Here is a 57,671-nt window from a genome sequence, read left to right as displayed (position 1 = left end):
AGGCCCTGACCTGGATCACTCCGGGTCAGGGCCTGCTACTACTTCTCAACCACAAGAAGCCTTGTCGGATCCGGTTCAACCAGATCCGTTGTCGGGGTGGCGGGATTCGAACCCACGACCTCTTCGTCCCGAACGAAGCGCGCTACCAAGCTGCGCCACACCCCGTGTGCAACCTGCGATAGCTTACCCCCGCGACCGCCCAGCCACTAAATCGCCTGGTCAGAGTGTCGATTGCAGCCAACGCAAACAGGCGGCCGCAGCGCGCGAATCCAGACGCGGGCAACGGGAATCACCGGAACACAATCCGACCACCGTGATCGCCCAAGGACTCAGAACAACGCATTCTGAGACAAGGTTTGGCATCACTACCACACAAAAAGGACACATCTGCCCCTGTGGTCACTAGTGTCCGAACCAGAACAATCACCTCTCGACCAGCGCGACCAATTCATCAGAATCGACAATGCGAAAGGTACGGGCACATGAGTAGTGAGTTCGAGAAGTACGAGGCGAAACAAGGCACCGCATTCGGAATCACCGTCGTGGCCGCTGCACTTCTGTTCGTGGCGGGCATCGTCGGCGTCTTCGCCGGAATCTCCGCGATCGCGGGCGACAACCTCTATGTCGCCACTCCCGATTACATCTACAAGTTCAACCTCACCACGTGGGGCTGGATTCATCTGATCATCGGCATCATCGCGATCATCGTCGCGGGCGGCCTGGCGGTCGGCTCCGGATGGGCGCGAGTCTCGGCGATCATCATCGCGTCCCTCTCGATCATCGCGCAGTTCCTCTGGCTGCCCTACAACCCGTGGTGGGCGATCCTGATCATCGTCCTCGACATCGTGGTCATCTGGGCCGTGTCCACCTGGGAACCCGACGTCGTCTGACACGCTGACTCCCTGACCTGCCAACTCACAGCAAAGCGGGCGAGCCCTGGACAAGGGCTCGCCCGTTTTCAGTCATTCCCGTTTTCAGTCATTTGGGGCGGTGTCGATCGGCAAAAGCCCAGGTCGTCGTCGACGGTCGGCGAGAAAATGACTGAAAACGGGCAAGCCGCTGATCGGGACCGCACTCTTCGCGCGACAGACGTGGCCCGCGAACCAATCCGCCGTGTCATCGGCGTCGAATCCTGCAACGTTCCATGACCCCACCCGACCCCAGGAGTCGTCCGATGCACACGCAGCGTCCCGTCCGGATTCTCGTCGTACTCGCCACAGCACTGCTCGCCGCCATGACAGCGCTGCTGTCGATACCCGCGCCCGCACGCGCCGACACCACGCTCCACCGGTGAAGAACCTCGACGTCGAGCGCTACCTCGGAACCTGGTGGCAGCAGGCCACCATTCCGGCGTTCTACGGAATCCGCTGCGCCAAGGACACCAACGCCACCTACACGCTGATCAACTCGACGACGGTCGGCGTCGACAACAAATGCACCAGCTTCACCGGACAACCCGACGGGATCAAGGGAAAAGCGACCGTCGTCGATCCCAAGAAGAGCAATGCCGCGCTGGCAGTCTCTTTTCCGGGAATCCCGAACACGATCAACACCGGTTCGTTCCCCAATTACGTGATCGCGTGGGTCGCGGATGGCAAGGATCCGAAGGGCCCCTATGAGTACGCGATCGTCGGTGACCCGTACCGGCTGTCGGGTTTCGTGCTGAGCCGAGAGAAGGTCGTGAGCAACGAGCAGCTGCACATGCTGCGGCTCAAGACGGAGTCGTTGGGCTTCAACTCGTGCACCTTCCTGATCTCCCCCATCACGGGTGGCCGCTCGGACTACTCGCCACTCTGCACCGTCTGATCAATCCGGGCGGCGAGCTCGGCTCGAGTTCGCCGCCCGGCCGATTACCCTGAACGCGTGGACACCGCGCCAAGCCCCACCGCGCTCATCGACGCCGCTTACCGCATCGCCGACGACCTCCTCTTTCCCGACGCAGCAGAGGTCGACCGCACGGGAGAGGTGCCTGCCTCCCACTGGAAGGCACTCGCCGACGCCGGGCTGTACGGCGTCGCGGCACCGCAAGCGGTTGGCGGCCCCGGACTCGAACTCACTCAGGTCATCGAGATCATCGAAGTCCTCACCAGCGGCTGCCTCTCCACGGCGTTCACCTGGCTGCAGCACCACGGTGTCGTCATCTCGCTGGCAAGCACCACCAACGACGCCCTACGCACCGAACTCCTCGCCGACGCCGTGACCGGCCGCACTCGCGCGGGCGTCGCCTACGCGGGTGCCGTACCGACACCGCCACGGATGAGTGCGTCGCGTACCGACGGCGGCTGGGTCTTCTCGGGATACGCGCCGTTCGTCAGCGGGTGGGGCCACATCGACCTGCTGCAGATCTCGGCGCGAGACGTCGACACCGACGACGTCATCGCCGCGATCGTTCCCACCCACCCGATGTCGGCAGCCATCACGGTCTCGCCGATGCGACTCACCGCGGCCAACGCGTCGCACACCGTCAGCCTGCGTGTCGATTCGCTGCCGGTTCCCGACGCACTCGTGGTCAGCAGAGTCGCGCTCGACGCCTTCTTCGCCAACCAGAACATCGGCATCCGACTCAACGGCGCACTGCCGTTCGGAATTCTCCGCCGATGCACAGCGCTGCTCGACCGCGGTGGCGCAACCGCGCAGGCACGACGACTCCGCGAGCGCGGCAGCGAGATCCGCACCCGCCTCGACACCTCACTCGCCGACGCCGACGCGTTGCTCGCCGCACGCGCCGACGGAGCGCAACTGGCTGTCGACGCCGCCGCCGCGCTCGTGGCAGCAGACGGCGGCCGCGCACTGATTGTCGGAAGCGACGCCGACCGACTCTCCCGCGAAGCGACGTTCACCCTTGTCGCCGCAAGTCGCCCCGAACTGAAAGGCCTACTCCTGCAACGCTTCAGCGGGGAGGAGGACTAGTCGTCGACTACTCCGGCCGCACGTAGTCGCGCAGGAACAAGGCCTCCGCGATGGCCAGGTTCTCGATCTCCGACGGGTCGACACTCTCGTTGGGCGCGTGGATCAGACACGACGGCTCTTCGACACCGAGCAGCATGATCTCGGCGTCGGGGAAGGTCTGCTGCAGCACGGTACACAGTGGAATCGATCCGCCCTGCCCCTGCATGACCACGTCGCGCCCGTATGCGGAACTCATCGCGTCGACCAACGCGTCGAAGGCCGGCCCCTCGGTCGATCCGGAGAATGGCGCCCCGATGGCCTCGCGCTCGACCGAGATCTTGACGTGCCAGGGCGCGACCTCTTCGAGGTGCGCGATCAGCGCGTCTTGTGCGACCTTCGCGTCCATGCCGGGCGGCACCCGCAGGTTGATCCGTGCACGTGCTCGTGGAGTCACCGCGGCCGACGACCCGACGACCGGCGAACAGTCGATGCCGAGCACCGTGGCGGCGGGGCGCGCCCACACCATGTCCGAAATACGGCCGGACCCAACGACATCGACGCCGTCGAGGACGGTGGCGTCGCGTCGGAAATCCTCTGCGGGATAGTCGATGCCGTCGAATTCCTGTGTGGCGTCCAGCCCGCGGACCGTGGTGTTCCCGTGCTCGTCGCGCAAGCTCGCGAGCATAGAGATCAATGCCGCCAAGGCGTCGGGAGCCGCACCACCGAACATGCCCGAATGCATTGCCGATTCCAGTGTTTCGACACTCACGACCACGTTGGCGACACCACGCAGGCTCGTCGTCAAAGTCGGTTGTCCGACAGTGCAATTGCCGGAGTCGCAGATGAGAATGGCGTCGGCGTCGAGCAATTCGGGATGCTTCGGCACAAAGTCCTCGATGCCTCCCGAACCCTGCTCCTCCGAGCCCTCGCCGATGATCTTGATGTTCACTCCGGCCTCGCCCGCGAGTGCGCGCAGCGCGGTGAGGTGGACGGCGATGTTGCCCTTGCAATCTGCCGCACCCCGCCCGTACCAGCGGCCGTCACGTTCGGTGAGCTCCCATGCGGGCGACTTCCACGCGTTGAGGTCCATCGGCGGCTGCACGTCGTGGTGAAAGTAGAGCAGCACGGTCGGCGCACTGGGCGGTCCGGGGATGTGTCCGGTCACGGCCTTGCTTCCGTCGGCGGTCACATGCGCTTCGACGTCGTGCACCCCGACCTCGGTGAACGCCGCAATCAGCCACTCGACCATCTCGTCACAGTCGGGCGGGGGCTCTCCGGCGGGATCGTAGACGGATTTGAAGGCAACCATCTCGGCGAGGTCGCTGCGGGCCTGTGGCATCAGCTCGTGGACGCGGGTACGGAGGGTCTCGACATCGTTTGACTCAGTCACCCCTCAAGTATCCCGTCAGTGATGAAAGTTCGGGCCGCTTCCGTCGCGTGGCAGCGGTGCCTCAAGGGTTTCGAGGTAGCTGACCTGGCTCTTGATGTCGGCCACGAGCGCGACCGCGAGATCGTGACTCATCCCGTTCTTGACGACGACGCGCTGCAGGACCAGGTTCGACATGTCGTCGGCCATCGGATACGCGGGCACCAGCCATCCGCGAAGTCGAAGTCTGTCAGCGAGGTCGTACAGGGTCCACGTCGAGGTGTAACCCTCCTTGATGCGCCAGGCGAACACAGGGATGGTGTCGCCCTTGCTCACCAGCTCAAAGGGCTCCATCGCAGCGATCTCGCCCGAAATGTACTGGGCCACATCGAGGGATTCCTGCTGCGTGGCACGATAGCCCTCGAACCCCAGGCGCAAGAAGTTGTAATACTGCAAGAGCACCTGGGCGCCGGGTCGTGAGAACGGCAGCGCAAGGGTCGGCAGGTCACCACCGAGATAGCTGACGTGGAAGATCAGGCTCTCTGGCATAGCGGCCTTGTCCCGCCACACCGCCCAACCAATGCCTGGATATACCAAGCCGTATTTGTGACCTGACGCATTGATCGATGCGACCCTCGACACCCGAAAATCCCACTCGAGGTCTGGTTGGCAGAAGGGTGCGACGAAGCCGCCCGACGCAGCGTCGACGTGGATCTTTATATCGAGCCCGGTCTTCTGCTCGATCTCGTCGAGTTTCGCCGAGATCTGCTTCACCGGTTCGTAGAGCCCATTGAACGTGACGCCCATTATCGCGACCACGCCGATGGTGTTCTCGTCGACGTAGTTCTCGAGGTCGGTGCCGTCGAATACAAAGTGTTCGGGCGTGCAGGGCACAAATCGCGGTTCGACGTCCCAATAGTTGCAGAACTTCTCCCAGCAGACTTGCACGGCGCTCGAGAGCACGAGATTCGGCTTGTCGAATGGCTTGCCCGCGGCTTTGCGCGCATCTTGCCATCGCCGCTTGAGTGCCAAGCCGCCGAGCATCGACGCGTCGGACGAGCCGACGGTAGCTGTACCGATGGTGTGCCCGGGATCAGGCGCATGCCACAGGTCTGCGATGATGCGCCAACAGCGTTCCTCGACGGCGGCGGTCGCTGGATACTCGTCCTTGTCGATCTCGTTCTTGTCGAACGACTCCGCATACAGGCGGTTGGCGTGATCGTCCATCCAAGTGGTGACGAAGGTCGCCAGGTTGAGTCGGGCATTGCCGTCGAGCATCGCTTCGTCGTGGACGATCTGGTAGGCCGTTTCTGGCAGCATCGAATCTCTCGCCAGGGAGAACTTCGGCAATTCGGTTGCCTCGCCGCTGCGGGAGAAGACGGGGAGCGACAGGGAGTCGCTCAGATTGGTCCTGAATACACTCTTGCGGTCGTCCGAAGGCATCGGGCTACTCCTTAGTGTTCCTCCTGAAGGTTCCTCATGACCGTACCGACATCGCGGCGTGGCCGCGGCCATAGCTGCACAAAGAGAACCGAAAAGCTCAGTCGCAAAAGAGATTATTGGAACGACACAAAGTATGGTCGCGGCTCCACATTCATCGTCTGAGAAGGCGTCAACATCGGGGTGTCCTCGGTGTAGAAATTCTTCCACCCCATCACCACGTTCGGCGGTAGGTCGACCAGAATTCGACGCCAGGTGTCCATCTTGACCGAGGGAATCCCGTGTCCGTCGGCGTGGATAACGGTTTGCAGCTCCGGTCGCGTCGTCACGATCTGTTGGCGGTTCGCGAGCATGTCGGTGTCGAACTCGTGCAGCACGAACAGTTTCTGCGGCAACCGATGCTCACGTGTCAGGCCCGCGAGCCAGTCCGACGTCGCGTTCACTTCTGCGGCCCCGACCGAACCGATCTGCGTGAGGTGCACCTGGTCGGGTTTGAGCCGCCACTCGGGGTCGAGCGCGAGTCCGACATGCGGCATCGCGAGTAGGTCTGCGTAACGCTTGGCCTGCGTCAGGAAGTTCATCCGCCCGGGCTGCAGATCCAATGTGACATAGACGCCCGCCCTCCCGGCGGCCTCGACCCACGGCCGAATCTGCGCGGGATCGATCATCGAGGTGTAGGCGCCGCCGTCACCCGGCGACGCAGATGCGACGGTCACGATGATCTCGAAGGCAGGCACCACCAATTCGCGGCTCACCCGTTGGTATTGCGCCGCGATGCCCTTGACCCGTGCGATCGTCGCATCGAGGCCTTGGCGGCCGAGTGGCCCGAGCGACGGCGAGCCGGGAGATCCGTACAGCGCCACCATGCGCCTACCGGATGCCACGAGCTGCCCACCGCCCGGGATCTCCGGCAGGGTGACCGCCTGCTCGACGTTCCTGGCAAACGTCGGGGTGTCGCCGAACGCCCGTCCCACAGCGATCACGGGAACTGTGCCGCGCGCCTCGCGCAGCGCCCGCACCGATTCGCCGCTCGCGCGCGGGTCCGGTACCGCGACGTCGACGAGTCGTGTTCCGCCTGCCGCCGCGGTGGCTGCGAGGTCGGGGTCGAGCGGCCCCGCCGCGAAGACGACGGGCCTCGGACCGTCGGGGGCCGGGTTGCCACGGAGTCCGGCGAGGTCGGCCGAGGGCGTCGACACCTGCGTCGTCGAGAACTGCGACGTCGAGTGAAAGCCCGTCTCGCCTGCACCGACGACCCAGACCGACCGCGTGCCGAGGCGGTGGAGTTCTGCTTCGACGTCCGCACTGGTCGCGGGGCGTACCGCGAAGACCGGAACATGCCGGGTCGCTGCGGTCTCGGCGACAGTTTTCCAGTCGTCGCGCGTCGCGGAGTCGGTGACGACCACGGCGTCACTCGAACTGCGAAATAGCTTGCTGCTCAGAGAAACTGCGGGACTGCTCGGCGCATCGACGACCTGCGGCCCGATCGCCGGGGTCGCGAAAACCGCGACGTCGGACATACGGGGGACCGTCGACGCGGCGGTGAGGAGTGCGATCACGATGAGTGCCGCCACGAGGGCGACTGCTCGTCCGCGTGAGACCACCGACGCGTCACTCCCCTCCCGATTGCCTACGACTCGAGTGCTCTAGCGCTCCGGTGCTCTAGGACCCCGGTGCTCTAGGACCCCGATGCAGAGTACTCGCGCCGACGTGCTCAACCAACGTAACAACCAGGTTCCCGCCCGGACCGCATACGGCTCGTCACGCGCAGTCGCGGCGGTGCAGCCGCAGCACCGATAGCTCGTCGGCGATGCGTTGCGCGTCGGCGTCAGCCGACGGTGTCACCGAACCGCGCGCCCAGTCGCCGTGTCCGCCGGAGTGATCGAAGCCGAACGGTATCGCGGGCAGATCGCGGTCCCAGTGCACGCGGATGACCGCGTAGACGACCGGGACCACGAAGACCAGAACGAGAAGGACCAGGAGGAGAACGTCTGAGAATGTCATGTCAGAAATCATCCGCCCGCACAAATTCCGCCACCAGTGGCACTAAAGCCAACGTTCGACAATTTTCTGCCATACTGGTTGCGTGCTCAGCAAGGTGGCAGCGATCCTGCACGGTAACGTCGCACTCTTTGAATTCGGCGTGCTCAACGAGGTGTTCGGCCTCGATCGCACGGATCTCGGTGGCCCGCCATTCGACTTCCGCGTCTGCGCACCCGACCCTTCCGAGCCGCTCAGTATCGGCAACGGCGCGAGCATCGTCGCAACGCATGGACTCGACGCCGCGCGCGACGTCGACCTCGTCGCCATCCCAGGCGGCAGCACGAGTGGTGACTATCCCGAGGAGATCCTCGACACCTTGCGCGCGGTCGTCGACAACGGCGGACGAGTGCTGACGGTGTGCTCGGGCGCGTTCGTCGCGGGTGCCGCCGGACTACTCGACGGCCGACGCTGTACTACCCACTGGGCCTACGGCGAGAAACTCGCGCACATGTTTCCGGCGGCCCGCGTCGACACCGACGTCCTGTTCGTCGACGACGGCCCGGTCACCACAAGCGCGGGCACCGCAGCGGGCATCGACGCCGCGCTGCATCTCGTCCGCGAAGAAATCGGGCACGAGGCAGCCAATCTGATCGCGCGTCGCATGGTCGTTCCGCCGCATCGCGACGGCGGTCAGCGACAATTCGTCGACACCCCGATCCCCGAATGCGGCTCGAAGGGCTTTGCCGAGATGCTCGACTGGCTTGTCGAGAACCTCGACCGCGAGGTCCGGGTCGACGAGATGGCCGCCCGCATGCACATGTCGCCACGGACCTTCGCCAGGCGCTTCGGCGACGAAGTGGGCGTTTCCCCGCACAAATGGCTCACCGAACAGCGCGTCGCACACGCGCGTCGGCTACTCGAGACCACGTCGCTGCCGATGGAACAGATAGCCACGCAGGCCGGATTCGGATCGGCGACGCTCCTGCGCCACCACTTCGCGTCAGCGGTCGGCGTCTCGCCTGCCACCTATCGCCGACGCTTCGCCGCCCAGCAGGCAGGCTAGCCGTCGTTCTTCGACGCCTCGGGATTTTTCGACGCCGCGGTCTCCGACACTGCCTCTGGTGCGCTGACGCTCGACGCAGCCTCGGGGCCCTTGTCGTCACCGGTCGGCGCGTCGTCGTATGACTCGCTGAAGGAGACGCGCGGGGTGGTGGCGACGTGGATCAGAGCGAGTACGCCGTAGACGATCGCGGCGATTCCGAAGAGCACCGCGAGCACCACCGCGCCGATGTGTACCGCGCCGAGCACCACTCCGTCTCCGCGCGACGCGACGGCTCCGACCGCGGAGAGCACCGCCGCGAGAAGCGCCCAGGCCGCGCCGCGCAGACGCGGCGTCACGATCGACGAGTAGAACAGGCGCTGATAGAGCGTGACCTCGTACTCCTCAACGGCAGCGAGGCGGACCGGATCGCCGTCGGCGAGCTCGCGCAATTCACGCGCCAAACCCGCGGCGCGAGCCAATCGATCGGCTTCACGCTCGCGGGTTCGGACGTATGCGATGGTCGCGACCGTGGCTGCAACGAGCCCAAGGCCGACCATGACCCCCAGATCATTCACGGACTAGACGCTACAGCGCGGGCGTCTCACGCAATCTGCGCTTGCCACATCCAGTGGAGTTGCTCCAGCTTCGCGGCGAATGAGATCAGCAGATCCTGGGTGACCGGGTCGGCCTCTTCCGTCTCGTCGATCCGCGTACGCAGACCGGCGATCACGGCTTTGAGGTTCTCGACGATCGACGTGATGACCTCGGTGTCGGACGTCCAGCCGTCACCGAATCCGGTGGTGCCGGCCGTCTTGGCGACAGTCTCGGCCCGACCGTCGGGCGAGACGCCGATCGCGGTCGCGCGTTCGGCGGCCTGATCGGTGAACTCGCGGCTCACCGTGACCAGCTCGTCGAGTTCGAGGTGGACCGAACGGAAGTTCCGCCCGACGACATTCCAGTGCGCCTGCTTGGCGACCAGGGACAGATCGATCAGATCGACCAGGGTCTGCTGCAGCGCGTTGCCGGTGATGGTCTTCTGCTCATCGGTCAGGGTGCTCGTGATCGGAGTGTTCGTCATCGTGTGACTCCTTACTCTCTCGCTGCCGCCGGTAGGCGGACTTGAATGCTGCCGCCGGTAGGCGGGCTTGCGGTTGTGCCCGACGCCGGGCTGTGGCGCCGGGCTCGCAACGGGCGCGTCAGTTGCTCAGACGCGAACCGTCAGATTGTGGGCGATGTTGCCCTTGGTCGCCTTCGAGTAGGGGCAGAAGGCGTGTGCGCCCTCGGCGAGTTCCTTCGCCTTGGCCTCGTCGACGCCGGGGATGTAGGTCTCGATGTCGGCGACGAGTCCGAACCCACCGTCGGCCGGGTCCTTGCCGATGCCGATGGTGACGGTGACCGTCGACTCGTCGGGAACAGGCGATCCGGCGTTCTTGGAGGTTGCACGCAGAGCGCCGAGGAAGCAGGCCGCGTAGCCCGCCGAGAAGAGCTCCTCGGGGTTGCTGCCTTCTCCGCTGCCGCCGAGTTCCTTCGGTGGGCGCAGGTCCAGATCGATCTGTCCGCTTGCGGAAACGACCTCGCCGTCGCGGCCGCCGCCGGTCGCCGTGGACGAAATGGTGTAAGCGGGTTCGATAGCCATGTGTACTCCTCTGAGACTCAGATACTGCGTGACTGGGTACTGCTTATGATGTGCTACTTCTTTGTCTTACAACAGCTCTCGCGACCGTGGTGTTCCGAGATCGCGGATGTTCAGCAAGATTTCAGTTCTGCAGGCCTGCGCGGACGCCCGATTCGACCTTCTTGCCCAGATCCTCGTCGACGTTGCGCCAGTACTCGAAGACTCGCGAGAGCACCGGCTCACTGACACCACCGAGTACGTGTCCGACGATGTTGTCGACGAGGCGTTCGCGTGCTGCATCGTCGAGTACGTCACGCACCATCGTGCCCGCCTGTGCCCAATCGCTGTCCTCGGCGTGCTCGATGTAGCCTGCACGCACCGCGGCGCCGTCGAACGACCAGAGTCCTTCGTCGCCCGCAGCACTCGGATCGGCGTGTGGTCCGCCAAATGAGTTGGGCGCGTATACCGGAACGTCGGGAGCGGAGAAGTTGTATGCCATCGCACCCTCCTTGGAGTAGGTGTTGACCTCTGCGCGTTTCGCCGAATTGACCGGCAACTGAGCGTAATTCGTCCCGATGCGGTAGCGATGCGCGTCCGCATAGGCAAAGACTCTGCCCAGCAACATCTTGTCGGGTGAGAAGCCCACTCCGGGAACCACATTCGACGGCTCGAACGATGCCAGTTCGATCTCGGAGAAGAAGTTCTGCGGGTTGCGGTTCAGCGTCCAGGTGCCCACCTCGATGAGCGGGTAGTCCTGCTGCGACCAGACCTTGGTGAGGTCAAACGGATTGAAGCGATACCCCTCCGCCTCGTCGACCGGCATGATCTGGACCTTGAGTGTCCAGCTCGGGAACTCGCCGTTCTCGATCGCCTCGTACAGATCCTGGCGGTGATAGTCGGGATCACTGCCTGCCAGCGTGTCGGCCTCCGCTTGCGTGAGGAACTCGATGCCCTGATCGGTCTTGAAGTGGTACTTCACCCAGAAGCGCTCGCCGTCGGCATTGACCCACTGATACGTGTGCGAGCCGAATCCGTCCATATGCCGCCACGACTTCGGGATGCCCCGATCGCCCATCAACCAGGTGACCTGATGCGCGGTTTCGGGCCGCAACGTCCAGAAGTCCCACTGCATGTTGTGATCGCGAAGCCCCGAACCGGGAAGTCGCTTCTGCGAACGGATGAAGTCGGGGAACTTGATCGGATCCTTGATGAAGAAGATCGGCGTGTTGTTGCCAACCAGATCGTAGTTGCCGTCCTCGGTGTAGAACTTGATCGCGAATCCGCGGGGATCGCGCCAGGTATCGGGACTGCCCTGCTCGCCCGCGACCGTCGAAAAGCGTACGAGCGATTCGGTTTTCGCGCCCGGCTGGAATAGCTTGGCCTTGGTGTAGCGCGACACGTCACCCGTGATCACGAGTTCGCCGAACGCCCCGCCGCCCTTGGCGTGCACGATCCGCTCGGGTACGCGCTCACGGTTGAACTGCGCAAGCTTTTCAATGAGGTAGTGGTCGTGGAGCAGGATCGGACCCTGCGTTCCGGCCGTCAACGACTCGTCGTCGCTGGCGACCGGAATCCCGGTGTTCGTGGTGGTACGTGGTGTCATCTGCGAATCTCCTTCGTTGTCGGGGCTGTTCGCTTCTGAGGTCGGTTGACGAGCGATGGCGGCGTCGCCTCGCTAGCTCCTTCCGCTGCGGCGGGCCGGCCGCAGCGGTCGAGAACACGCTGGTGTGAAAAATGTTGGCATTACGCGGGTTTCACGTTCGACGCCGCCGCTCGACAACTCGGGCACTGACCCCAGAACGTCACCTCGGCTTCGTCGATCGTGTAGCCGTGGTCATCGTCGGGAATCAGACAGGGGGCCTGCCCGACGACGCAGTCGATGTCGACGATCTCGCCACACGTGCGGCAGACGAGATGGTGGTGATTGTCTGCTGTGCGCGTCTCGTAGCGCACGGCAGATCCTGCAGGTTCGATGCTTCGAAGCAGTCCGTTATCGGTGCACGAGCGCAAGACGTCGTAGATGGTCTGCGTCGACACCGCGCCGAGTTGCTCGCGCACACCACGCGCGACGACGTCCGCCGTCGAATGTGGGTGCTCCGCCAGGACCTCGAGCACCGCGAGGCGCGGAGCGGTGACCCGCATGCCTGCCTCACGGAGTTGCTGCACGAGCGCCTGTCGATCCTGCATGACTCCACCATAGCCACGTTTCTGGAATTAGTCCATTGTTTGGAGAAGTTCCAGAATCAGATCGGATGCCGGAGCACCCGTGGCCCCGCACATGGATTCGGGATCGGCCAAACCGGTCCGCGCCCGGGCTCCCGACTGTCATGCTCGCAGGGTTGTCCGAAGCATCGGGGGATTCATGCGCACGCTCGTCGTCAGCACACTCGCACTGCTGCTTGCGGCGGTCGGGATCGCCGTGGCGCCGCAGGCGCATGCGTCCGACGCCTTCACGGTCACCACTCTGCACTTCGACGCCGCTCACGACTCGGGCCCGCGCTGCGACGTCGTCGGCGATCTCTATGTTCCGCAGGGTGTTTCGCCAAGTAACCGCGCACCGGCTGTGCTGACGACCAACGGCTTCGGTGGCAGCAAAGACAGTCAGGCACCGCTGGCACGGATGTACGCCTCGCGCGGTTACGTCGTGCTCGCCTATTCCGGCCTGGGCTTCGGTGGATCGAGTTGTCGCATCACTTTCGACAGTCCGATTCCCGACGGCGCAGCGGCGTCGCGCCTCGTGAGCTACCTGGGTGGCGCGACCGGCATCGCCTTCCGCGACGCCGCACACACGAAGCCGGCACCTCGGCTCGACGTCGTCGTGCATGACGGCGTCGACCATAGGGGCACCCGGAGATCCGACGATCCGCGGGTCGGCATGATCGGCGGCTCCTACGGCGGCCACATCCAGTTCGCGGCAGCATCGGTCGATCCCCGAATCGACGCGATTGTCCCGATGGTGACCTGGAATGATCTCTCATACTCGTTGTCCCCCAACAACACCGGACAGTCCGTCGGTGTCAGCACCCCGACGCAGGGTGCGGTCAAGATCAACTGGAGCGCGTCTCTGGCTGCTGCGGGACTGATATCCGGTGTGCAGCACGCATCGGTTGAACCGCAGCGCCTGACGGGCTGCCCCGATTTCCCTGCCGCGGTGTGCTCCGCACTCGTCGGGTCGGCGACGAGCGGAACAGTCGACCGGTCGATCCTCGACGGGTTTCGGCGTGGGTCGGTCGCGTCGTTCCTCGACCGCGTCACCGTTCCGACTCTGCTGGTGCAGGGCCAGAAGGACACCCTGTTCAACATCCAGGAGGCGTTGGCAACCTACCGCGGCCTTTCCGCCAAAGGTGTTCCGACGGCGATGATCTGGTTCTCCGGCGGACACTCGGGCACGCCCGCCGCCGGCGACTACTCCTCCACGACACCGAACCCCGACACCCAATACGTCACCCAGCGCGCGGTGGGATGGCTCGACCACTAAATGAAGGGCAGCGGCCCGGGAACCGGCCCGAGGTTCGCCTACTACCGCGACTGGATCGACTACCGCGGCATCGCGACACCCGCCTATGCGACGGCAGGCAGCGTCGACGTCGGCAGCCGGGCGCAGTATGCCCTCTCCGGCGCCACCGGATTGGCGCCGTCGGCCACGCCACCCCGACCGGGCACCGCGCGCTTGACCACACCGCCGGCAGGGTTGCCCACAACGCACGACGCGCCCGACGCACTCGGGCTCATCAGCCTTCCCGAACGCGACGTCGCGGGCACGTACGCCCAGTGGGATACCGCGCCCCTGCGGTTGGCGCTCGACGTCGTCGGAACGCCGACGCTGCGCCTGCGTGTGTCCGCGCCCCTCGACGTCGGCGCGCCACTGGCCGACCAACTTGTCCTTTTCGCCCGAATCGTCGACGTCGGCGCCGACGGATCGTCGACGACCGTGGGTAATCTTGTTGCGCCCGTGCGGATATCGGACCCCCGCGTACCGATGACCATCACCATCCCCGCATTCGTCCACCGTTTCGATCCGGGACACCGACTACGCCTTGTCGTCTCCGGCGGATCGACCAACTACCGCGGCGGGATGCGCCCGATTCCGGTGTCGATCGACGCCGGAGCCGACCAGATCCTCCGACTACCGATCGTCTGACGCGGCACGACATCGCGAGACCCGCCTCGTTCTCGAGTGGCGCCCTCTGCGTGGCTGTCGTATCGTTGCTCCCACGAGATCACGTGTAGCAACGGGGAAGAGTCCCGATGTTCGCGTCCGTGACGGCCCTTCTCTCGGGTCCCGCGTCGAAAAGCGCACGCGATCTCATTCGTGAAGAGAGAACACACCCATGAGCAACACCACCACGCCGGCTACCGCCTCCGCCGACTCGTACGCGATGACAGAACTCAATCGCGAAGCGCAGATGGGCGGTATGGGCACCGAGACCACCGACCGTGAGGTCCGCCGCATCAGCCTTGCCGACTTCGAACAGCGTCGTGCACAGATCGCCGACGAACTCTGGTCCGCCGCAACCGATATCGGCTTCTTCCAGGTCGTCGACCACGGCATCGACATGGCCGAGGTCAACCACGCCTTCGAGATGTCGGCCAAGTTCTTCGAGCTACCCCGCGAGGTCAAGGAGCAGTTCCCCCTCAAGAAGGGCCAGAACGCCGGGTGGGAATTCTCCAGCCAGGTCCGCCCGTCTGTGGGTACGCCTGATCAGAAGGAGTCCTACCAGCTCACCCTCCCCCGCATGGAAGGACTGTGGCCGACCGAAGAGGAACTCGCCGGATTCCAGGCAACGCTGCTCGACTTCGAGCACAAGTGCTGGAAGCTCGCGATGGACATCCTCGGCTGCTTCGCGGAGAAGCTCGGATTCGACCGTGAGTTCTTCACTCGCGCACACGATCCCAGCACCGAGACCTACCAGAGCACACTTCGCCTGCTGCACTACTACGCCTTCCCCGACGCCATGCTCGACGAGCCGAACGTCTGGCGCGCAGGCGCTCACACCGACTTCGACGCCTTGACGCTGCTGTTCCAGCGCGCGGGCCAGGGCGGCCTGCAGGTGCTCCCGGGGGCCGAGGCATCCACGCAGGCGTGGACTCCTGTCGAGCCGTCCGACGAGGCGATCACCTGCAATATCGGCGACATGTTGATGCGCTGGTCCGACGACAAGCTCCCGTCGAACTTCCATCGCGTGCGCGCACCGCGTCGTGGCGAGTACACCGGCCCGCGCTACACCATCGCCTACTTCGCGCAGGCGAACACCGACGCCCTGATCGAGAGTGCCGCAGGCAAGTACCCGGCGATCACCGGCGGCGACTACATCGCACAGCGCATCGCGGCGAACTTCGCCAAATGAGCGACGACGTGACCTCGGGAGAACAGTCGAGCTCGGTGTTATCCAGCTCGGTGTTCTCCGACGTCGCCATGTACACGGGCGGCATCTGGCTCGAGCATCAGGATGTTCGCGTGGTCGGCGGGGTCGTCGAATCGATCTCGCCCCACGCGTCGTCGACAACTGCTGCCGCTGAATCGATTTCGACCGGCGGCTACCTGATTCCGGGTTTCGTCAACACGCACACCCACCTGCAGCAGTCGCTGATGCGCGGTATCGCCGAGTGCACGCCGCTACTGGAGTGGCTGCTCGCTGTCGGCGAGGAGTCGGTCGCCATCACACCCGAGCGCGCGTACACGGCGGCAGTTGCGGCAAGTCTGGAGATGCTTCGGTCGGGCACCACGACCGTCGTCGAGCACATGTGGCCCCACCCGTCCACCGAGGTCCACGGTGCGGTGATCCAGGCGTTGCGCGACACCGGGATTCGTGCGGTCCTCGGACGCGGTGTCGCCGATCGGCCAGACGCCACCCGCAAGTGGGGATTCGAGCCACGACTGATGCAGCCGCTCGACGAGGTGCTCGACCATGTCGAGCACCTGCGCGAGCAGACTGCAGAGTCGACGATCAGTGTGGCACTTGCCATTCCGAACCCGCGATCGGTCACCGAGTCGGGAATGGTCACACTGCGCGAGTTCGCTCAAGAACGTGACATGTCGGTGATGATCCACCTGCTCGAAACACCGACCGACGATGTGATGTGTCTCGAGCATGCGGGACTCGGCGCGGTCGAGTACCTCGACTCCAACGATTTCTTGTGGAACAGGCTACTCGCGGTGCACTGCGTCGAACTCGACGACGTCGGACAGTCGATCCTCGCCGAACGCGGAGTTGCGGTGTCGCACAACCCGTTGTCGAATATGCGGCTCGGTAGCGGTATCGCGCCGATCCCCGCGATGCTCGACCGCGGCGTCGGCGTCGGACTCGGTGTCGACGGCGCGGCGAGCAATGACACACAGGACATGCTCGAGACGTTCCGCATCGGAGCGTATCTACAACGCGCGGCACACAAGCGCGCCGACCTCATGGGATTCGAGACGATGCTCGACATCGCTTGTGGCGGAGCGAATGTGGCGCTCGGTCTGCCCGAGGTCATCGGCGGCGTGAGCGTCGGCGCGCCCGCCGACCTCACGCTTGTCCGGTTCGACCGCGACTACGCGACGTTGCCAGTCCGCGACCCCGGCGCATCGCTGCTGACCACCGGGTCACGCTCGATCGTCGACGTCGTGATGGTCGACGGCGACGTGGTGATCGCAGACGGTCGGAGCACTCGTATCGACGAGGCGGAGTTCACCAAAGAGGTTGCGTCCCTGTCCTAGGACATAAAGGTTCTACGTTGCGTGGGACCTGGGGGTGCAATTGTGCACCTCTGGGTCCCACACAACTCGCCGAAGGTCAGCTGAAACGGGCAAGCACGCTGTGGACCGCCTGCGTGACGGTGAGCCTGTCGAACGACTGCACGAAGTCGAAGGTGCGCTCGAGGTCGGGGCCATCGTCGTGCTGATCGCGTGCCGAGAGCAGCGCGGCGAAGTGAGGTCCGAGTATCGCGACTGTCCACTCGTTGACGAGATCGTCGGCGGCGTCGAGCGGCGCGTGTCTGACGTTGCCCTCGACCATGTGCGACAGTCCGACACCGTAGACACCGGCGAAGCCCGTGACGTCTGCGAGTTCGCGCCACCGCTGTGACGTGGTGTCCGTGAAGTGTTGCGCGTGCTGGAAGGTGCCGACGACGATCATCGCCTGGCCGGCAGATGCCGCCTGGGCTTCGAGCGCTTTGCTCATCTCGACAAGAAGTCGCTTGGTTCCGCGGCGCGGCTCCTGCATGACCGACGCGAGTGCATACGGGGTGTCGGCCGACGGCGCTGGGCTCGACCACACCGGCGCCTCCGGAAAGGGCACCACCTCGTCGGCCGGAAGCTCCGACGGGTTGGCGACGGCCGGGTAGAGCCGTCCGGTGCCGAATGTCGCTCCGATGGTCATCGCTGCCGATCGCGACTGCTCGTCGTGGACACCTTCTGCGACGACAACAGCGTTGCTGCGTTCGACGTGCGCGGCGAGCGCATGCGCGACCTCGGCCATGTCGGGTTCCGTGGCAACCGAGAGCAACTCGGGTCCGGTGATGATCACGTCGGGCTCGATGAGTGGGAGCATCGAGATCGCGTGCGGGTCGACACCTATGCCGTCGACGCAGATCACGCGGCCACGGCTACGTGCTGCCTTCACCGCGCCGAGCGCCTCGTGCGGACGGCTGAGCAACTGCGCCGGCGATACCGAGAAAACCAGACGCTGCAGGGCTGCCGGTGTCGGCAACGCATCGAGTTCGTGCTGCGGGATGGAGTCCATGTCGACTGCGACGAGCACCGGGAGGATCTCGGCGATTTCCACCGCCTGCGGCGAGTCGGCGAACACCATCTTCTGCTTATCGAGCGGCGCCTTCTGTTCCATCAGGCGTGCGGCTCGACGCAGTGCCTCTGCGGTACCCATCGCGCTTCCGGCCAGACCTCGAACCTGCAATTCGACAGCAGCGAGCGCACCGTCCGACAGACGGCGAACCGGCGCGAACTGCATGACCACCTCCATCGACAAATCGTCGGCGGCCAACACCGACGAGTGGTAGGTGGATCGTCGAGATAGGCGCGTCATCTTCTTAGCTAACCATCCATTTACGTAATATGCGAAAGTCACCGTCGCCGCCGTCCCCGACACGGCCGCCGTTACCTTCTCGTGACCATGGGTTGCCGTGCGGTGTCAGTACTGCCGCGGCCCTGGTCAACGCGTCACGGCGGTCCGTAACGTCGACGTCAGTTCATCGCGGCGCCTCGTTCGTGACGACATTCGAGTGAGGAGAGACTCATGTCGCAGATCACGACGACCGCTGATTCAGACCATGTCCCGGCCGCTGCCACAGCGACTGGAATCGACGAACCGATCCCGCTGATCGCGTCCGCCAGGTCGGGGATCGTCATACTCACGCTTCTCGCGGCGAGCACGACCATCACGTTCGGTTCGCTGTTCTTCGCGTAACCCGCCTCTTCGCACACCCGACTCCGCAAAACTTCGACTCCGCATCACTCGACTCGAGAGTGGAAGCACGTCACAGTGCTGCGCCCGTGTGCCGCCTGCGCCGACCCCCGCGTCCGCAGGCGGTGCACACCACTCGGGGTCGGCGCATGGAGCCGCGCAGTATCAGCGACCCTTCACCATCCGTGTCGGGCGCATCCGCGTCGACTGCGGGAGCCACCGGTTCACCGACTTCTGCATCGTGCACAGCGCTGAGATCACGAGAAGCGCGAACTGAATCCACCCGATGACCGGCAGAGCCGACCACACGTCCGGGTAGCGGAACAGCAGATCTATCCCGATCGGGATACAGAGCAGGTTGACGACGACCGCGGCGAGGTAGAAGTTGCGGCAGTTGCGACTGTGATGCGTGGCCGCGGCGACCAGCAGCGCGTACTCGATAGCGAGGAAGACGACGATCATGATCAGCATGAACGGCGGAAAGAAGTTCGCCATCGGGTCGATGCGGTCGGCCGGTGCCGCGTTCCGCGGATCGGTTGCGAGTCCCTCGCGCAGACGGTCCCTCAGCAGTCCTCTGATCGTCCCGACATTGACGAAGCCGTAGACGAACGCGACCAGTCCAGCGGCTGCTGCTCCCCAGAACGCGACGCGCGCGTGGACGGTCAGCGCGCGCGGCGCCGGACCCGGATCGGTCGGTCGCGACGGATAGAGCACCGCCTCGTCCTTGTCCTTCGACCGACGCTCGATCGCCGCCAGGTCCTCGGCGTCGAGTTCGGCCTGCGTCGGGATGCGATCGGACTCATCAGGGTCGGTCATGGTGACGATTGTCGCACCGTCACCGGCGCCCGATCTTGAGCATCCGGGACTCGACGACCGGCGGCCGACTTCTCGACGCCTCCCGATCTTCAGCATCCGGCTCACCGTCGCCTGCCAGAGCGAGCCGTCGGGCGCGATGGTGCCGGTCAGTTCGAGCGGCTCGTCGACCGGTCCGTCGCCGACGTGCAACGTGCGTACGCGGGCGCCCGTCGCGAAATCGGTGGCGATGTAGTCGATAGGCCCGACCTGCTGGATCGATCCTGGCCGATAGGGCCCGTACCCGAGGCCGTGGATGAGCCCGTCGGCGCGCGAGAGTCGGGGCAGCGACGCGAGGCGGTCGCCGTTCTCCCACACCCGGTGGCACTCCCCCGCGGACACGTCGATGCGTGTCGATCCGCCGACGAAGGGCGCGTTGGCAGGCACGCTCGGACCGCTGACGGCCATGGGCGGGTACTGGTAGCCGTAGGTGCTGGGGATGATGAGCGAGTTGCCCCAGGCCATCGGCGAGTTCTCGGTGCCCTGTCCTGAGCTGCCGAACGCGGGCATGCGGCACACCGTCGAGCCGGTGTTGCTGTCGTAGACGATCAACTGGGGTCGGGAGGCGTTGTCGACGATGGCAACCCATCCGTCGCCACCGGGGCCGAAGTAGGTGGGTGTTGTGCCCGATCCCCAGGTCAATTGGCCGGGGCGACGTGCGGTTCCTCGGTCATACGCGCGGCGCCACACCACCTCTGGTGTTCCGTCGACGCCCGCTCGCACCTCGTAGAGAGCGTGCGTCGAGATGACCGACACTCCCGATGCTCGCACCGAGAGCCCGTTTCCGAGGTCCTCGCCAGCAGGCAGATGCATCGACCGCACACGTTGAGCTGCGCCGACCGTGCCGACGACGCCGTGGGTGGTCACAAACCAGACGCGTCCCGCGAAGTCCGGCGCGAGCGCGGTGATGGCGTCGCCCGCGGGGATATGCGCCTTCAGGTCGACGCGATCGTCGACGTAGAGCTGCCACCCCTGCGTCGAATGCCGATGTGCCACACGCAGAATCGCGCCGGACCCGTCGGCGACGACCACGCGATCGCGATCGTCGAGATACCCGTACACACCTCCGAGCAGCCCACCCTTGGTCAACTGCTTGCGTGCGATCGGCACCGCGGTCGTCGGATCGAAGAGCGTCACCGTCGCCACCGCGACCTGCAGCGGCGCTGTGCCGACGAACTGGGTACACAGCGACACCGGCATCCCATCGCGTCCCACGAACGTCGCGGCGCAGGCACCGCCGGGAATCGACGACGCCGCGAGACGCGCGGACTTTCCCGGTCCGGCGAACGGCGTCGAGTCCGACGACCACAGGTCACCGTGCATCAGCGACGTTCCGACCGGACCGAGTCCGGTCGCCGGGCCCGGTGCGGGAGCCGTCGAACCGTGTGTCGGTGGCGCCGCGACCGCAGGTCCTCCGACGATCGCACCCACGAGTATCGCGACGACGATGGTCGACGCGGCGAGTATGCGGATGCGGATGCGGGCAGCACACATACGCGGACCTGGCGATGTCACCGCGTCACTCTGACAGATAGGCGACGATAGCGCCCGACATTCCCGCACGGGCGTCATCAAGGTTGCCGTAGGTACCCAACGTGTGCTCCGAGATGAGTCCGCGCATCGCACCCGGGATCAGCGCGGCCATCTGCCGGACCTTCCCTGGATCGAGGTCGAGGTCGGCAAATGCACGCTCGAACGCCGCGTCCCAGTTCGGCTTCCACGAAGCCAATTCGGCTGCGGTGAGGGGAAATTCGCGTTCCAATTCGACGTGTTCGCGCGGAAGCGCCGCGCGGAGCGTCTCAATGGCCCGCGCCTCCGGCGTCGTGAGTCCGTAGAACATCGCGTCGATCAGAGCGGACACCCTCTCTCGCAGCGTCCCGTCGGGTTTGACGCTGGCCGGGAGATCGCCGCGCTGGTCCGCGGTGTGACGCAGAACCGCTGCCCACAGACCGTCGATATCGCCGAACTGGTACTTGACCACACCCCACGTCGCACCGATCTCCCGCGCGATCCGATTACCCGAGACCGCCGTCGGATCACCCGTCGCCAACGCGGCGATTGCCGCACGGATCATGCTGTCCCGCGTGGCCTGACCACGCTTGTTCGCGCGCCGGGGGGTGGTCGTCGCCTCACTCATAACGATCGAGTCTAGCCACATATCGAGATTTTCACAGAACCCTCTTGCACTATTTCACAGAGGGTTCTACGGTTCTTCCTATGGCACAGACCCCGCTGTCGATGGAACCGACTGGCTGGTACCAGGTCGCCTGGTCGCACGAGATCGCCGTCGGCGACGTCCACCGCATGACCTACTTCTCCCGCGACATGGTCGCGTGGCGCTCGGCGTCGGGAAAGATCTCGGTGTTCGACGCCTATTGCGAGCACCTCGGCGCACATCTCGGGTACGGCGGTCGCGTCGAGGGCGAGAACCTCGTCTGCCCATTCCATGGGTGGCAGTGGAACGAGCAGGGTCGCAACGTCTGCATCCCGTACGAGAAGAGACCGAACAGAGGCAGGCGAATTCGCAGCTACCCTGCAGTCGAGCGCAACCATGCCGTGTGGATCTGGTTCGACACCGCCTCTCGCCCACCGTATTTCGAGGTGCCGGACGTGTTCACCGCATTCGGCGACGACGCATCGGACGCCGACAACTACTACGCACCCATCCCCGGCGGGACACTGTTCCACGAGCGGCTCGAGCTCCATCCGCAGTACATCATGGAGAACGGCGTCGACTTCGCCCATTTCAAGTTCGTCCACGAGACGCCGTTCATGCCGGAGTTCACCCGGCACGATTTCCATGGACCGGTCTCCTACGTCGATTTCACCATCGCGTTCGAACAGGGAGCCACCCTCGAATCCGCCTCCAGCGGCGTCTATTCCGTGAACGCTGGACTCGGGTGCTCCGTGACCAAGTCGTGGGGGATGGTCGAGAACCGCACGATGCCTGCGGTCACCCCGGTCGACGGATCGACGTGCGACGTACGGTTCACCGTCTGGATCGGCAAGAAGCCGGGCGAAGAAGACGCCACCGAGCTGACCAAGTACGGCAAGGTGATGAGCGACCTGGTCATCGACCAGTTCGACAGGGACGTCCAAATCTGGTCGCACCAGCGCTATTCGGATCCTCCTGCGCTCTCGCAGCGAGAGTTCAAGGGCTTCACCGCATTACGCAACTGGGCGGTGCAGTTCTATCCCGAGGGCGACTCGGCCTACGGGCGAGACCCGACACGTCCCGAAAGCGGTGCAATTGTGCCGCTGCACCCGTCGGCCGCCGCCGCAACAGCCTGAGCGCACCAGCGTCGCGAACATGTCCACACGAAAGGTCCAGCCCATGAACAGTTCCCGCACGATTCGCGTATTCCAGGTTGCCACAGGCAATCTCGGCACCGAGATGATCGGACGAATCACCTCCCACCCAGACCTCGAACTCGTCGGTCTGCACTGCTACACCGCCGACAAAATCGGACGCGACGTTGGCGAGATCGTGGGCATCGACGCGATCGGCATCGCGGCCACGGGTTCCGTCGAGGAGATCATCGCAGCACGGCCGGACGTCGTGACATTCCACGGCGTCTTCCCTGATGAGGACCTCTACGAGAAGGTGCTCGAGGCAGGCATCAACGTCGTGACCACCGCCGACTGGATCACCGGATATCACCGGGACACCAACTGGCAGCATCCTTCCGGGCGCAAGGTCAGCGAGGTCATCGAGGCTGCCTGTCAACGCGGAGGGTCGACGTTCTATGGCACGGGCATGAACCCGGGACTGTGTCAGATCCTCGGCATCGTCCACAGCGCCGACGTCGCCGCGATCGAGAACGTCACCGTCACCGAATCGGTCGACGTCTCATGCCATCACTCCGTCGACACCTGGAAGGCCGTCGGATACGGTCTGCCGGTTGATGATCCGACGATTCCGGAGTCATTGCACAAGTACACCGCAGTCTTTGCCGACTCCGTCTATCTCATGGCCGACGCATTCGGGCTCGAGCTCGACGAGGTGAAGTACTCCTACGAACTCGGCGCGTGCACCAAGGACGTCGATCTCGGCTGGTACTTCCTACCCAAGGGATCATTGGGCGCCAACTACATCAAATACCAGGGCATGGTCGACGGTGTCCCGCGGATCGAGACCCACCTCGAGTGGCAGATGACACCGCACACCGATCCCGCGTGGGATATCAAGGCCTGCTATATCACTCAGATCACTGGCGATCCGAGTATCTACAGCAAGCACATGATCTTCCCCAAGCCGGGAATGGATTTGTCGAAGCCCGAGAACTTCGCCTCCATCGGCATGACCGTGACCGGGCTGCCGGCGCTCAACTCGATCCGCTCGGTCGTCGAGGCGAGGCCCGGCATCATCACCAGTAACGACCTTCCACTGAGGGCATTCGCCGGACGATTCGCCGTGTGACATCACGTATCGGCTGTGCCCGCGATATCGAGTGCAGGCCCGAGCCAGCGTCGAAGATAGACACGCAACTGCTCCGGCGTACGCGGTGGGTCCGAGGGGTACTGCAGAAACGACATCAGCACGCGCAGCATGAACTCGGCGAGTCCCTCGAGTTTCTCGTCGTCGATTCCCACCTCGTCCCAGTCGATCGGGAATCGTCGCAACACCGACGCGCCGAACTCCATTGCGCGAGAGGATGTTGCGCCACGGCTGAAGAGTTCGTTCTCCCCCACCTGAACGAGAAGTCCGATATACGGTTCGTCGGGCAGTCGCCCCAACGTGTAGACGATGGCCTCGGCAAGGGCATCGCGCGGATCGGTGATGTCGGCGACGTGATCGGTGAGGCGGTCGAGGAACTGCGTGGCACCTGCTTCACCAACCGCGGTCAGTAGTTCGGCGGTCGTCGGGAACACGCGGTAGACCGTCTGCCTGGTGACCTGGAGTTCGGCGGCGACATCGGCGAGAGTTGCCTTGCCAGGACCCGAACGATCGATGCACCGCATCGCGGCCGCCACGATGCGTTCGCGTGCTTCGTCTTCGGTGCGCGGCAGGTCGCCGCCCCAACCTCGGGTTCTCATCGGTCAATCGTCGCACGCGGGTATTTCGAATCTGGTCATACACATAAGCATTGTTTGTATGATCGAGCATGTCGGCCACGCCCCTTCACCAGCCTGAGGTGCACCAATGCAGACCTGTACAGCCGAGTACCTCCGCCTGTCGGAGACGCTGACCGGTGTTCGATGCGACGGCAATGCGTTCGTCACGTTCACCAATCCGGCGAACCTCGCGAACTGGACCCTGCCCGTCATCGAGGCGACGCTCGTCATCGGACTCGTCGCGTGTCTGATCCACGCCATCCGGTGGTATCGCGCCACGCGCGACGCGTCGAATCTGGTGGTGTGGTGCAGCGGGATACTCGCATTGCTCCTCGTCGAACCGATCGCCTACTTTCCGCAGTGGTTCGGTATCGAGGAAGAACTCGGACTGACCTTCGCGCACAACATGTTTACGGTGCAGTTCCTCTACGACCGGTTACCGCTCTACATCATCGCGATGTACCCGGTCTACCTGTACGTGGCGTACACGCTCGTCCAGCGGACGGGAATCTTCAAGCGCTACAACATCTTCGTATCCGCAGCCTGCGTGGCTTTCGTATTCCACTGCCTGTACCAGGTTGTCGACGGCCTTGGGCCACAGATGAAGTGGTGGGTGTGGAACCCAGAAGTCTCCACGGCACACCCGTCATTCAGCGGTATCCCCCTGCTGAACATGAGCGCCTTCAGCGTCATGCTGCCGTTCGGCATCGCCCTGGTGACGCGCTGGTTGTGCACAGTCCCGCACCGCGGCGGTTGGTATCTCGTCCGCGACGTCGCGCTGACGAGTGTGCTCGTCTGGCCCGTCCTCTTCGTCGGATCAATTCCCCCCACCATCCTCGATCTGCTGGGCGGTTCGCTACTGGTCGGTCGAGCCGTCTCGGCGTGGACCTACGTGGCGATCCTGGCGGTCGTCACCGTCGCGGCATTCCGGGGCGCCTACCGAGCACGCCGCAGTGATCCGTCGTTCCTCCCCGAACCGCTTGCGCGGGAATGGTTTCCGGTGATCTGCTCCGCGGTATACCTGGTCGTCGCGGCAGTGCTGTGGATCAGTGCACTGCCCGACTACTTCGCAGCTGTCGACGGGGTGGCACCCAACGGCGGACGCATCGGGCCGCTTCCGTATGCGACCGCCGCCTACGTGGCCTCGGCGTTGCTCACGATCGGTTCGTTCGTCGGCGTCCGACGCCCTCGGGCCTCCGCCCCCACGGAACGCGTCCGAAGCGGCTCGGAGCTGCCTGCACCGTCTGCCTCGTGAATCGACCTGCCGCACAGACAACTACGGCCCCCGCGTCACTGCGGGGGCCGTAGTTCATTCCTGTGGGGGTGATTCCGTTCGATAACTCAGCCGTCGAAGTGCGACAGCAAGAAGTTGGTGGCGGGCAGCAGCGTGAACACCATCGGCAGCGCGTGGTTGACCACGAGGCCGGGGAAGATCGGCGGGATCGTGTTGGTGATCATGCGAACGTCAGCTCCCTGAGCACGCCAGTCACGGTCGAGCGTGGCCACCTGGCCGTACGGAATGACGTCGTCGCTGAGGCCACCTTCGAGCAGGACCGGCGCGTTCGGCTTGAGCCTGCCGATCCGCTGCTCGTCGACGATCTTCTTGACGTTCGGGTAGCGATTGATGACCGCAGACAACGACTTTCCGTCGCGTGTCCACGAACTCGTGCGCTGGAATCCGAAACTCAGCCCGGTATCGGCGATGCACTGCGTCGACAGTTGCTTGAGCACCTGACGTCCGCGGGGTGTCGTCTCCTTGTCGACGACGGTCTTCAGTTCGGGATAGCGGGCCTCGAGACCATTGATGGCATAACCGATTCCGCCGACGATGAACGTGCCGTCGATCTGGTCGATCACCTTCGACAGGTCCGCGGGCGGTGCACCCGCATACGATGCCTTGACGTTCAGTTCGGGAGCGTAGCTCGACGCCAGTTCGGCCGCCGATGCCGACGCACCGCCGCCCTGCGAGTAACCGGAGAAGCCGACCGGCGCGTTGGCGGGCGCCTTCTCGACCTTCAGCGCCGCACGCGCCGCGTCGAGCATCGCCTGGCCGGACTCGACCCTGTTCACGTAGGTGTGAATTCCCGGGGTGCCCATGCCGATGTAGTCGGTGATGGCCACGCGCACGCCGTTGATCAGCAAGAGATTCAGTTCGAGAGCCGTGTAGTTCAGCGCGAGGCTCGGCTTGCTCGGGTCGATCGCGACGGGCAGGCTCATCAGTTTCGAGCCAGCGCACTGATCACCCTGACCGATGGTTCCCGGGCCGAGCACGACGGTTGGTCGCGGACCCTTGCCTCGCCACGGCGCAGTGGGTTCGACGACGGTCCCGGTGACCGCCGCGGGCGTTCCATCCTGGTAGCGAGAGGTGTACATGATCCGCGTCGCCGTGCCCGGCCACTGGTTCTTGATGCCGGGAATCTGCAGCAGCAGCGGGCTGGGCTCGCTGCGGATGATCGACCCCGGAGTCGCCGAGAACTGCGACGGCGGGGTGTAGAAATCCGCCGCGTGAGCCGGTCCGACTGCCGCCGTCGCAGCACCAAGAGCCAACGCACCCGTCGTGAGCGCAACCGTGGACCGTCGTGTCACACGACCGATCCGCCTACCTGAGATGAATCCCCGAATTCGTGTCATGGACGTAACCTACCGCACAGTAAGTCACGGGTGTGATCCAGGGCGCAGGCGTGTTACGGGAAACTACGCAAAGCGCACATTCATTGTTGCTAGGCCAAAAATCTTGCGACCAGCCGACTTCGCCACGATGATGACGACGCCGCTGCGGGTCTCGGGATCGAGCGACTTGATCTTGCCGCTGAACTCGATGTCGCCGCCCTCTGCAGCAGACACGACCGCGACCTGCGACAAACGCACCGCGTACCGCGTCACGGCGCCCGGATCGCCCGACCACGCCGACACGAAGCCCGCGCCGAGCCCCATCGTCAGCATTCCGTGAGCGATCACGTCGGGAAGGCCGGCCAGCTTGGCGATCGACTCGTCCCAATGGATCGGATTACCGTCTCCGGAGACGCCCGCATAGTTGACCAGATCTCCGCGCGAGAGGCGGGCGTGCCGCACCGGCAGCGCGTCGCCGACCGTCAGCGAGTCGAAGTCGAGGCTGCCCGGAGCTCGCTGGGCGCCCGCACTCGAAATGACCTGTGCGCCTTCGGGTCGCACCGTCTTCACGTACGCGGCGTCCGAATCGTCGGACGACAGGACGTTCACGTCGTGCACCATGATGCTGCGGACCGCGTCGTTGATGCCCGGGTCGACATCGTCGGACGTCACGCCGACGACCGTGGTGTGCATGGTGTGCACGACCTCGCCCGCGGCGTCGGTGAACGTGTTGGTGACGGTGATCAGGTCGCGACCGGCGATGCGTCGAATCGACGACAGCTCGACGTCGGTCGTCAGTTCGTCACCCGCGACGATCGGTCGATGTTGCTCGAAGACCTGCTCGGTCTGCACGTAGGTCTCGTAACCGACCACGACCGACTCGAACAGAGCTCGGTTGGCGCCCATCGCCGGGATCGCCGTGAACGTCAGTGGCGCAACAAGTCCCGAGTAGCCGAGTGCGTGTGCAGCCTCTTCATCGCGGTGTGCGGCGTTGTGGTCTTGGACCGCGCGCGCGTACTCGCGCACCTTCTCACGACCGACCAGATAGGGCTCGTCGATCTTGTAGTAGTGGCCGAGTCTGTCGGCAACCGCCGGAGCGTCTGTGGGAGTTGACATCGTGATTCACCAATCGGCGGTTGTCGGATCAGGTGTGATGGTGCGGGACCTAGTTGGCCGGGCTGTTACCCGACGAGCAGCTCCGCGATCTGAATCGTGTTGAGAGCCGCACCCTTTCGCAGGTTGTCACCCGACACGAACAGCGCGAGTCCTCGACCGTCCGGCACGCCGGGATCCTGTCGAATCCGACCGACGAGCGAGTTGTCCTTGCCCGCCGCAGCGAGTGGGGTCGGAACGTCGGTCAACTCCACTCCCGCTGCACCGGAGAGGATCTCGTTGGCCTGGGCGGGAGACAGCGGCTGTGCGAACTCGGCGTTGATCGACAACGAGTGCCCGGTGAATACCGGCACCCGCACACAGGTTCCGCTGACGAGCAGCTCCGGAAGCCCGAGGATCTTGCGAGATTCGTTGCGCAGCTTCTGATCTTCGTCGGTCTCACCAGAACCGTCGTCGACCAGCGCTCCGGCAAGCGGCAACACATTGAACGCGATGGGCGCGACGTACTTGACCGGCGCGGGGAAGTCGATCGCCGAGCCGTCGTAGACAAGCTTTTCGAGGTCGTCGATCGCCGCACGCGACTCGGTGGCGAGCTCATCGACGCCTGCGAGCCCACTGCCCGACACCGCCTGATACGACGACACGATCAGTCGTTGCAGCCCTGCCGCATCGTGCAGCGGCTTGAGAACCGGCATCGCGGCCATCGTGGTGCAGTTCGGATTGGCGACGATCCCCTTGGGTGGATTCTTCGCCAGCTCGCCGTTGACCTCCGAAACCACCAGCGGCACATCGGGATCCTTGCGCCACGCCGACGAGTTGTCGATCACGGTCACGCCCGCGGCGGCAAACCGTGGCGCCTGCTCGCGCGACATGGTGGCACCTGCCGAGAACAGCGCGATGTCGAGGCCGGTCGGGTCTGCGGTCGCAGCATCCTCGACGACGATCTCGCCGTCACCCCACGGCAGCTTCTTACCCGCCGACCGAGGAGAGGCGAAGAATCGCACCTCGTCAGCGGGAAAGTTGCGCTCCGCCAACAGGGTTCGCATGACGCCGCCGACCTGACCGGTGGCTCCGACAACTCCGATACGTACGCCCATGGCTCAGCGCCCCGTTCCTGCGTAGACAACGGCTTCTTCTTCTCCGCCGAGGTCGAAGGCCTCGTGCAGTGCGCGCACGGCGTCGTCGAGTTCGGTGTCGCGGCACAGCACCGAGATTCGGATCTCCGACGTCGAGATCAACTCGATGTTGATGCCGACGTTGCTCAGCGCCTCGCAGAACGTCGCCGTGACGCCGGGATGGCTCTTCATGCCTGCGCCCACCAGCGAGACCTTGCCGATGTGGTCGTCGTAGAGGACCTCGGTGAAGCCGATCTCCTCCTGCAGCTTGGTGAGCTTCTCGACGCCGAGCGGCCCGAGTTCACGCGGGAGAGTGAAGGTGATGTCGGTCTTGCCCGTCTCGACCTTCGAGATGTTCTGCAGCACCATGTCGATGTTGATCTCGGCGTCGGCGACGGCACGGAACACCTTCGCGGCGTAACCGGGCTGATCGTCGAGGCCTACGACGGTGATCTTGGCCTCGCTGCGATCGTGTGCGACACCGGTGAGAATCGCTTCTTCCACGGGAATGTCCTCCATCGAGCCGGCAACCAGCGTGCCGGGTTTGGTCGAGTACGACGAGCGCACGTGTACGGGAACGTTGTATCGGCGGGCGTATTCCACACACCGCAGCATCAGCACCTTCGCGCCGCACGCGGCCATCTCGAGCATCTCCTCGAAGGAGACGGTCTCGAGGCGTCGGGCGTCGGGGACGATGCGCGGGTCGGCGGTGTAGACGCCGTCGACGTCGGTGTAGATCTCGCACACGTCGGCTTCGAGGGCCGCGGCCAACGCGACGGCCGTCGTATCCGATCCGCCGCGGCCGAGCGTCGTGATGTCCTTGGTGTCCTGCGAGACGCCCTGGAAACCTGCGACCAGCACGATCTTGCCCTCGTCGAGCGCACTGCGCACACGACCGGGCGTGACGTCGATGATCTTGGCCTTGCCGTGGCTGCTGGTGGTGATCACACCAGCCTGCGAGCCGGTGAACGACTGCGCCTGCGCACCGAGCGAGCTGATGGCCATCGCGACGAGAGCATTGGAGATGCGCTCGCCCGAGGTGAGCAGCATGTCCATCTCGCGAGCCGGTGGGGCCGGGTTGACCTGTTGCGCGAGGTCGAGGAGTTCGTCGGTGGTGTCGCCCATCGCGGACACGACCACGACGACGTCGTTCCCCTGCTTCTTGGTCTCCACGATGCGCTCGGCGACCCGACGGATGCGCTCAGCTGTCGCAACCGATGATCCACCGTATTTCTGCACCACGAGTGCCACGTAGATAACCTCCCGGCAGGGCTCGACGTCGGGTTTTCCGCTTGACTGCCGAGACAACCTTACCGACGATGCCCGCGGGCTCCACGTCGTGGTGGTGGCGGGACGGCTTCCACGTGCTGCAGACCACACGCGTCCCCTAACATCGCTGAGGTGACCAGCGAGACCGAGGTCGGGAAGGCGAGCCGACAACGCCGCTCCCGGAAGACCAGCGTCGCACCCGGCGCGACGTCCGCTGATCGAGCCGACGCGCCTGCCGCGGGTCGGCCCGGGGCGAATCCGCGTCGAGTCCGCCGGGTTGAGCGGCCCGCAGCCGGCGACGGGCGGGAGGAGATCGAAGCCACCTCACGTCCGGCCGTCGAAGACGACTCGCTGCCCTACTGGGTGACGGCGATCGGGGTGTTCATCGCGATCCGGATCGTCGGGTTGCTGGTGCTCGGTCGGTTCGCGCAGTTGCGCGAGACCAGCGTCGGAAACGCATTGTCGGCGTGGGATGGCAAGTGGATGCTCGCGATTGCCGAGCACGGTTACGGCGACGTGCCGTATTCCCTCACCGACGCCCGCGGTCTGCATACCGCCGACACCGCGTACGCCTTTTTTCCGGGGTATCCGTATCTGGTCGGGTGGATCGCCAAGCTTCCGTTCATCACGCCGTTCGGTGCGGCGATCTCGCTCAACGTCGTTCTCGGTTGCCTGACGGCCGTCGGAGCCGCTCGGTTGGGCGCTGACTGCGTACGTGCGATGGGTAACCGCTCGCCACTGACGCGCGGGGTGTCGGTCAATCCCGAACGTGTCGGGCTCTACCTTGTCGCGATCCTGGCCGCGACGCCGATGGCGATCGTGCTCAACATGGCTTACACCGAGGCGTTGTTCTGCGCGCTGACGGTGTGGGCGCTCGTCGGAGTGATCGAACGCAACTGGCTGCTCGCAGGCGTTGCAGCTTGCCTCGCGGGAACCGTGCGCCCGACGGCCGTCGTCATCATCGGCGTCGTGATGGTTGCCGCGGCGCTGACATTGGTGCGCGATCGGGATGCGCGCTCGTGGCGATCACGACGCGGAAGTGGCGCCTACCTGTGGCTGGCGATCGTGCTGAGTCCACTCGGATATCTCGGCTACCTCGCGGTCGTCTGGGCACACACGGGCTCGCCAACCGGCTGGTTCCGCATCCAGACCGAGGGCTGGGACACCCGGATCGACGGCGGCGTCGTCACCTTCAACTTCGTCAACGACGCGCTGGTGAACTCCGGCGAGGTCGCCTCCGTCGCCACCGCGTGGATCATCATCGCGACGTTGATCATGGTCGTCGTCGCATTCTGGGCGCGCCTGCCGTGGCCGGTGGTCGTCTACGGGACGCTCGTCGTGGCGTCGATCATGCTGTCGAGCGGACTGATGATCAGCCGTCCCCGGCTGCTGCTGCCCGCCTTTGTGCTGCTGCTTCCGCTCGCGATCGCGTTGGCCAAGCAGCGGACATCGGTCGGCGTGGCCGTCGTGGTCCCGATGGTCATCGGCAGCGCCTGGTTCGGCGCGCACATGCTGACCGTCTACCCGCACGCGATGTGAGGTCGGAGGTCGGGGTTCTTCCTCGGGTTTCGGCCGGGCCGCGCGGCTCTTCCTCGGGTTTCGGCCCGGCCGCTCGACTCTTCCTCGGGTTTTGCGCGTTCCCCGCGACACTTCTCGCCGAAAGCGAAGGAAGCCACGGAAAGAATCCTTCCCCTACTTTCTGCACCCGGTCGACGCTCAGCCGCGCGGGCGGAGGCCGTCGAGCACGAGGCCGACCATGCGTCGGCGCGTCTCGGGTGTGTCCTCGGCGACGCACGTCATCGACAGTCCGCCCACCAGGCGTGAGATGTCCGACGGCTCGATGTCTTCGCGGAACACGCCCTCGCGCTGGCCCTTCTCGAGCGTCGCGGCCATCAGTTCGCGTGACTGATCGCGGGCCTCGCTGAAGACCGGAGCCTCGTCGCCGACGGCCGCGAGGATCGCCTCCTTCATGCCGCGCTTGGTGCTCGCGGTGGACATGTACGCCTCGAAGACGCCGGCCAATGCGACGTCGGCAGGCCCTGACTCGAGCAGGCGCCAGCCGTCGGCGATGATCGAGTCCGAGTAGCTCCGAAATGTGGCTTCGATAAGCGCCGCGCGATTGGGAAAGTGCCGGTACAGCGTCCCTATGCCCACGCCGGCCTCGGCGGCGACCTTGTCGAGCGCGACGTCGACGCCCTCGGCGTGGAAGAGGTCCGCGGCCGCGGCGATCAGCTTGTCGTAGTTGCGTGCGGCATCGGCGCGGGCGGGCCGTCGGGACAGAGTTCGCCGCGAATCGTTCCCACTCGCGGCCCCGACCACTGACTCCCCAGCCACGGCGACTCCTACCTTCCGACACGAATAGCACCGACGACGCCGCGCGCACAGATCGAGCACAGCGGCGCCAGCAGACACAACAGTTGCAAAGCGGAGGACCCTCCGTATATTAATCGGAGGAAGCTTCCGTTTCTCCAGTGAGTGTACTCCACACCGGCGTGGGTGAGCCCCATCAGACTCACGCCGAATTCAGTGCACTGCTCCGCCGATCCATTCATTCGAAAAGAGCGGCCACATGTCCCTTTCCTCCATTGATCGCACGGCAGATTCGACGCCTTCGGGCTCAGGCCTACGCTCGCGCATCAACACCGATGCCCTGGTGCTGGTCGCCGTGCTCGGATGCCAGTTGATGGTGGTGGTCGACGCCACGATCGTCAACGTCGCACTGCCCGATATTCAACGCTCCCTTGGCTTTTCGACGTCAAATCTCTCCTGGGTGCTCAACGCCTACACGCTCACCTTCGGTGGGCTGCTACTACTCGGCGCCCGCCTGGGCGACATTCTCGGTCGACGCCGCACCTTCCTCGACGGTCTCGGACTGTTCGTCGCGGCGTCGGCATTCGGTGGTCTCGCAACCGATTCGACGATGCTCCTCGTTGCCCGCGCCCTGCAGGGCGTCGGCGCCGCGATCGCAGCACCCGCTGCACTGGCACTACTGATGACCCGATTCTCCGACGGCGCGCAGCGCACGCGCGCACTGGCGCTGTTCACCGCCGTCTCGATCGGTGGATTCTCGCTTGGCCTCGTCTCAGGCGGAGCGCTCGTGCAGTGGCTCGACTGGCGCTGGGTCTTCTTCGTCAACGTGCCGATCGGACTCGTGGTGATCGTCGCGGGTGCACTGTCACTACCGCGCACCACACGCGAGCGCGGCTCCTTCGATCTACCAGGCGCCGTATTGTCCACTGCCGGAATAGGTCTCATCGTGTACGGCCTCGTCAACGCGGCCGAGCACGGATGGAGCAGCACGATCACCATCATCGCCCTCGTCGCAGGCGCAGCACTTCTCGGCGCGTTCGTCTACGCCGAAGACCGCGCACACCAACCGATCACACCGCTGCGCCTCTTCGCCTCGACGCCGCGGAGCGCTGCATTCGCCGGTCGATTGGTGATGGTCGCGGGCTTCATGGGCATGATGTTCTTCCTCACGCAATACATGCAGGAGGTGCTGCACTACGGCCCACTCGAAACCGGATTGGCATACCTGCCGATGACGGCGGCGACTTTCGGCGCATCACAGTTGAGTGCGCGAGTTCTGGTGCCACGCTTGAGTACTCGCACCCTGCTACTCATAGCCTTCGGTGCAGCGGCAGCCGGCCTGTATTGGCTGAGCACTCTCGACGCTCCTACTCCGTATCTGTCACTGCTCGGGCCGTTCATCCTCGTCGGTGCGGGCGGCGGTATGGCCTTCCTGTCGCTGACCACGGCGTCGTTACGCGGCGTCGACCCTCAGGATGCCGGCGCGGCGTCGGGCTTGGTCAACACCGCGCAACAGCTCGGCGGCACAGTCGGTTTGGCGATCATGGTTGCCGTCTTCGGGGCCCCAACACGCGGAATGCCCACGTCGACAATCACATTCGCCCACGGCATGACAGTCACCGTACTGGTCGCTGCCATCCTGCTGACGGCTGGCGGCGTGCTGATGGCACTCACCCAGGGTGAGGCGCGCCCGCGACCGGTCGAGACATCACTCACGTGATCCGACGCGGCGTCGTCGACCTCACCTACGATTTCGACGACGCCGCTCTCGCCTCGAACCCCGCGCACAGATAGTCGACTCCGGCGTCGAGCAGCGCGCGCGGATCGTTCAACCGTGTGGCGTCGGCAGCGTCGGACAACGTGGACAGGTGCGGCAACCGCGAGGTGACCCGACCGGCGATGAGATCAGCGAGTCCACTCGGATGTTCACCGGGCGATGCGTCGAGCAACTCTTCACTGACCTGCGCGAGCGCGACGCCATTGACGTAGCTCCACAACGTGAGTGCCATTTCGGTGGCGGTAGTGATGTCGATGCCGAGTTCGGTGAAGCCCGCCGCGAGCCAGTCAAGGCCCTCGAGCGCGTCGACACCAAAGCTGTAGCGCGGCGCCGAGTACGCCAGCACCACCCACGGATGGCGGCGATAGAGCTGCCAATCGATGTCGACGGCGATCGCGACCCGTTCGCGCCACGACCATGGCCCCGCCTCGTCGACGGGATAGGGAAATCGACGACCGATCTCCTCGGCCATCGCCTCGAGCAGCGCGTCCTTGTCGGAGATGTGCCGGTAGAGCGACATCGCGCCGACGCCCAGTTCGTCAGCGATGCGTCGCATCGACAGCGCGGGCAGCCCGTCCCGGTCGGCGACGTTGATGGCGGTGTCGACGATCAGCTCGGTGGTGAGCTTGGGCGCACGCTCGTCGGCCACCAACTCTCCTCACGTGTCGGGAATAAATTGTTTGCGTACAGCGTACTCATCACCGTACCGTCGATGCGTACGGCGTACGCGGGTGCCCGAGAGCACAACACCGTCGACGCATTCACACTTATCGAAGGAGAGCAGTAGTCATGTCCGTCCGCATCCGTCCGTCCGAGAAGCGCACCCGCGAAAATCCGGGCGCCGATCGACGCGCGTGGTGGGGACTGGCCGTGCTGACCCTTCCGGTTCTCCTGGTCTCGATGGACTTCTCCGTCCTCTACCTCGCGATCCCGGCGATCACCGACGCCCTCGATCCCAGCGCCGCCCAGCAGTTGTGGATTCTCGACATCTACGGGTTCCTCATCGCAGGACTGCTCATCACGATGGGCAACGTCGGCGACCGCGTCGGCCGTCGACGCATCCTGCTGTTGGGTGCCGCGATGTTCGGCATCGCCTCGGTCATCGCCGCGTTCGCTCCCACCGCGGGCGTCCTGGTCGCTGCTCGCGCGCTGATGGGTATCGGTGGTGCGACGCTGATGCCGTCGAGCCTGTCGCTGATCGCCAACATGTTTCCCGACGCCAAGTCGCGCGGCCGGGCCATCGGTGTGTGGACCGCCGCCTTCGCGGGCGGTTCGGCCATCGGCCCCGTCGTCGGAGGCGTTCTGCTGCACCACTATTGGTGGGGCGTCGTCTTCCTGATCAACGTGCCGGTACTCGCCGTGCTGTTCCTCCTGGGACCCAAGCTGATCCCCGAGTACCGCGCAGGCACCGGTGAACCGTTCGACTTCATCGGCGTCGGACTCTCCCTGCTTGCGATCCTGCCGATCGTCTACTCGATCAAGACGATGGCGTCAGAAGGTGCCACCCTCCCGGTCGCAGCAGTCGGCGTGCTCGGTGTCGTGATGTTCGTGTTCTTCCTCATGCACCAGCGTCGAACCACAGCGCCACTGCTCGACCTGAAACTGTTCCGCAACGTGCAGTTCAGCGCCGCCGTGACGGTCGCGTTGTTCGGCATGATGGCGCTCGGCGGTATGTCGTATCTGACGGGCGTCTACCTGCAGTCGGTGCGCGACTTCGACGTCCTCAACGCCGCACTCGCCGGACTGCCGATGGCGATCGCCGTCGCGGTGTTCTCCATCGGTGCGACGCGCATCGCTGCGCGTGTCGGCATGCGGACGGCGTTCGTCGGGTCGGTCGCACTCGCCGCTGCGGGCAACCTGGGACTCCTGTGGCTCACGACGTCCAGCCCGCTGTGGGTCTACCTCGTGTTCACCTCGATCGCCGGTATCGGCTACGGCATCCAGTTCTCGCTGGTGTCCGACGTCGTCGTCGGCTCGGTGCCCGCGGAGAGATCCGGTGCGGCGTCGGGCATCTCGGAGACCAGCTTTGAGCTGGGAACCGCGCTCGGCCTCGCTCTGCTCGGTTCGCTCGCAACGCTGATGTTCCGCGAACACGGCGACGGCTGGGCGTTCGGCGACACCCTCGGCGAGACTCTGCACCGCTCCAACGAGATGGGTCCCGCGGGCGCCGAACTCGCCACCGCGGCCAAGCAGGCATTCGTCGACGGCATCCACGCGGCGTCACTCGCGTCGGTGATCGCGCTCGGTGTGCTCGGCGTGATTCTCGCGGTCGTGATGCGTACACCGCGCGTCGTCGAGCAGTCGGTGGATCCCGAACTGCCTGCCGCGCAGGACAGTTAGCCCTGTCGCGGGAGTCCGCTCCCACGCACGCTGCTCCTCATGCCGTTGTGCTCCAGTACCGTTGGCGCGGTGCATGAACTGATCAGTCAGCGCTGGAGCGCTCGCGGCTACGACGCCGAGGCCACCGTCTCGGTCGACGAGGTCACCGAGATCCTCGACGCCGGACGGTGGGCACCCACGTGGGGACGCATGCAGCCGGTGAGGTTTGTGGTCGGTCTGCGCGGCGATACGACGTTCGACGCGCTGACCGCCACACTCAACCGGGGCAACACGACGTGGGCGCCCGCCGCAGGTGCACTGATCCTGTTGTGCACCACCGACGATCCGTCCGACCCCAAGCCCGACCTCTACGGCGGCGTCGACCTCGGGCTCGCGTTGGCACAGATGATCCTGCAGTGTGGCGCACTCGGCCTCAACGGACATCCACTCGCCGGATTCGACAAGGACTCCGCCAGAAGGGCTTTCGGCATACCCGCCGACAAGAAGCCCCTTGCGATGCTGGCCGTCGGTCATCTCGCCGACCCCTCGACGCTGCCCGCCGAGATCCGCGAGCGCGACGCCGAGCCGCGCGAACGGCTACCCCTCGACGAGGTCGCGTTCAGCGGCCACTGGGGCGAGCCGTTCGCGGCTCGCTGAGCGCCTCTACCCGCTGCAGGTCTCGAGCGCCTTCTTGATCGCGGCCCGGTGCGCGCTGCGATCCTTCTTGGCGATGCCATGGTCGCGCAGGAAGTTCTTGATCTCGGCGCGCTCCGGGTGCTTCTTGCGCATCTCTTCACGCTGCTGCTTGCGCTGAGCAGGGGTCAGCACGATCGTGTTCTCGAAATGCTCCTTGGCGCGCGGATGAGACTGGATCTCTTTCCACAGCGCGGGGTCTTCCTTGGCCAACGCCTTCTCGACTCCGGCCAACGTGCACTTGGTGCCGGGCACCGGGGTTGTCTGCGCGGGTGCGGGTTTTGCCTCATGCGGGGCCGGAGCGGCGTTCGCCACTCCGCCCGTCGCGATCGCGCTCGCGACGCCGACACCGGCCAACGCGACAGTGATGCGACGTGCCGTCGCTCCGGTGAACAAACGTGACATGTCTCTACCTTTCTCGGCACACACTCGCGGTTGAGTGTCGCAGCCAACCTTCCGGCGGCTCCTCGAAGCAAACGCCCAAAAGCTAAGTGCCGCCTGAGAATTCACAGTGCGAACGCCCAGTAATGCTCAGGCAAAGAGACTTTCAGTCGGCGCCAAAGTATCCTTTTTCGCCACTAATCCGACAGAACACCCCAATGTGGCGGGCCGCAAACTATGGTAAGCCTAGCCTGTGAAACTCATGCGTCGTGCGATCGTGACAGCCCTGACCGTCGGCAGCATCGGTGCTGCCGTGACCACGGCCGCTCCGGCCGCCCATGCGGCAGACACGGCATTCTCGGACGAGTTCAACGGTGCGGCCGGATCGGCTCCCAACAGCGCCCTGTGGAATTACGAAACCGGAGGCGGGGGCTGGGGTAACGACGAAAAGCAGACCTACACCTCGAGCCGAGAGAACTCACGCCTCGACGGAAGCGGAAATCTTCTCATCGAGGCCAAGAACTCCGGTAGCGGGTGGACGTCGGCCCGGCTGAACACCAAGGACAAGCGCGAATTCACCTACGGCACCATCTCCGCGCGGCTCTCACTTCCCACCGGCGCCGGCCTGCACAGCGGGTTCTGGCTACTCGGAGCCGACATCTGGGAAGTCGGGTTCCCGGAGTCCGGCGAGATCGATATCGCCGAACACATCAACAGCTACAACTTCGTGCACATCGGCGTTCACGGCCCGACCGGTTCCGACGGCTTCGGTTCGGCCGACGCCGGGTCGTTGCGCGACATCCTGCCCGACGCCATCCCGCTTCCCGACGGCGCCAACGGCAAGTACCAGCGCGGCTCCGACATCACGGGCATCGACCCCACCGACTTCCACACCTACGGCGTCCGCAAGACGGCCACCTCGATCACGTTCCTCTTCGACGGGCAGTCGGTGTACACCGTCAATCGAGCCGACCTCACCGCCGGCCAGCGGTGGGTCTTCGACAAGCCGATGTACCCGATCCTGAACCTGGCCATCGGTGGTGTCTGGCCTGGTCCGACGAACTCTGCCACGCCCAACCCGGCGACGATGAAGGTCGACTGGCTGCGCTACACCCCCTGACCGACCCGGCCGTAGGGTTGACCGGTGCCCGGCTCTGACTCGCCAACACCAGCTGAACCGTTCAGACCACAGCCTCCCCCTCGCCTGCACGTCAGGCGCGCACTGTTCGCGATCCCCGACGTTCGCGGGCGCTGGCCCGCGGCCATCCGAGCGGGTCTCGCGTTTGCGGTGCCCGCGTGCGTCCTGCTCGCCGTCGGATTCGAGCGCGACTCGCTACTCGCGGCGCTCGGCGCCTTCGCCGTGCTCTACGGCGAGAAGCGCCCATACCGAGTGCGGTGGCGGGCGATCGTGCTCGCGGCCGCCGTACTGATCGCCGCGGCCACACTGTTCGGGCTTCTCGGCCACTTCGCCGGTCCGCACCCGAACACAGCGATCGCGCTGACGGTGGTCGTCGCTCTCGTGGCGTGGGCGTCGGCGACGGTGTTCACCGTCAACGCCATGCGACTCGGTCCGCCCGGTCCGTTCTTCTTCGTGCTCACGGCCTGCATCTCGTCCGTGGTGACCGGACACGGCGTCGACGTTTCCGCGCTGGTCATCGCGACGTGCGCAGGCGGATTGAGTTCACTGATCGTCGGAATGGCACCGGCACTGTGGCGTCCGGAAGGGCCACAGACTGCGGCGACGCTCGCCGCGATCGAGACGATCGACGCCTACCTCGCCGACAACCAGTCCACCGATCCCGCACATCGGCACGGTGTGGCGATGTCGACGCTCAACGCGTGGACGGTCCTGCACGACGCCGCTGCCACCGACACTCCACTCGCCCAACGGCTCTGGACGTCGTTGCATCAGTTCCACGTGGCACCGCCGGGTCCGCTGTCGCCGCCGCTGCGTCGACCATCGGTGCGACACCGCCTGTCCACGGCACTTCGCCGCTATAGCCATGCACGCGTCACCACTGCGCGAGTCGCACTCACCGCGCTGGTCGCGGGCGTGGCGTCGCTCGCGATCGGTCTCTCGCGACCGGACTGGGCAATCCTCGGCACCGTCCTGGTGCTGCAGTTGGGGCCCGACCGCATCCGGGGCGTCATCCGCGCAACACACCGACTCGCGGGAACCATCGTCGGCCTGGTGATCTTCGTCGGACTCCACCACCTCGGCCTCACCACACTGTGGCTCATCGTGGTGATCGCCGTGCTCAACGTGCTGATCGAGCTGACGATCGTCGGCAACTACGGCGTCGCGGTCTCGTTCATCACTCCTCTCGCCATGCTCATGGGCAACCCTGAATCCGACATCACCATCCCCGTGCGAGACCGCTTCCTCGAAACGCTGCTCGGCGTCGGGTTGGCTGTCGCAGCACTGTTGTGGCTGCTTCCGCATGCGCACCGACGCACGTGGGCACGCGCCGACACCGACGTCCTCGACAACGTCGACCATCTCCTCGACGACGCCGCGCTCTCACCGATCGGTTCACCGCGCATGCTCGCGGCCCGGCGTGACCTGCAGTGGTCGCTGCTCGAGGCCGAGATGAGTGCAACCGACAGCGCCAGCGACGAACCGGACTGGGCAACACCGCGGTGGCCGCGCCACATCGCGCTGTGTCGGGTGGGATACGAAGCACTCGACTGGTGCTACCGCACCGATCCGTCGACTCCGATCGCTCCCGGAATCCGGAGCACCCTGCGCATGCATCGCACCCTCGTTCACACACCCGAGGACCCCTGACATGCGAGTTCGGACAATGCGGACCTAGAGTCCGAACGACTGACCTCATTTGATCGACGACCAGCCCGGGGAGTACATTTACTCGCATGCAGCGTGCACTCCTTCTCGGTTGCCGCGGCGGGGTCTGACACGACCGGCCCTCCGTCGCGGGGCCTCATCACGCGCCGGTCACTCCCCAATCTGAGACCTACTTCGGAGATTGACCATCATGGCACCAGCAGACACTTTCACCTCGGGCCCGAGCCGCATCGTCGAGCCGTCCGGCCCCATCCCAGCAGGACAGCCCTCCTGGAACCCGCAACGCAGTTCCGCGATGCCCGTTCACCGCTACCGGCAATTCGCCGACGAGGTCGAGCAGATCTCGATCCCCGATCGCACCTGGCCAGACAAGGTGATCACCGCGGCACCGATGTGGTGCGCCGTGGATCTGCGCGACGGCAACCAGGCCCTGATCGACCCGATGAGTCCCGCTCGCAAGCGCCGCATGTTCGAGCTGCTGGTGCGCATGGGCTACAAGGAGATCGAGGTCGGTTTCCCGTCGGCGAGCCAGACCGACTACGACTTCGTTCGCGAAATCATCGAAGACGGGGCCATCCCCGACGACGTGACCATCCAGGTGCTGACGCAGTGCCGCGACGAGCTGATCGAGCGCACCTTCGAAGCGTGCCGCGGAGCGTCGAATGTGATTGTGCACTTTTACAATTCGACGTCGGTGCTGCAGCGTCGGGTCGTGTTCCGTGCCGACAAGTCGAAGATCACCGAGATCGCGACGCACGCCGCGCACAAGGTTCTCGAGGAGCAGCAGAAGTACCCGGACACCAACTGGCGCTACGAGTATTCGCCCGAGTCCTACACCGGCACGGAGCTGAGCTACGCCAAGGAAGTATGCGACGCGGTGAGCGAAATCATCGCTCCCACATCCGATAAGCCGCTCATCATCAACCTGCCTGCCACCGTCGAGATGGCAACACCGAACGTCTACGCCGATTCCATCGAGTGGATGAGCCGTAATCTCGCCCGCCGCGACTCGATCATCCTGAGCCTGCACCCGCACAACGATCGCGGAACCGCTGTCGCCGCAGCGGAACTCGGCTATCAGGCGGGCGCCGACCGCATCGAGGGCTGCCTGTTCGGCAACGGTGAGCGCACCGGCAATGTCTGCCTGGTGACACTGGGCATGAACATGTTCAGCCGCGGCGTCGACCCGCAGATCTCGTTCTCCGACATCGACGAGATCCGACGCACCGTCGAATACTGCAACCAGCTCGGTGTACCCGAACGCCACCCCTACGGCGGCGACCTGGTCTACACCGCATTCTCCGGCAGCCACCAGGACGCGATCAACAAGGGTCTCGACCAGATGAAGGTCGACGCCGACACCGCCGATTCCGACGTCGACGACATCCTGTGGCAGGTGCCCTATCTGCCGATCGACCCCAAGGATGTCGGCCGCAATTACGAAGCCGTCATCCGCGTCAACAGCCAGTCCGGCAAGGGCGGCGTCGCCTACATCATGAAGGCCGACCACGGCATGGACCTGCCGCGACGCCTGCAAATCGAGTTCAGCCGCGAGATCCAGAAGATCACCGACGGCGAGGGCGGCGAGGTCTCTCCCAAGGAGATGTGGGACGTCTTCGCCGACGAATACCTGCATCCGATCCGCCCGCTCGAGCGGATGCGCCAGAAGGTCGACGCCTCCGAGATCGACGGCGGCGACGACCACATCACCGCTGTGGTCAAGGTCGACGGCGCCGAGAAGGAGATCTCGGGCAGCGGCAACGGACCCCTCGCGGCATTCGTCGACGCGCTGTCGACCGTCGGATTCGACGTCCGCGTACTGGATTACGCCGAGCACGCACTCACCGCGGGCGGCGACGCCAGCGCGGCCGCCTACGTCGAGACCGAGGTCAACGGTGAAACCGTGTGGGGCGTCGGCGTTGCGTCGTCGATCACGACGGCGAGCCTGCGTGCCGTGGTGTCCGCAGTCAATCGCGCCTACCGCGTGACCGCTTCGGCTCCAGTGGAGACCGATGCCGCCCCACGTACCTGGGCGCCGTAAACCTTTCTCTCACCGATGAACTCACGGTGACGCGGGTACCCCCCGCCGTCGCTGTGTCAGGCAATGGGCCGAAACTCTCGTCAAGCGGGCGATCCCCGCGCGCGAGGTTTCGGCCCATTCCGTCTGCGCGACACTCGTAACCGACGTGAGCCCGTGTCCGAAGTCGACCCTGTGGTTCGGTTCCACCCTCTGTAGTTCGGCTTCACCCCGTAGTTCGGCTTCACCCTGTAGTCCGGTTCCACCCTGTAGACCCGTGTCACCCTGTAGTTTGTGAGACGGCAGCTGTGGAGAGCGTCGCGAAGGTGGTCGGTGTGATGACAGTTCGACGCCGAACCAAAAACCCTGCCCCATGACCGGCCTCGACACGCTCGGAAGGCGTGCACGCGCCGGCCTGACACAGACCATCGGCGTGCTGTTCGGTGCCGGGGCAGCAATCGGCCTGACGCACATCGGAGCCGCTCCACAGATCTCAACGTCATCGGTCGCGACCGTTCTCATCGGCCTCGGCGGCGCGGTGTTCGGCACACTTGCAGTGATCTTTTCGTTGCTGTTCCTCGTAGTCCAATGGGTGGCAACCACTTTCACACCCCGACTGACGCTCTTCCGGGACGCTCCCATCGTCTGGCGTACAGCCGCCGTGGCAATGAGCGTCATCGTTTTCTGCATCACCGCGATCCTCGCGTCGGGCAGCCGGGACACGATCTCGGCGAGTGTTCCGCTCGTGGCGGTCGTGGGTACCTTGGCCGTGCTTGTGCTGTTGCGCGTGGTACTGGCCAATGCCCTTGCCGCAACCCAGATCTCGCCGGTATTGACGACGATCTGCGAACACGGTCAGCAATCGATTGTCGCGACGTACCCCACGAGCGACGACCTCGACCCGCAGCAACCCGTCGACTCCACTGCCGAACCGCACAGCATCCCGTGGTCTCGCAATCCGTTGGTACTGCAGCGATTACACGTCGAGAGGCTGGTTCACCTCGCCGAATCCGCTGACGCCGTGATCGTCATGGAGCAGACGGTCGGGTCAACACTGCGCGCAGGCGCTACGCTCGCCCACGTGTACGGTCCTGCCGCACAAAGGAACGGCAACGGCGACAGCGACAGCGACACCGGAGAGATCGATACCGGAGCCTTCTTCGCTGCGCTCGACACCGGGCCGGAACGCACATTCGACGGCGATTCGCTCCTGGCATTCCGCCTCATCGCCGATATCGCACTCCGTGCCATGTCGCCTGCGATCAACGATCCCGCGACCGCGGCGCAGGCGGTCGACCAGATCGAATTCCTGTTGGTATCCGCGACGTCTATCGACGAGAGCGCGCGGCGCTGGCGCGATGCCGGTGGTCATCTCAGGCTCGTGGTCCCCCGACCGTCGTGGACGGACATGCTCGTCGTCGGATTCGACGATGTCATCGCAGCCTCGCTCGAATCCCCATTGATGCTCGCCCGACTCGACGCGGCACTCACTCGCGTATCGACCGTCGCGGCAACCGTCGAACAACGTACGCAACTCGCGCGACGACGCACGTGGGTCGCACAGGCGCGGGCCGACCGATTCCCCACCCTCGATCAGTGAACCTCTGCGTTTCGTGGTGTGAACCGACTTCGGATGCGCGACAGTTGAAGTCATGAGTGAGGCGACCACCGGAACCGGACAGCAGGACTCGACGCGAGTACCCGTCGGGAAACTACTCGCACTCACACCTGTCGCCCTACTCGTGGGTGTCGTATGTGCCCTGCTGCTGTGGGGAATCTCGGCCGTCGCCAGCACTCTCGAACACTTCCTCTGGCACACCGTGACGTCGTGGCTGGGCATCACCGACAGCACCTGGTGGTGGATTCTGCTCGTGCTGACCATCGCGGGCGTTCTGGTGGGACTGGTGATCCGATTCGCTCCCGGCCACGCCGGAGATGATCCCGCGACGCAGGAGTTGGTGTCCACACCGATCGCCGTCGGTGCAACCCCCGGCCTCGCGATCGCGGCGATCCTGGCGCTGGCAGGCGGCGTCAGCCTCGGTCCGGAGAGCCCGATCATGGTCATCAATGCGGCGATCGTGGTGGCCGTCGGTGTGCGCCTGATTCCGAGGATCGACCAGACCCAGTGGATGGGCCTCTCAACTGCTGCGACACTCGGCGCACTGTTCGGAACCCCGGTCGCCGCGGCCCTCATGCTGTCGGAGGCCAATCCCGGCGATCAGCGAATTCCCCTGTGGAATCGCCTGTATTTGCCCCTGGTCGCGGCGGCTACCGGATCGTTCGTCATCCTGCGCTTCACCGACCTCACGATGTCGATCGACCTACCGGAGGAAAAGGTTGGCAGCATCATCGACACCTTGATCGCCGTCGGGGTAGCCGTGGTCATCGCCGCATGCGGTGTTGTCGCGGCCTTCGTGTTCGATCCGCTGCACCGCGTGCTGCATCGCTCGCTACGAGACCCCATCATCCGGTTGACATTGGTGGGAGCGATCCTCGGCGGCCTCGGCATCCTTGGCGGAACGATCACGCTGTTCAAGGGCCTCGATCAGATGAAGGAACTGCCCGACCGGATCGGGACCACGACCGCCCTCGGGTTCTTCGCGTTCGCAGGCATCAAGATGTGTGCCATGCTGTTGGCCAGCGCGGGCGGCTTCCGTGGTGGTCGCATCTTTCCGTCTGTCTTCGCCGGTGCCGCAGCGGGATTCGGCATGCACGTGCTGTGGCCGTCGCTTCCGTTGACGATCACGGTGGCCGCGAGCATCGTCGGGATCGTCGTCGCGGCAACACGGAACGGCTGGATCAGCCTCTTCCTCGGACTCGCTGTTGTGCCGCAACTCGATCTGTTGATACCGCTCCTGTTCGCGACGCTGGCCGCGTGGCTTGTCGTGGCCAATGCCCCCGAATTGCGTGCGAAGCCGGTCGACGACCCGAGCCCCGACGCGGCAGGGAGCACCTGACGCGCACTGCGTACGGCCAGCCATAGTCCCCGCAGCCATTGTCCTCAGCTGCGTTTTACAGAAGGCGCCACTCGCGGGCACGGTCGACGGCGGCGCGGCGTGTCGATACCCCCAACTTGCGGTAGATCGACTGCTGGTGTGTCTTCACGGTGTTCACCGACACGAAGAGGTCCGCGGCTATCTCCGCCGACTTGTACATCGTTGGCAGATAACGCAATACGGCGAGCTCCCGCTCGGTGAGCGGGTCCGATGGAGTCGCAGGTCGAATCGTTGCGGCCCCATCGGCAGCTGTCAGCCGTACGAGAAGTGCCCGATCGAGTTCTGAGGGTTCAGCGTTCAGATGTCGATAGCGCGCCAGCAGAACAGTGATCTCCTCGCTGTGAGCCACGAAGGGCCGCAGCGCTCCGATCGGAGCCGCCGCATCGATGGCCTGCCCCATCCGCTCCAGTGCGATCGAGTCCAACCTGAGCCGATCCGCCGCGATCGCTGACAACAGCGCGGCCTCGACGACGAGCGTGCGGTGGGCCGCATACCGAGCCGGCGTACCCAGAAGGTCGAACGCGGCGCGTGGTTCATGCTGCGCGAGGAGGACTTCCGCACGCGCGATGGTGACGAGTTCGGCACTGAATTCGCTCGATGAAGAAGAGGTCGATGCGGGCAGCCCGGTCAGGATCTTCTCAGCGGAATCGACGTCGTCGCAGAGTAATTCGACGCGGGCCAGCGAGACCGCAACCCAGTGGTCGAGCAGAGGGAGTCCAGTGCAACTCGCGCTCAGCGCACGGAGGCGGCTCGCCGCCGCTCGCGCGGTATGCAGTTCACGCCGCGCGAGCGCAACGCCGACGGCCGCGATCTGAAGGACCACTGTCGCAGGCAGATCAGACCCGTGGAGAACGAGGTCGAAGCCGGAGTCGATGCACTCGCTTGCGGCGTCGAGTTCGTCTGTCTCCAGGTGCACCAAAGCGGAGGCGGCGTTGGCCGCAAGCAACTGGGGTTGCTGTGTCCAACCGCGTCGAACACCCAGTCTCGCGAGCATGTCGCTTCGACGTCCCGCTTCCGGGAGGTCACCCGCGATGACATCCAGTAGAGCCAGGTAGGCATGCGCCGCAGCCGAGGTGAGTGCCACCCCGGCACGATCAGCCTCGACCCGCACATCTTCCAAATGCACACGAGCACGGTCGAATTCGCCGCGAAGAACGAGGCTGATGGCTACGTTGGTCCGGCCGATGACCGCGTACGCACCTACCGCGGGCAGCTCGTTGCGCGATGCCCCGGTCGCGACGGTCAGCACTTCGTTCGCACTCTCGTACAGTTCCACGGGTGTGAAGACCCGAGCTGCGACCATCCGCGCCAGCGCGACGATGACCTGGGCCCATCGAGGTGGTTCGACGCCGCTCGCCAACAGCGCGGTCTCGGCATCCAAGGCGTTCTGGCGCATGGTTACGAAGTCCCGAGAATGATGCGCCACAACACTTGCCGCGAGAAGCACCTCCGGTCGCGGATCGCGTTCGACGACGTCGAGCGCAGGAGCCAACGCCGCCGCCAGCTCACCCCCGTGGATCGTCAGGATCAGTGGGAGTGCCGATTTTCCCACCACCTTCGCCACCGCGAGCCAGTCGCCCGCCGCGACCAGATGCCTGATCCCGGGGATGAGCTCACCGCTGTCCAGGTACCACTGTGCCGTCCGCCGATGGAGCGTCGAAATCTCCTGTGGGCGTTCAATAGTGAGTCGGTCGCGGAGAAACTCGCGTAGAAGGGGGTGATAGCGGAACCATCCGGCTCGGCCGGTCAATCGCACCGTCAACACGTTTCGCGCAACCAATTGTTCGAGAATCGCGCGGCTGTCAGCACGTCCGGTCAAGGCCTGCGCGAGATCCGCACAGACAACGGGCGTCACACTTGTGGCGAGCAGGAACTCACGATCGGAGCTGGCCACCCTCGCAAGTACCTCTTCGAGTAGATACGACGCCACCAGCTTGCCACCGCCGCCGAAGCCCGTCAGTGCCGCATGCACATCACCTCCGTATTCGACTGTGGCACTGAGCAAGGCCAACCGGATTCCGGCGGGCCAGCCTTGCGTCCGGTTCATCAGACGCTCCCGGCTCTCCGGGTCCAGCCCGAATCCGATGCGTGCACACAGATCTTCAGCTTCGCCTGGCGTGAACGCCAGTACGGCGGCATCGATCTCGCGAAGCCTTCCCATCACCTGCAGACGGCGCATCGGGATTCGCGGTTCCACGCGTGAGATGAGAACCAGATGCACTGTCAGAACGCCACACTCGATCACTCGGTGGATCGACTTCAGAAGGTCCACCGACGTGAGGCGATGGAAGTCGTCGATCACCAGCGTCACAGTCTCTGGTAGAGACGACAGGGCATCAACCAGACCCGCCACGTCAGAATCCCCGAATGCGGGTCCGGGCATGAACTCGGCGATCCGCGCTTCGTCGGCCACGACCGGAAGCATTCGAAGTGCCACGATCACGTCATGCCAAAACGCCGCAACGCCTACGCCTTCGCCCGCGGCGAGCCATGCGGTCCGATCGAGCCGATGTACGCTTTGCGCCCAAGCCGCGACAGCAAGAGTCTTCCCGTACCCGGCCCCGGCACACACCAAGGTCACGTCGCCGCCCCGTGCAGCGTCGAGCATCTCGTCGATGCGAGAACGCACCACAAACCCGGGAGGTAATGACGGTGGCGCGAAACGCAGACTCAGAATCGGCGGAGCTGCCGCGATTGTGTCTACTTCGAGTGCGTCGGGTTCACCCTCGCCGTCCTGACCGCTTCGTGGGGAGGGTACCGCGCCTTTCATGCACTGAATGGTACGACGACCAGCGCGAATGCGACGGGCGAATATTCCTCGCGAGGTCGCGCACGAGGTGCTGACCCCCTACGACGTGCGGTTCATTTCGCTCTGGGACTGTCAGTCGAATCGACTACGGTTGCAGCCGCGTCATCGCCGACGGTCTCGGTCACGACGGTCTCGGTGACAACGATCTCGGAGCTTTCAGGACTGGCACTCTCGACGACAAGATCCTTGGCAACAACGCTCCCGGCGGCCACTCCGCGGCGCGCGGGAGCGATGGCGAATTCGAAAGCCGCCAGGATGAGGCACGCGACGACCACCACCCAGAAGACGACCATGCCTGTCGGGTAGTGCCAGAACATAAGGACGAACGCAGCGATTATCGGGACCCCGAGACGCACGACGTACCGCAGCCGCCACAGTTGGACCTCCACCATCGACGCCGAGCGTTGCTTTCGACGACGATCGACCGATTCGAATCCCCCGGCGATGACACGTCGAGTGGCGGCCGCGGCACGAGTTCCGCCTGCGAAGAAGCCCACAAGTGCCAAGACGAGTCCGAGCACCGCCACCGCACGAAGGGCAGTGCGCAGCGGACTGATCACGGTGTCGAAGATCGCCTGGGCGGCGGCGGGAGACAAGACGTCTGCAGGCACGTTGTTCAGGTAGATCGTGCGACCGACGATGATGCCGATTGCCAACACCAGCATCGCGCCGACGACCGCGATCCCGATTGCTGTCAGGGTTCGGATACGGCGACCGACTCCCGCGAGTCCGATCGCAGCGAGAGCGACAAGAATCGCAAGCCACGGCAGCACGGTGGCGACCTTGTCGAGCGACCTCACGAGGTTCTGCGCCCGAGCGAGTTCCTTGGACTGCCAGACGACGAACTGCTTGTTCACCACGGGGATCTTGTCGGCGAAGGCGAACCCCTGCGCACTCAGCCGCTGCTTCACCTGGGTGATGATCGGCCCGAGCTCGATGCTGATCGATCCGTTGGTCGTGTCGACATTCACCGCGCCATGCTGCGTATCACCGGTCACCGCCGCAACAACAGCATCGTGCGCTTCGCGATTGGCCGTCGTCCACAGCGCAGCGAACTGATCAGAGCCGACGAACTGCGCCACCGTGTTGTGGATGAAGCTCTCCGCCTGTGCGCTGATCACCGGAGCGAGTCCGGTGATCGCCTGATCCACCCGGGGACGATCGGCCGGTGTGAGTTGAGTCAGTTCGTTGAGCGCATTCGACGTCACCTCTTCGATGTTCGCCTGCTGATTGATCTCGTTCGTGATCGAGTTGGTGACCTGTTGCTGCACAGCGGGATTCGATGCCAGTGGTGCGACGGTCGATACGTAATGATCGGTGTCGAGGATCTGACTCCTGACGTACCGCGTGGTGACCGACAGCAGCGTGAGTACCGCACACAGTATGACCAGCGCGACGACGCCGATCATTCGCCAGTTGATCCGCCGACGCTTGGACTCCTTGCCGACATCCGACGGTTGCCCCGACTTGATCTCGGCGATCTCGACGCGCAGACGTTCGAGTTCGGCTCGTTCGTCTGCGTCGAGACCGCGTCCCGATTCGCCTTCCGCGCTCACGACCGTCTCGGGCATGCGCGTCACCGCTCGTCGGCGACAGCCGCAACCGCGCCTGCCCGAATCGCGTCGACGAACACGCGATGATCCTCGTCATTCCTTTTCGCATAGCGCGATGCGAAACGCCTTACAGCCCTATCGAATTCGTCGTCGTCGCCGAGATAGTTCGCTATGGCAACCGCATCGCCCGACCGACCGTGACCGTAGGCGAGGACTCGACCGCACGCTCGCCCGTAGACCTCGAGACCCCGTGGGTCCAGACCCTCCACGACGATGGAGCCCTTTGCATCCCGAAGCTGCCTGAGGTAGAGATCACGCCGAACACCATCAGCTCCTGGACCTCCGGACCACCCCAGGAACACGTCGCTGACAGCTTGCGTAAGGCGCTGTCCCTCCACCACCCGCCTGCCCTCGTTGTCATATTTCGGACCGTCGAGATACCGTGCGAGAACTGATTTTTCGGCTTGCTTGGCCTGGAGCAGCAGCACATCGGATTCGTCTCGTCCGACCATCAGCAAGACCCACGCCTGAGTTCCCACGCTGCCAACCCCGACCACCTTGCGCGCCATGCGGACAAATGTGAATCTGTCGAACAGCACGCGGTAGTGGGGAGCGAGCGTCGCGCGAAGAGCGTCGACACGATCGGCAAGCTGACCGTACAGACGCGCTGTGACCTCCGCGTCCCACAGTTCTTCGATGGGCACGATGAGCGGAGGTTGGCTGACGAACTGCAATTCACCGTCGACGGTGGTGGTCAGCTTCTTGAGCGCAGACAGGCCGTCACGCGTCCACGCCTTGTCGATCTGCTTTCGCACGTTCTTCGCGGTCGATGAATCGATGAGATCGCGGATGTTCACCAGTTTTCGAGAGGGCTCGGCGCGTCGATACCAGCCGTCCAACGTGTCGAGTCCCGCGAGCGACGCGATGGACTCCCTGTACTCACGGGCACATGCACCGGCGATCCGCTTGGCGGTCTTGTTGTCGAATCCGTTGCCGCGTGCCGCAACCACGAGACTCGCGGCCAAGCGCTTCACGTCCCATTCGAACGGCCCAGGGTAGGTTTCGTCGAAGTCGTTGACGTCGAACGCCAGTTTGCGCTCAGGCGTGGCGAACAACCCGAAATTGGACAGATGCGCGTCGCCACACAGTTGCACGGTCAGGCCTGAGTTCTCGGTTCGAGCCAGGTCATCGGCCATGACGAGCGCTGCCCCGCGGTAGAAGGTGAAGGGAGAAACAGCCATTCGCCCGTATCTGACCGGAACGAGTTCCGGAACCCGGGTGCGCGCCTGATCTTGGAGTAGACCGATCGGGTCACGGCCCGATTCGTCGCCGAGGTCGCCGATGCCGCTGAGCGGCAACCGCTCCCGAGCCTGCAGCCCCAGATAGACACTCTCGGCACGGGTCCTGCGGCCAGGGCCGTCATAGCACGTCGCCGCGTCCGCGGGATCGACCACGCTCGTCATCGCCGTCACCTTCCTTGCGCCGCGTCAGATCTCGTCGGTCTCAGGACTCCACGCCGCCAACGCCCAGATTCCGACGATCGAGAGTGCGATCAGAGTGATCGACCACCACGGGTAGTACGGAATCCAGAGGAAGTTGGCTATCACGGAGAGTGACAAGAGCACGATCGCGAGCACCCGTGCAAATGTCTTTCCGAAAAACACCGCAATACCCGTCGCAGCGACGATGAGGCCGATGATCAGGTGGATCCAACCCCACGTCGTCAGGTTGAACTTATAGATGTAGTTGGTTCCTACGACGAAGACATTGTCAGCCGCGATGGCCGAGACACCCTGGAGGAACTCCAGTATCCCGACGACGAGCAGCACGCAGCCACTGACAATGGATAGCCCGCCTGCCCAACGCTGCTTCGTGGAAGGTGATGAGGTGGTCATGAAATTCCTACTCGTTGTTATCGATGTGGCTGTTAACGATGTGGTTGGAAATGAACACTGACGGATCGGCCGATTCTCAGAGACCGAGGATACGTCGCTTCTCCGATTCGAATTCCGTTTCGGTGAGAACACCTGAACTTCGAAGCTCACCGAGTTTCGTCAATGCAGCGATTCGGTCATCCGGCGCTGTTGTCTGTTCGGTGGGAACCGGCGGTTGCGGGTTCTGGACGGGCGCGGCCGCGTAGGCCTGGGGTGCTGCCTCGGCCGACCGTCTGGCCCACCGCTCGCCTTGACGACGCGACACCCTGTTGGACACCGCGGTTGCAGTCCCTGCAACCGCGGCCGTTCGGGCGACCCCGCGTAATAGTCCTGGCATGGCTGGTACCTGCACTTTCTCACTCGAGTGGTTCTCAGTTGAATCGATCGGGCATAACGCTTCAAGCAGAGCCCTGCGGTCAGCCCGACGTCGGTCAGTCGGTTGTGCCGAGGGCCTCGAGAATGGCATTGACGGGAATCCGCCCGGACGCGACCAGTTGAGCGCCGGCTCGCCGCAGGTCAGTGGCGAACGGAGCAGCCCACACGTTCTCGTAGACGACGAGAACGCCGAGGCAGCCGTCCGCCAGCACCGACGCCGCGTCGGCGAGGTCCTGATCGTCGAGCAGTCCGCTCGACGCCTCTGCGAGGACATTGGCGTCCAGATCAGCACCGACGTCGAGATCCGAGACCGCAAGCGCAGCAACACTATCGCCGTCTCGTCGGATCACTGCGAGATCCAGCACGCTGATCACATTTCGATCGACAAGATCGAGCAGGTGTATCAGCGCCGAGCCGTCTGGATTGTGATCGGCGGGAAATTCGACGAGAAGGTAATCGATAGGCCCCGTTTCCACATCGACGGGCACATCGGCAGAGGTTTCGGTCATATTCCCGATGCTGGCATCAATAGGATGCGACTACATCACCCGTATCGGGTGAGACATACGCTGATGATGAGCGCTCATACGATTCGAATGACTGAAATCACGGGTCGATCGTCGAGTCTTAGACCATGACGACATCGAAACCCCTTACCGGTGATACCGCGAGCTTGGCAGCGGAGGCCTACGTCTATATGTATCCCCTCGTCATCATGGAGGTCAGCCGTCGACAACAAACAGCACGGGGATCCTCGGGCAAACCGGGCTTCGGAGCCTCGAACGCCTTCCACCACATGCGGGCGTTTCCGACTGCGGATTTCCGCGCTATCGTCCGTCCGAATTTCGACACGCTGTACTCGTCCGCCTGGCTCGACCTGACCGGTGGAGCAGTCCTGATCGAACTTCCCGACAGCGACGGTCGCTACTACATGCTGCCACTACTGGACATGTGGACCGACGTGTTCGCGGTTCCGGGATCCCGTACGACGGGAAACACAGGCACGCGAATCATGGTGATACCACCGGGATTTGACGGCGATGTCCCCGACGATGCCCTCATCATCGAGGCCCCGACACCGTACGTGTGGGCCATCGGTCGGTCGCAGACCAACGGCCCGAGCGACTACGACGCCGTCGGCAAGTTCCAGGACGGCTTCACCATCACTCCGTTGGGCGGCCCGACCCGACCAGAGTCGAGCACTCCCATCGACCTGGACACCGAACCACTGCGCATCGTCGCGGAACTGTCTGCTCCTGAGTTCTTCACACTCGCAGCAGAGGTTCTGACAACTACGCCACCGCACCTCACGGATCAGTCCGTGCTGGCGCGTATCGCTGCAATCGGGATCGTCCCCGGACTGGAGTTCGACACATCGGGATTCGACGAGGCCGGCCTCACGGCACTCGAGTCGGGCATCGCGTCGGCGAGGAAGAAGCTGCCTGACATCTCCGGCCTCGGTGATCGCGTGAACGGCTGGCAGATCATGTCGCGATCGGTCGGCGTCTACGGCAACGACTATTTTCAACGAGCACAGCTCGCGCTGATCGGGTTGGGTGCCAACCCTCCCGAGGATGCGATCTATCCAGTCGTCGTGGCCGACGCCGACGGTCAGCCACTCGACGGGCACAACGATTACACAATCACGTTTCCCGCTGATGGCCTTCCACCCGTGAATGCCTTCTGGTCGGTCACGATGTACGACGCCGAGGGCTATCAGGTCGCCAATGAACTCGACCGGTTCGCGTTGGGCGATCGCGACGAACTGCGGTTCAACGACGACGGTTCGCTCGTCTTGTATCTGCAGCACGAGAATCCGGGTGGCGAGAAGACCGACAACTGGCTTCCCGCGCCACAGGCCGCGCTCGGCGTCACGATGCGCCTGTACGCTCCGCGCGCCGAGGTACTCGACGGGACATGGGCGCCGCCCGCTGTGCAGCGCGTGAAGCGCGCATCTCCAGACAGCGATGCCTGATCGGACGCCGCATCTCGACCACATCGATAGCGTCGAATCACTGTCTGCCGACCAAAACTGCGTCACCCGTACCAATTGTGAGGCCGACTACGATTTGCCTGGTCACAGCGACAACGCGCGCAACCGCGCGGACCATTGAGGCATGCAGATGCTAGTTCTCCTGGTCTCGGTGCTCGTCGCGTTGCCGCTCGTCGTCGCGGGGATCGGGGTTGTCATGGGTAAGGTCGCGGGCGCCGATCTCTGACCCTTGCCGGCGCGGCGGATCGTCGAACGCGAGTAGCGTGACGCGGGTGGAACGCATCGTCGTCGTTGGCGCGGACGCCGCCGGTATGAGTGCCGCTCATCAGGCACTTCGGACAGCAGAGGTCACCGCTCGCAGCGTCGAGGTGATCGCGCTCGAGCAGACGTCGGATACGTCGTACTCGGCATGCGGCATTCCGTACCTCGTCGCAGGCCTCGTCGACTCCGAGACCGATCTCGTTGCGCGCAGCGCCGCGCAACACCGGGAACTCGGCGTCGACCTCCGCATGGGAACGACGGTCACCGGAATCGACCGTGATCGGAAGGTCGTCTCGGTGACGTCGGAGTTCGACGAGTCGTCGGAGGTCGCCTACGACCAACTCGTCTTGTGCACCGGCGCCTCGGCGATGGTCCCGGACTGGGCGCGTGACGCGGACGGAACGCTGATCGACGGTGTCAATCCGGCGAAGACCCTTGAGGACGCGCGGTACTGGCTCGATCTGATTGCCGGCTCCGGCCGTCGAGGAGTCGTGGTCGGTGGCGGCTACATCGGCGTGGAGATGGCAGAGGCGTTGGCGGAGCGCGGATTCCAGACCACTCTCGCCACGCGCACCAGGGTGATGAGCAAGCTCGACCCGGAGATGAGCGACCGCATCGAAGAAGGAATGCGCGCCGCGGGCGTCACCGTCCTGACCGATACCGTCGTCGCGAGCGCCGACGCTGAGGGTGGCAGAATACGTTCCGTAACAACGGTTTCCGGCGACACAATCGAAGCCGACGTCGTGGTACTTGCGCTGGGCGTTCGGCCGTCGACCTCGCTGGGCGCCGCAGCAGGGTTGCCGATCGGCGTTCACGGCGGATACCTACCCGACGACCATCAGCGCGTCGCCGACGACATCTGGGCGGCGGGAGACTGCTGCGAGTCTCTCGACCGGATGACCGGGGAGCGAATCTTTGCACCGCTCGGAACACACGCCAACAAGCAGGGACGGGTGTGCGGTTTCAATCTGGGCGGCGACGAGAGTAAACGATTCGCCGGGGTGTTGGCGACGGCGATCACCCGATTCTCCTCCGGCCCAACCTATCTGGAGATCGCACGTACGGGAATGAACACCGAGGTCGCCGCGCGCTTCGGTCACGACGCCCTCACGCTGATCACCCAGAGCGACACCGCGAGCGGCTACATGGCCGAGGCCACCCCGATCACCGTGCTACTCACCGCCGACAAGTTGACCCGCCGCATCCTCGGCGCTCAGATCGTCGGCGGAGCGCAGTCGGGTAAACGTATCGACACCGTCGCCGCGGCGCTGTGGGGCGAGATGACCGTCGACGATCTCGCCGAGATGGACCTCGCGTACGCCCCGCCGTTCGCAACCGTCTGGGAGGCAGTGCAATTGGCCTCTCGGCGGGTGTCCGAACGGATCTGACCCCGGGGGGCCGCTTCCCGCTCACCGATTTCCTTGCGGCTTATTGAATTCAATAAGCGCGAGGGAAATGGGTGAGCGGGAAGGTCGACGTCGATCTGAATCGGTGCGGAGTGGAACCGCGCGGCCCGGCGCGGCGTCGAAGCTGCATGACGGATTCGGCGCTCCCCTCCACTCTCGGTCTCCCCGGCTACCCGCTCGATGAGTTCGGCCTGATCCGACGCGGCACCGCAAAGACAGCGGCATTCAGCGACAATGAGCTCTGCGCCGCAGTCGATCGTGGCCAGCTGATCAGGCTGGTACCCGGTGTATTGGTCCCGCGCACAGCCCAATTCGACGGCCATGCGGGCGCGCAGGCGTTGCACCGGCTCACCTCGATCGCAGTCGTCACGTCGGAGTTGAGCGGCGACACGCCGCATGTACTCAGCCATGCGTCGGCGGCGACGATGCACGGGCTGCGCATGCTCAAACCGAATCTCTCGCACGTGCACATGACGACCGGCCGCGCATCGGGGGGTTCGATTCGCAGCCTGCGCCCCCTGCACGGGGCGCCGCTCAGCGACGACGAGGTCACCGAGGTCGACGGCATCCGGGTCACGTCTATCGAGCGGACAGCGGTCGACGTCGCGTCGAGCGGCGACTTCGCGCAGGCACTGACCGTCCTCGAGGCGGCTCTGGCATTGGGCGCCGACCGGGCGAAGATGTCGGAGATCCTGGGCTCTCGACGTCGACGCGGTGCGCAACACGCTCGGCGGGCACTTCCCCTCGCGAACGGTCTCTCCCAGAGCGTCGGCGAATCATGGAGCAGTGCGCAGATGTACGAGGCGGACCTACCCGTTCCGCGTCAGCAGCACCGCTTCGTCTGCCCGTCCGGCACGTACGAGACGGACTTCGATTGGGACGGCAAACTGATCGGCGAGTTCGACGGTCTGGCCAAGTACGGCCGTCTGCTCCGCGAGGGCGAGTCGCCCGAGGACGCGGTGGTCCGCGAGGACGAACTCCGCGGCCTCGACACCATGGTGGTCCGCTGGATCTGGGCCACCCTCGAGCGACGTCTGCTCGCCGACCTTCTGCGCCCGTGGCTCGTCACCTACGAGATCATCCCGCCCCACCACGGTTCGCGCTCACCGGCTTACTTCCCGCTTATTGATTTCAATAAGCGGGAGGGAAACGGGTGAGCGGGAGCCCGCACGGCAGCGCGATTCATCCGTCGGACGTGCTCCCCGCGAGCACGAAGTCCCGAAAGCGCGACGCGACGTCGCTCAGTGGCCGACCGCGAAACCACGTCAGCCCGATCTCGCGCGTTTCACCCGC

At 64.7% G+C, this 57,671-nt stretch carries 50 protein-coding genes, 1 tRNA gene and 2 pseudogenes (1 of these 53 cut by a window edge); 24 read left to right on the top strand and 29 right to left on the bottom strand.

Features of this window, described 5'->3' with window-relative positions; translation table 11 throughout:
* Window positions 1–91: 91 nt before the first annotated feature.
* Window positions 92–165, bottom strand: a tRNA-Pro gene (locus A5788_RS04000).
* A 317-nt stretch (window positions 166–482) separates the two neighbouring features.
* Here A5788_RS04000 and A5788_RS03995 point away from each other — a divergent pair.
* The 3 genes and pseudogenes from A5788_RS03995 to A5788_RS03985 all read left to right on the top strand — a co-directional run bounded on the left by A5788_RS03995 (window position 483) and on the right by A5788_RS03985 (window position 2,910).
* Complete coding sequence (locus A5788_RS03995; protein ID WP_005208248.1) at window positions 483–890, top strand: DUF7144 family membrane protein; 408 nt, start codon at window positions 483–485, stop codon at window positions 888–890.
* Between the two features lie 284 nt (window positions 891–1,174).
* Window positions 1,175–1,806 (top strand): annotated as a pseudogene (locus A5788_RS03990) (lipocalin family protein).
* Between the two features lie 57 nt (window positions 1,807–1,863).
* Window positions 1,864–2,910: an acyl-CoA dehydrogenase family protein gene (locus A5788_RS03985; protein WP_064867280.1), complete on the top strand. Its 1,047-nt coding sequence runs from the start codon at window positions 1,864–1,866 to the stop codon at window positions 2,908–2,910.
* Window positions 2,911–2,917: 7 nt separating this feature from the next.
* Here A5788_RS03985 and A5788_RS03980 read toward each other — a convergent pair whose 3' ends face one another.
* The 4 genes from A5788_RS03980 to A5788_RS03965 all read right to left on the bottom strand — a co-directional run bounded on the left by A5788_RS03980 (window position 2,918) and on the right by A5788_RS03965 (window position 7,696).
* Window positions 2,918–4,279 carry a dipeptidase gene (locus A5788_RS03980; protein ID WP_082937869.1) on the bottom strand — a complete coding sequence of 454 codons (1,362 nt, stop codon included), beginning with the start codon at window positions 4,277–4,279 and terminating at the stop codon, window positions 2,918–2,920.
* Window positions 4,280–4,294: 15 nt separating this feature from the next.
* On the bottom strand, window positions 4,295–5,698 hold the full coding sequence (locus A5788_RS03975) for a glutamate decarboxylase (RefSeq protein WP_064867278.1): 1,404 nt from the start codon (window positions 5,696–5,698) through the stop codon (window positions 4,295–4,297).
* Window positions 5,699–5,811: 113 nt separating this feature from the next.
* Entirely contained in the window at window positions 5,812–7,296 is a 1,485-nt protein-coding gene (locus tag A5788_RS03970; RefSeq protein ID WP_064867276.1) for a hypothetical protein, read from the bottom strand.
* A 157-nt stretch (window positions 7,297–7,453) separates the two neighbouring features.
* Entirely contained in the window at window positions 7,454–7,696 is a 243-nt protein-coding gene (locus A5788_RS03965; protein ID WP_064867274.1) for a hypothetical protein, read from the bottom strand.
* 82 nt (window positions 7,697–7,778) lie between these two features.
* Between A5788_RS03965 and A5788_RS03960 the strand changes: the two genes are divergently transcribed.
* Complete coding sequence (locus A5788_RS03960) at window positions 7,779–8,738, top strand: GlxA family transcriptional regulator (RefSeq protein ID WP_049700554.1); 960 nt, start codon at window positions 7,779–7,781, stop codon at window positions 8,736–8,738.
* Here the strand turns inward: A5788_RS03960 and A5788_RS03955 are convergent.
* The 5 genes from A5788_RS03955 to A5788_RS03935 all read right to left on the bottom strand — a co-directional run bounded on the left by A5788_RS03955 (window position 8,735) and on the right by A5788_RS03935 (window position 12,519).
* Window positions 8,735–9,274: a hypothetical protein gene (locus tag A5788_RS03955; protein WP_064867272.1), complete on the bottom strand. Its 540-nt coding sequence runs from the start codon at window positions 9,272–9,274 to the stop codon at window positions 8,735–8,737. The two genes, A5788_RS03960 and A5788_RS03955, sit on opposite strands and share 4 nt — an antisense overlap.
* A 44-nt stretch (window positions 9,275–9,318) precedes the next feature.
* Window positions 9,319–9,795 (bottom strand): Dps family protein, encoded by a 477-nt coding sequence (locus A5788_RS03950; RefSeq protein ID WP_049700552.1) that lies wholly within the window; start codon window positions 9,793–9,795, stop codon window positions 9,319–9,321.
* Window positions 9,796–9,921: 126 nt separating this feature from the next.
* The gene (locus A5788_RS03945; RefSeq protein ID WP_049700551.1) at window positions 9,922–10,353 is read right to left on the bottom strand and encodes an organic hydroperoxide resistance protein; all 432 of its coding nucleotides are present in this window, start codon (window positions 10,351–10,353) and stop codon (window positions 9,922–9,924) included.
* Window positions 10,354–10,474: 121 nt separating this feature from the next.
* On the bottom strand, window positions 10,475–11,935 hold the full coding sequence (locus A5788_RS03940) for a catalase (RefSeq protein WP_064867270.1): 1,461 nt from the start codon (window positions 11,933–11,935) through the stop codon (window positions 10,475–10,477).
* A gap of 140 nt (window positions 11,936–12,075) precedes the next feature.
* Complete coding sequence (locus tag A5788_RS03935) at window positions 12,076–12,519, bottom strand: Fur family transcriptional regulator (protein WP_064867268.1); 444 nt, start codon at window positions 12,517–12,519, stop codon at window positions 12,076–12,078.
* Window positions 12,520–12,694: 175 nt separating this feature from the next.
* Here A5788_RS03935 and A5788_RS24225 point away from each other — a divergent pair, with 175 nt between their 5' ends.
* From A5788_RS24225 to A5788_RS03920, 4 genes are all read left to right on the top strand, one after another.
* Window positions 12,695–13,810, top strand: coding sequence for an alpha/beta hydrolase family protein (locus A5788_RS24225; protein ID WP_231894114.1), 1,116 nt, complete (start codon window positions 12,695–12,697; stop codon window positions 13,808–13,810).
* Window positions 13,811–14,473: a CocE/NonD family hydrolase C-terminal non-catalytic domain-containing protein gene (locus A5788_RS24220; protein WP_231894113.1), complete on the top strand. Its 663-nt coding sequence runs from the start codon at window positions 13,811–13,813 to the stop codon at window positions 14,471–14,473.
* A 190-nt stretch (window positions 14,474–14,663) separates the two neighbouring features.
* Window positions 14,664–15,680, top strand: coding sequence for an isopenicillin N synthase family dioxygenase (locus tag A5788_RS03925; RefSeq protein WP_064868905.1), 1,017 nt, complete (start codon window positions 14,664–14,666; stop codon window positions 15,678–15,680).
* Entirely contained in the window at window positions 15,677–17,032 is a 1,356-nt protein-coding gene (locus A5788_RS03920; RefSeq protein ID WP_064867264.1) for an amidohydrolase family protein, read from the top strand. The genes A5788_RS03925 and A5788_RS03920 overlap by 4 nt, the downstream gene beginning before the upstream one ends.
* A 76-nt stretch (window positions 17,033–17,108) precedes the next feature.
* On the opposite strand, the gene A5788_RS03915 is transcribed toward A5788_RS03920, so the two are convergent.
* Window positions 17,109–18,281 (bottom strand): EAL domain-containing protein, encoded by a 1,173-nt coding sequence (locus A5788_RS03915; protein WP_082937870.1) that lies wholly within the window; start codon window positions 18,279–18,281, stop codon window positions 17,109–17,111.
* Between the two features lie 285 nt (window positions 18,282–18,566).
* Between A5788_RS03915 and A5788_RS24015 the strand changes: the two genes are divergently transcribed.
* Window positions 18,567–18,737 (top strand): hypothetical protein, encoded by a 171-nt coding sequence (locus tag A5788_RS24015; protein ID WP_197494471.1) that lies wholly within the window; start codon window positions 18,567–18,569, stop codon window positions 18,735–18,737.
* Between the two features lie 162 nt (window positions 18,738–18,899).
* On the opposite strand, the gene A5788_RS23420 is transcribed toward A5788_RS24015, so the two are convergent.
* The 3 genes and pseudogenes from A5788_RS23420 to A5788_RS03905 form a co-directional block, all read right to left on the bottom strand.
* The gene (locus A5788_RS23420; RefSeq protein ID WP_049700544.1) at window positions 18,900–19,550 is read right to left on the bottom strand and encodes a hypothetical protein; all 651 of its coding nucleotides are present in this window, start codon (window positions 19,548–19,550) and stop codon (window positions 18,900–18,902) included.
* 78 nt (window positions 19,551–19,628) lie between these two features.
* Window positions 19,629–21,080 (bottom strand): annotated as a pseudogene (locus A5788_RS03910) (hypothetical protein); the annotation flags it as partial.
* Window positions 21,081–21,105: 25 nt separating this feature from the next.
* Entirely contained in the window at window positions 21,106–21,723 is a 618-nt protein-coding gene (locus A5788_RS03905; protein ID WP_064867262.1) for a TetR/AcrR family transcriptional regulator, read from the bottom strand.
* A gap of 80 nt (window positions 21,724–21,803) precedes the next feature.
* Between A5788_RS03905 and A5788_RS03900 the strand changes: the two genes are divergently transcribed.
* Window positions 21,804–22,877 carry a Rieske 2Fe-2S domain-containing protein gene (locus A5788_RS03900; protein WP_064867260.1) on the top strand — a complete coding sequence of 358 codons (1,074 nt, stop codon included), beginning with the start codon at window positions 21,804–21,806 and terminating at the stop codon, window positions 22,875–22,877.
* A gap of 43 nt (window positions 22,878–22,920) precedes the next feature.
* The gene (locus A5788_RS03895; RefSeq protein ID WP_064867258.1) at window positions 22,921–24,006 is read left to right on the top strand and encodes an NAD(P)H-dependent amine dehydrogenase family protein; all 1,086 of its coding nucleotides are present in this window, start codon (window positions 22,921–22,923) and stop codon (window positions 24,004–24,006) included.
* Window positions 24,007–24,008: 2 nt separating this feature from the next.
* Here the strand turns inward: A5788_RS03895 and A5788_RS03890 are convergent, their stop codons facing one another.
* Entirely contained in the window at window positions 24,009–24,623 is a 615-nt protein-coding gene (locus A5788_RS03890) for a TetR/AcrR family transcriptional regulator (RefSeq protein ID WP_064867256.1), read from the bottom strand.
* Window positions 24,624–24,729: 106 nt separating this feature from the next.
* Here A5788_RS03890 and A5788_RS03885 point away from each other — a divergent pair, with 106 nt between their 5' ends.
* The gene (locus A5788_RS03885) at window positions 24,730–25,896 is read left to right on the top strand and encodes a hypothetical protein (protein WP_064867254.1); all 1,167 of its coding nucleotides are present in this window, start codon (window positions 24,730–24,732) and stop codon (window positions 25,894–25,896) included.
* 86 nt (window positions 25,897–25,982) lie between these two features.
* Here the strand turns inward: A5788_RS03885 and A5788_RS03880 are convergent, their stop codons facing one another.
* The 4 genes from A5788_RS03880 to A5788_RS03865 all read right to left on the bottom strand — a co-directional run bounded on the left by A5788_RS03880 (window position 25,983) and on the right by A5788_RS03865 (window position 30,730).
* Window positions 25,983–27,272: a lipase family protein gene (locus tag A5788_RS03880; protein WP_231894112.1), complete on the bottom strand. Its 1,290-nt coding sequence runs from the start codon at window positions 27,270–27,272 to the stop codon at window positions 25,983–25,985.
* Between the two features lie 63 nt (window positions 27,273–27,335).
* Window positions 27,336–28,367 carry a fused (3R)-hydroxyacyl-ACP dehydratase subunits HadA/HadB gene (locus tag A5788_RS03875; protein ID WP_049700536.1) on the bottom strand — a complete coding sequence of 344 codons (1,032 nt, stop codon included), beginning with the start codon at window positions 28,365–28,367 and terminating at the stop codon, window positions 27,336–27,338.
* Between the two features lie 65 nt (window positions 28,368–28,432).
* Window positions 28,433–29,461, bottom strand: coding sequence for an aspartate-semialdehyde dehydrogenase (locus A5788_RS03870; protein WP_049700535.1), 1,029 nt, complete (start codon window positions 29,459–29,461; stop codon window positions 28,433–28,435).
* Between the two features lie 3 nt (window positions 29,462–29,464).
* Window positions 29,465–30,730 carry an aspartate kinase gene (locus A5788_RS03865; RefSeq protein ID WP_005209522.1) on the bottom strand — a complete coding sequence of 422 codons (1,266 nt, stop codon included), beginning with the start codon at window positions 30,728–30,730 and terminating at the stop codon, window positions 29,465–29,467.
* 150 nt (window positions 30,731–30,880) lie between these two features.
* On the opposite strand from A5788_RS03865, the gene A5788_RS03860 reads away from it, so the two are divergent.
* Window positions 30,881–32,287 carry a hypothetical protein gene (locus tag A5788_RS03860; protein ID WP_431816331.1) on the top strand — a complete coding sequence of 469 codons (1,407 nt, stop codon included), beginning with the start codon at window positions 30,881–30,883 and terminating at the stop codon, window positions 32,285–32,287.
* A 177-nt stretch (window positions 32,288–32,464) separates the two neighbouring features.
* Here the strand turns inward: A5788_RS03860 and A5788_RS03855 are convergent, their stop codons facing one another.
* Complete coding sequence (locus A5788_RS03855) at window positions 32,465–33,082, bottom strand: TetR/AcrR family transcriptional regulator (RefSeq protein ID WP_197494470.1); 618 nt, start codon at window positions 33,080–33,082, stop codon at window positions 32,465–32,467.
* A gap of 235 nt (window positions 33,083–33,317) precedes the next feature.
* Here A5788_RS03855 and A5788_RS03850 point away from each other — a divergent pair, with 235 nt between their 5' ends.
* A complete protein-coding gene (locus A5788_RS03850; protein ID WP_064867248.1) occupies window positions 33,318–34,778 on the top strand; it encodes an MFS transporter in 1,461 nt (486 codons plus the stop codon).
* A 25-nt stretch (window positions 34,779–34,803) separates the two neighbouring features.
* Here A5788_RS03850 and A5788_RS03845 read toward each other — a convergent pair whose 3' ends face one another.
* Window positions 34,804–35,484, bottom strand: coding sequence for a TetR/AcrR family transcriptional regulator (locus A5788_RS03845; protein ID WP_049700533.1), 681 nt, complete (start codon window positions 35,482–35,484; stop codon window positions 34,804–34,806).
* Between the two features lie 140 nt (window positions 35,485–35,624).
* Here A5788_RS03845 and A5788_RS03840 point away from each other — a divergent pair, with 140 nt between their 5' ends.
* Together A5788_RS03840 and A5788_RS03835 are read left to right on the top strand one after the other, a co-directional pair.
* Entirely contained in the window at window positions 35,625–37,175 is a 1,551-nt protein-coding gene (locus A5788_RS03840) for an MFS transporter (protein ID WP_049700532.1), read from the top strand.
* Between the two features lie 69 nt (window positions 37,176–37,244).
* On the top strand, window positions 37,245–37,811 hold the full coding sequence (locus A5788_RS03835; protein ID WP_049700531.1) for a nitroreductase family protein: 567 nt from the start codon (window positions 37,245–37,247) through the stop codon (window positions 37,809–37,811).
* Window positions 37,812–37,817: 6 nt separating this feature from the next.
* Here the strand turns inward: A5788_RS03835 and A5788_RS03830 are convergent, their stop codons facing one another.
* Window positions 37,818–38,252 carry a hypothetical protein gene (locus tag A5788_RS03830; protein ID WP_049700530.1) on the bottom strand — a complete coding sequence of 145 codons (435 nt, stop codon included), beginning with the start codon at window positions 38,250–38,252 and terminating at the stop codon, window positions 37,818–37,820.
* Window positions 38,253–38,490: 238 nt separating this feature from the next.
* Between A5788_RS03830 and A5788_RS03825 the strand changes: the two genes are divergently transcribed.
* The 5 genes from A5788_RS03825 (at window position 38,491) to A5788_RS03805 (ending at window position 46,008) form a co-directional block, all read left to right on the top strand.
* Entirely contained in the window at window positions 38,491–39,348 is an 858-nt protein-coding gene (locus A5788_RS03825) for a glycoside hydrolase family 16 protein (protein ID WP_049700634.1), read from the top strand.
* 24 nt (window positions 39,349–39,372) lie between these two features.
* Window positions 39,373–41,016, top strand: a complete 1,644-nt coding sequence (locus A5788_RS03820) for an FUSC family protein (protein ID WP_049700529.1) — start codon at window positions 39,373–39,375, stop codon at window positions 41,014–41,016.
* A 208-nt stretch (window positions 41,017–41,224) separates the two neighbouring features.
* Window positions 41,225–43,075 carry a 2-isopropylmalate synthase gene (gene leuA / locus A5788_RS03815; protein ID WP_049700528.1) on the top strand — a complete coding sequence of 617 codons (1,851 nt, stop codon included), beginning with the start codon at window positions 41,225–41,227 and terminating at the stop codon, window positions 43,073–43,075.
* Window positions 43,076–43,424: 349 nt separating this feature from the next.
* Window positions 43,425–44,651 carry a DUF2254 family protein gene (locus A5788_RS03810; protein WP_049700527.1) on the top strand — a complete coding sequence of 409 codons (1,227 nt, stop codon included), beginning with the start codon at window positions 43,425–43,427 and terminating at the stop codon, window positions 44,649–44,651.
* 52 nt (window positions 44,652–44,703) lie between these two features.
* Window positions 44,704–46,008: an ion channel protein gene (locus tag A5788_RS03805; RefSeq protein ID WP_049700526.1), complete on the top strand. Its 1,305-nt coding sequence runs from the start codon at window positions 44,704–44,706 to the stop codon at window positions 46,006–46,008.
* Window positions 46,009–46,063: 55 nt separating this feature from the next.
* On the opposite strand, the gene A5788_RS24420 is transcribed toward A5788_RS03805, so the two are convergent.
* The 6 genes from A5788_RS24420 to A5788_RS03775 all read right to left on the bottom strand — a co-directional run bounded on the left by A5788_RS24420 (window position 46,064) and on the right by A5788_RS03775 (window position 53,227).
* Window positions 46,064–48,817: a LuxR C-terminal-related transcriptional regulator gene (locus A5788_RS24420; protein WP_064868902.1), complete on the bottom strand. Its 2,754-nt coding sequence runs from the start codon at window positions 48,815–48,817 to the stop codon at window positions 46,064–46,066.
* Between the two features lie 92 nt (window positions 48,818–48,909).
* On the bottom strand, window positions 48,910–50,427 hold the full coding sequence (locus tag A5788_RS03795) for a hypothetical protein (RefSeq protein WP_049700633.1): 1,518 nt from the start codon (window positions 50,425–50,427) through the stop codon (window positions 48,910–48,912).
* Window positions 50,428–50,432: 5 nt separating this feature from the next.
* Window positions 50,433–51,872, bottom strand: a complete 1,440-nt coding sequence (locus A5788_RS03790) for a DUF2252 domain-containing protein (RefSeq protein WP_082937867.1) — start codon at window positions 51,870–51,872, stop codon at window positions 50,433–50,435.
* A gap of 24 nt (window positions 51,873–51,896) precedes the next feature.
* Complete coding sequence (locus A5788_RS03785; RefSeq protein WP_049700524.1) at window positions 51,897–52,304, bottom strand: DUF7144 family membrane protein; 408 nt, start codon at window positions 52,302–52,304, stop codon at window positions 51,897–51,899.
* A 76-nt stretch (window positions 52,305–52,380) separates the two neighbouring features.
* On the bottom strand, window positions 52,381–52,680 hold the full coding sequence (locus A5788_RS03780; RefSeq protein ID WP_049700523.1) for an SHOCT domain-containing protein: 300 nt from the start codon (window positions 52,678–52,680) through the stop codon (window positions 52,381–52,383).
* Between the two features lie 94 nt (window positions 52,681–52,774).
* A complete protein-coding gene (locus tag A5788_RS03775; RefSeq protein ID WP_049700522.1) occupies window positions 52,775–53,227 on the bottom strand; it encodes a DUF6325 family protein in 453 nt (150 codons plus the stop codon).
* A gap of 125 nt (window positions 53,228–53,352) precedes the next feature.
* Between A5788_RS03775 and A5788_RS03770 the strand changes: the two genes are divergently transcribed.
* The 3 genes from A5788_RS03770 to A5788_RS03760 all read left to right on the top strand — a co-directional run bounded on the left by A5788_RS03770 (window position 53,353) and on the right by A5788_RS03760 (window position 57,535).
* A complete protein-coding gene (locus A5788_RS03770) occupies window positions 53,353–54,693 on the top strand; it encodes a DUF1254 domain-containing protein (RefSeq protein WP_049700521.1) in 1,341 nt (446 codons plus the stop codon).
* A gap of 290 nt (window positions 54,694–54,983) precedes the next feature.
* Entirely contained in the window at window positions 54,984–56,360 is a 1,377-nt protein-coding gene (locus tag A5788_RS03765) for an FAD-dependent oxidoreductase (RefSeq protein WP_231894111.1), read from the top strand.
* A 146-nt stretch (window positions 56,361–56,506) separates the two neighbouring features.
* Window positions 56,507–57,535 carry a hypothetical protein gene (locus tag A5788_RS03760; RefSeq protein ID WP_064865168.1) on the top strand — a complete coding sequence of 343 codons (1,029 nt, stop codon included), beginning with the start codon at window positions 56,507–56,509 and terminating at the stop codon, window positions 57,533–57,535.
* Between the two features lie 25 nt (window positions 57,536–57,560).
* On the opposite strand, the gene A5788_RS03755 is transcribed toward A5788_RS03760, so the two are convergent.
* A protein-coding gene (locus A5788_RS03755) for a LysR family transcriptional regulator (protein ID WP_064865164.1) crosses the window boundary here: on the bottom strand, window positions 57,561–57,671 show its final stretch. 765 nt of this gene lie beyond the right edge of the window; the window shows 111 of its 876 coding nt (coding positions 766–876); the start codon falls outside the window, past its right edge — the gene reads right to left on this strand; it ends in the stop codon at window positions 57,561–57,563.

The sequence above is a fragment of the Gordonia sp. 852002-50816_SCH5313054-c genome (genome assembly GCF_001665925.1).
Classification (GTDB): Bacteria; Actinomycetota; Actinomycetes; order Mycobacteriales; family Mycobacteriaceae; genus Gordonia; species Gordonia jacobaea.
Note: the sequence above shows the minus strand (reverse complement) of the source record. Positions and strands in the feature narration are given on the sequence as shown.

Bases quoted from the DNA above. Each gene is read 5' to 3' on its own strand.
- A5788_RS03995 (WP_005208248.1), top strand. From the start codon at position 483: ATGAGTAGTGAGTTCGAGAAGTACGAGGCGAAACAAGGCACCGCATTC.
- A5788_RS03975 (WP_064867278.1), bottom strand. From the start codon at position 5,698: ATGCCTTCGGACGACCGCAAGAGTGTATTCAGGACCAATCTGAGCGAC.
- A5788_RS03965 (WP_064867274.1), bottom strand. From the start codon at position 7,696: ATGACATTCTCAGACGTTCTCCTCCTGGTCCTTCTCGTTCTGGTCTTC.
- A5788_RS03955 (WP_064867272.1), bottom strand. From the start codon at position 9,274: ATGGTCGGCCTTGGGCTCGTTGCAGCCACGGTCGCGACCATCGCATAC.
- A5788_RS03950 (WP_049700552.1), bottom strand. From the start codon at position 9,795: ATGACGAACACTCCGATCACGAGCACCCTGACCGATGAGCAGAAGACC.
- A5788_RS03945 (WP_049700551.1), bottom strand. From the start codon at position 10,353: ATGGCTATCGAACCCGCTTACACCATTTCGTCCACGGCGACCGGCGGC.
- A5788_RS03940 (WP_064867270.1), bottom strand. From the start codon at position 11,935: ATGACACCACGTACCACCACGAACACCGGGATTCCGGTCGCCAGCGAC.
- A5788_RS03935 (WP_064867268.1), bottom strand. From the start codon at position 12,519: ATGCAGGATCGACAGGCGCTCGTGCAGCAACTCCGTGAGGCAGGCATG.
- A5788_RS24225 (WP_231894114.1), top strand. From the start codon at position 12,695: ATGCGCACGCTCGTCGTCAGCACACTCGCACTGCTGCTTGCGGCGGTC.
- A5788_RS24220 (WP_231894113.1), top strand. From the start codon at position 13,811: ATGAAGGGCAGCGGCCCGGGAACCGGCCCGAGGTTCGCCTACTACCGC.
- A5788_RS03925 (WP_064868905.1), top strand. From the start codon at position 14,664: ATGAGCAACACCACCACGCCGGCTACCGCCTCCGCCGACTCGTACGCG.
- A5788_RS03920 (WP_064867264.1), top strand. From the start codon at position 15,677: ATGAGCGACGACGTGACCTCGGGAGAACAGTCGAGCTCGGTGTTATCC.
- A5788_RS03915 (WP_082937870.1), bottom strand. From the start codon at position 18,281: ATGCAGTTCGCGCCGGTTCGCCGTCTGTCGGACGGTGCGCTCGCTGCT.
- A5788_RS24015 (WP_197494471.1), top strand. From the start codon at position 18,567: ATGTCGCAGATCACGACGACCGCTGATTCAGACCATGTCCCGGCCGCT.
- A5788_RS23420 (WP_049700544.1), bottom strand. From the start codon at position 19,550: ATGACCGACCCTGATGAGTCCGATCGCATCCCGACGCAGGCCGAACTC.
- A5788_RS03905 (WP_064867262.1), bottom strand. From the start codon at position 21,723: ATGAGTGAGGCGACGACCACCCCCCGGCGCGCGAACAAGCGTGGTCAG.
- A5788_RS03900 (WP_064867260.1), top strand. From the start codon at position 21,804: ATGGCACAGACCCCGCTGTCGATGGAACCGACTGGCTGGTACCAGGTC.
- A5788_RS03895 (WP_064867258.1), top strand. From the start codon at position 22,921: ATGAACAGTTCCCGCACGATTCGCGTATTCCAGGTTGCCACAGGCAAT.
- A5788_RS03890 (WP_064867256.1), bottom strand. From the start codon at position 24,623: ATGAGAACCCGAGGTTGGGGCGGCGACCTGCCGCGCACCGAAGACGAA.
- A5788_RS03885 (WP_064867254.1), top strand. From the start codon at position 24,730: ATGCAGACCTGTACAGCCGAGTACCTCCGCCTGTCGGAGACGCTGACC.
- A5788_RS03880 (WP_231894112.1), bottom strand. From the start codon at position 27,272: ATGACACGAATTCGGGGATTCATCTCAGGTAGGCGGATCGGTCGTGTG.
- A5788_RS03875 (WP_049700536.1), bottom strand. From the start codon at position 28,367: ATGTCAACTCCCACAGACGCTCCGGCGGTTGCCGACAGACTCGGCCAC.
- A5788_RS03870 (WP_049700535.1), bottom strand. From the start codon at position 29,461: ATGGGCGTACGTATCGGAGTTGTCGGAGCCACCGGTCAGGTCGGCGGC.
- A5788_RS03850 (WP_064867248.1), top strand. From the start codon at position 33,318: ATGTCCCTTTCCTCCATTGATCGCACGGCAGATTCGACGCCTTCGGGC.
- A5788_RS03840 (WP_049700532.1), top strand. From the start codon at position 35,625: ATGTCCGTCCGCATCCGTCCGTCCGAGAAGCGCACCCGCGAAAATCCG.
- A5788_RS03830 (WP_049700530.1), bottom strand. From the start codon at position 38,252: ATGTCACGTTTGTTCACCGGAGCGACGGCACGTCGCATCACTGTCGCG.
- A5788_RS03825 (WP_049700634.1), top strand. From the start codon at position 38,491: ATGCGTCGTGCGATCGTGACAGCCCTGACCGTCGGCAGCATCGGTGCT.
- leuA (WP_049700528.1), top strand. From the start codon at position 41,225: ATGGCACCAGCAGACACTTTCACCTCGGGCCCGAGCCGCATCGTCGAG.
- A5788_RS03810 (WP_049700527.1), top strand. From the start codon at position 43,425: ATGACCGGCCTCGACACGCTCGGAAGGCGTGCACGCGCCGGCCTGACA.
- A5788_RS03805 (WP_049700526.1), top strand. From the start codon at position 44,704: ATGAGTGAGGCGACCACCGGAACCGGACAGCAGGACTCGACGCGAGTA.
- A5788_RS24420 (WP_064868902.1), bottom strand. From the start codon at position 48,817: ATGAAAGGCGCGGTACCCTCCCCACGAAGCGGTCAGGACGGCGAGGGT.
- A5788_RS03795 (WP_049700633.1), bottom strand. From the start codon at position 50,427: ATGCCCGAGACGGTCGTGAGCGCGGAAGGCGAATCGGGACGCGGTCTC.
- A5788_RS03790 (WP_082937867.1), bottom strand. From the start codon at position 51,872: ATGACGAGCGTGGTCGATCCCGCGGACGCGGCGACGTGCTATGACGGC.
- A5788_RS03785 (WP_049700524.1), bottom strand. From the start codon at position 52,304: ATGACCACCTCATCACCTTCCACGAAGCAGCGTTGGGCAGGCGGGCTA.
- A5788_RS03780 (WP_049700523.1), bottom strand. From the start codon at position 52,680: ATGCCAGGACTATTACGCGGGGTCGCCCGAACGGCCGCGGTTGCAGGG.
- A5788_RS03775 (WP_049700522.1), bottom strand. From the start codon at position 53,227: ATGACCGAAACCTCTGCCGATGTGCCCGTCGATGTGGAAACGGGGCCT.
- A5788_RS03770 (WP_049700521.1), top strand. From the start codon at position 53,353: ATGACGACATCGAAACCCCTTACCGGTGATACCGCGAGCTTGGCAGCG.
- A5788_RS03760 (WP_064865168.1), top strand. From the start codon at position 56,507: ATGACGGATTCGGCGCTCCCCTCCACTCTCGGTCTCCCCGGCTACCCG.